Here is a 47,469-nt window from a genome sequence, read left to right on the forward strand (position 1 = left end):
GTAAGCTCTATTCGCGGCGACTGATATCGTCAATTCCATTGCGAGGCACCATGACGCTCGACTCTCGACAGGCCAGTCCGCGCGCCAGACGCGTACACGCGCTGGCAGCCATGTTGCTCGGCATCGCCGCGATGCACGCCGATGCGGCCACCCGCCCCGCGCACGTCACGCGCGTGGCCGACCGGCCGATCATCATCGACGCGCAAGGCGACTCGACGATGTGGGGTTTCCAGACGTCCGACGGTTTCAACAAGTCGTGGCAAACCCCGAACAACCCGCCTGCCCTGTTGCAAGCCGCGCTGCAGGCCCGCTTCGGCCCGCAGGTGATCGTGCAGAACAACGGTGTGCCGGGCGCGACACTCGTCGATCGCGAGAAAGGCGTCAACGGATATAGCGAACCGTACGCGCGCTGGGTGGCGAACTCGCCCGCGCACATCGTGATCGTCAACTTCGCGCTCAACGATGCCGACAATCACCTGAAAGAACCGCCTGCCGTGTTTCGCGCGCACCTGATGCGCTTTATCGAACAGTCGCGAAGCGCGGGACGCATCGTGGTGCTCGAAGAACCGAACCCGGTCGATTATGCCGTGAACCGGTCGATCGTTCCGCGCTACGTCGCCGTGGTCGATGAAATGGCGAAGCATTACCGGCTCGCGCTGATCCGGCAGTACGGTTATATCGGCGCGATGCACGACTGGCGCGCGCTGCTGATCGACGGCGTGCATCCGACCGATGCGCTCTACCGGCTCAAGGCCGAGCGGCAGCGTGAAGTGGTCGAGCCGATCGTGGCGAAGCTGATGGAGTGATGCCTGGGTCCGCGTGTGACAGACGTCTGAGTGTAACAGCCGTCTTACTCGCCGACGGAAAATGTCTGCTGCGACGCGACCAGTTTCGGCGGCGGCTCGCATTTGCAGATGCACAGGTCGTCGCTCAGCGCAGCATGACGGCCATCGGGCGCCGTCATCACCTCGCGCGGACCATCGCACTTGATCTTGCCGGTGCTGTTGCACGCGGGACAGGCTACGTCGTCGCCTTCATGCGCGACGTCGCGGCCCTCGAGTTGAATGGTCGACGCCACTGCTTGCACGGTGCCGTTTGCCGTTGTCTTGTCGCCCGTCAGGATCAGGTAGCGTTTCATGTTGCGCATTCGCTTTTGAATGGATTTGCCGATTCTACAAAAAAGCCAATCGATTAACCATCGAATGGATTTAAAGCGTTTTACACGTCGCCATTTAAGTCGATATATGCGATTGGCATTCTGAAAATCGGAAAAAGAAAAAGCCGCCGGGTTCATGACAAATCCGGCGGCTCGAAGAACGTAGCATTGGATTACCTGAAATACGCCAACACCCCCAACGCAGCCATCACCGTCAGCGCTCCGCCAATACGTGTCGCGATCTGCGCAAACGGCATCAATTCCATCCGGTTCGCCGCAGTGAGAATCGCCACATCGCCCGTTCCACCCAGACCGCTATGCGTCGCATTGACGATCGCGGCCTCGATCGGATACATGCCGACCAGCCGGCCCACGAAGAAACCCGTCACGGTCAGCGCCAATACCGTCGACACAGCCGTCACGATATTGACCCAATGAAATGCCGTGACGATTTCGCCCCAAGGCGTCATCGCGACGCTGATCGCGAACATCAACGGATACGTGACGGCTGTCGAGAAGAAGCCGTACATGAAGCGCGCGCCGCCCCGCACGCGCGGCGACACGACCTGGAACAGTTGCGCCGCGACGACCAGCACGAGCATCACGACGGGCGCCGGCCAGCCGAACAGTTGATTGCTCAGGACGCCCAGCAGATAGAACGCAATGGCCGTCGAACCCGCCGCCGCGACCGATGCGACATCGAACTCAAACGACGCCGGCCGTTGCGCGACGTCTTCATCGCTCGTGCCTGCTTTGGTCAGACGGCCGTTGCCCGTCCACTCTGGCCGGCGCGAGCCGACATAGCTCAGCAGCCCCGCGCAGCAGATCGCCGCGATATTGCCGAGCATCACGGCCGACAGAATCTGCGCGAATAGCGGCCCCTGATCGACACCGAGAATCTGCGCATAGCCCGCGGACAACGGCAACGCGCCCTCGCCCACGCCGCCCGCCATGATCGGCACGACGACGAGGAACAACGCATGGCGCACATCGAGCCCGAGTGCCGTTCCCACGGCCGTGCCGACCAGCGCCGCCGCAACCGAACCCGCTGCAACGGGAATGAAGATACGCACGAAGCCTTTAATCAGCATCTGCCGATCCATGCTCAGCACGCTGCCGACGATAATCGCCGCGATGAACAGGTACAGAAAGTTCGAAGTCTTCGTGAAGCTCGTCACCGCCTTCACGACAGGCTCGGGCATCAGCTTGTAATACACCAGCATCGACGGAATGAAGGCCGCGAAAATCGACGTGGCGCCGATGTGGCGTATCCACGGAATGCGCTTCGCCAGCTCCGCGCACGTGAAACCGCCGACAGCGACGAGCGCGATGCCCGTCGGCAGATCGGCGGCGAGCTTGCCTTTCGCGGCCATCGCGCCGAGCACGGCCAGCATCAGCACATAAACGGGCAACGGCAGCGAGCCGATGCGCATATCGAACACGCGCCACCACCAGTCGATGGCAGCGTGCGGCGCTTGCGCCCTGTCGCCCGACGACGTGTGCAGCGGCGTTTGCGTCGATGATTCCATTGAACTGTCTCCCTTCGTTGTTTCGACGGCCACGCGTTCACACGAGCAGCAGCAAGGCTGCGCCATACACGAGCACGCCGACCACGAACGTCATCACGGTGAAACCCAGCACGCGCTGCACGCCGATGCCCGCCATCGCGACGACGGGCGCGGCCCAGAACGGCTGCATCATGTTCGACACCTGCTCGCCCATCGCGACGGCCATCGTCGTAGCGGGAACGGATGCATGCAGCGCGACGGCGGCGGGCACGACGAACGGCCCCTGCACGGCCCAGTGTCCGCCGCCGCTCGGAATGAAGAACGTCACGATCAGCGAGCAGACATAGCTCCAGAACGGCAGCGTGTGTGCGTTGGAAATGGCGATGAAGAAATGCGAAATGACGTTCGGCAAACCGGTGGCATCCATCATGCCCATGATCCCGCCATACAACGGGTATTGCAGCATCATCGAGCCCGTCTGCCGCGCGGCGTTTTTCACGGCGTCGGCATACGCGAGCGGATAGCCATGCAGGATCACACCCGCGATGAACATCACGAAGATCACCGCATTCACCCCTGAAAACGCGATGTGTTCGGCTTGCGCGAGCACCACCAGCGCAACACCCGTCGCGCCGATGAACGCCGAGCCCAGCCACGAATACTCGATCCAGCGCGCGAAGCTCAGCTTGCCTGTGGGTTTTTCGCGTGGAGCCGGATCGGGATGTTTCTCCGTGTCGAGCAGCACGGCGTCTTCGTCGCGCGGCTTGAGCCAAGCGAGCACGAATGGCATCGCCAGCAGCATCGCGATGGTCGGCACCAGATTAAAGCTCGTGAACACCGTCGTGCTGAACGGCAGCACTTCACCCGTGAGCTTCTGCACGACGTTCATGGCGCTGCCCGGCGTCGACTGCGCGAGCGCGATCGAACTGGAAATGCCGCTCGCCCACACGACCCATCCCGAGAAGCCCGCCGCGACGATCCATGCGAAGTCCACCCGCATGCGCTTGGCCACCTCGCGCGCCAGCAACGCACTGACGACGAGCCCGAGACCCCAGTTGCAGAACGACGCGACAGCGACCAGCACGAAGGTCAGCGTCGCGGCCTGAACAGGCGTGCGCGCCACCGACACGAGCGACCTGAACACGCGCTGCACGATGGGCGCATGAGCGAACGCGTGACCCGTGACGAGCACCAGCGTGATTTGGAATGCGAACGTGAGAATGTCGAAGAAACCCTTGTACCAGCCGCCTACCAGCCTGCCGGGCGTCGCATGCGGCGCGAACATCGCCGACAGCAACGCGACCACCGCTGTAATCAGGATCGCGAGCACGAACGGATCGGGAATGGTGCGCTCGAATAGCGCGATCGTCGCCTCGGTGAAGCGGGTCTTGCGCACGGTCGAGGGCGCAACGGTGGATTTCATCACGTGTCTCCGGTTTGGAATGCGCCCATTCGTCGGTTGGGCTTTGTGTAATCGGTGGGCGGTCTCTTCAGCTCGCGAATCCGTATGAGCTCGCCGCGTTGTCGACGAGAATGCGGTTGCGCGTCGCCGTATCGCTCGTCCATTCGCCGAGCAGATCGAGCAGCATGGGATCGTCGGGCTTGTGCGTCTCCGTCACGTGCGGCCAGTCGCTGCCCCACACCAGTCGATGCGGCACGGCTGATACCCATGCGCGTGCTGTCGGCGCAACGTCGGCATAACGGCAATCGCGTCCGTCGCGCGAATCGAGATACGGACCGGACAGCTTGATCCATGCACGGCCTGCATCGGCGAGATGGCGCACGACGGGAAACGCCGCGTGCGCTGCGCCATCGGGTAGCGGAAGACGCGCGCAGTGATCGAACACGATCGTCGACGGCAAACGCCCGAGCAGCGCCTGATGCTCGACGATCTGCGCGGCGGTCCAATGAAGCTGCACATGCCAGCCGAGTTCCGCCACGCGGTTGGCCAGCGGTTCCACCATGTCGAAACCGACCACCGCGTTCGACGGCGTGTAAAGCGTGAAGCGGATGCCGCGAATGCCGCCTGCGTGCAGCGCTTCGAGTTCGGCGTCCGTCACGTCGGGACGCACGACAGCGACACCGCGCGCATTCGCGATACCCAGCTGACGGATTGCATCGAGCGTGACGGCGTTGTCGGTGCCATACACGCGCGGCGTGACGATCACCACCCGTTGCGTGCCGATGCGCGCCTGCACCTTGCGATACGCGTCGACATCCGCTGCATCGACGAAACCGGGTGCATCCGCATTCGCGAGAAACGCGCGGTCATAGATGTGGATGTGCGAATCGCAAGCGCCAGGCGGCGTGTGTCCTTTAGCGTCCATGTGTGTCTCCCTTTTTCGGCGAGCCCGCTATAGCACAGCCCGCTTTTCGCGAAGACGTTCGATCTCGGCATCGGAACAGCCTGCATCGCGCAGCACCGCATCCGAATGCTCGCCGAACGCAGGCGCCGCGAACGGTTCGGGCAACGGCGTCGAACCGAAGCGCACGGGATGCCTGAAGCCGCGATAGCGGCCCACGCCCGGATACTCGAACTCCGTCACCATGTCTTCCGCGAGCACCTGCGGATGATCGAACATGTCTTCGATGCCGCGCGCCGCGGCGCACGGCACCGCATCGCCGAAGTGCGCTTCCCATTCGAGCGCGGTGCGCGCCTGCAGCGCGTCGCGCAGCTTCGGCACGATCTCGTCGTGATGCATCGCGCGCTTGCGCACCGTGTCGTAACGTTCATTGTCGGCAAGGTCCATCAGGCTCGTCTTCTCGCACAGCGCCTGCCAGAAGTGCGGCGTATTGGCGGACAGATACAGATACCCTTCGCGCGTCGGATGAATGCCCGTGATGCCGCCCGAGCGCATGTCACGTCCGATGTCTTTCGGCTCGTCGTCGGCCCAGATCATGCGGGCCGATTGCATCGCCAGCGCGCTGCGCAGCAACGACACGCCGACGTATTGCCCCGCCCCGCTGCGCTCACGCTCGAACAAGGCCGACGACACGCCCGCAGCGACCAGCGCGGCTGCGTAGTAATCGACCACCGAGCCATAGACGATTTCGGGCGGCCCATCATGACGGCCTTGCAGCGCGCAGATGCCTGTCATCGTTTGCAGCACCTGGTCGTAGCCGGCCTTGTCGCGATACGGGCCCGTTTCGCCATAGCCCGTCACCGCGCAATAGATGAGCCGCGGGTTCACGTCGCGCAACTGCTCGTAGCCGATGCCGAGCCGCTCCGGCACGCCCGGACGGAAGTTGTGGACGAGGACATCGGCCGACTTCACGAGGCGCAGCATTACGTCGAGCGCTTCGGCCTGCTTCAGGTCCAGCGCAAGACCGCGCTTGCCGCGATTCACGCCGAGAAACGCGCGGCTTTCGGCTTCGAGCGTCGACGGATATTTGCGCAGGTTGTCACCCGCGGGTGGTTCGATCTTGATGACTTCCGCGCCCTGGTCGGCGAGCAGCGTGCAGCCGTACGGCCCCGCGATGTAGGCGCTCAGATCCAGCACGCGCAGGCCGGCGAGCGGACCTTTGCGCTGAGCGTCGGGTGATGCCGGTGATCGTTCCATCCGTGTTTCTCCAACTCGATTCAATAGGCGTGCAGCGACCGTGCGCTGCTGCTTCAAAGGGTGGTGCTGCCGATCACCGCGCGTTGCTCGGTCGTCAGCAGTTCGAGACGCGCCGCGTGTTGCACGAGCGACCTTGCGCGCTCGAAGAACGGCGGATCGATCATCTTCCCGTCGACGACGTACGCGCCCAGTCCTCTGCTCTGCGCATCGCGCGCCGCTTCGACGATGCGCACGGCGTGCGCAATGTCCGCATCCGATGGACGGAACACGTCGTTGGCAAGCGCGATCTGGCTCGGGTGAATGCAGCTCTTGCCGAGAAAACCCATCGCGTTCGCGAGTTGCGCTTCGGCGCGAAAACCCGCTTCGTCCTTGATGTTGGCGAACGCCGAGTCGTACGCGAAGACGTTCGCCTCGCCTGCTGCGATGCGCAGCGCGAACATTGCCTGTTGAATCGCCGACTGCTCACGGCGCGCGATACCCAACGGTTCGAACAGATCGCCCAGCCCAAGCTGCAATCCGGCGACACGCGGATGCGCGGCGGCGAGTTCCGCCGCGCGCCGCAACGCTTTCGGCGACTCGATGTTGAGCAGCAGGCGCACCGGCACGCTGACGCCGTTCGCCTGCTCGGCCTTGTCGAGCGCAGCGGCGGCGGCACGGACGTCGTCCGGGGTTTCGGGTTTCGGGAGATTCAGGTAGTCGAGGCAGGGCTGGACCACGGCGTCGAGATCGTCGGCAAAGTACGGCGTGTCGAGCGCATTGACGCGCACGATCAGCACCTTTCGATGCTCGCGCACCGCGTTGTCGCGCAACAGCTCACGCAGTGCGAGACGCGCCTGCGGCTTGCGCTCCGGCGTGACGGCATCTTCGAGATCGAACGAGAGGGCGTCGGCGGCACTGGCGAGTGCCTTCGCGAACAGCTCCGGGCGCGAGGCCGGCACGAACAGCTTGCTTCTCATGTCTCCGTTCCACTTTCGGTTGCTCTTGAATGACAACCAGTCTACGGAGAGAGTTGTTTTAGATAAACTATCTGCATCTATCTTCAAACAGTAGACAATCTATCGTTATGGATATTACGTTTCTCGGCAATCTGCTGCTGGTGGTCGATACGGGATCGATGGCCGAAGCGGCGCGGCGCGTCGGCGTGACGCCGGCGGCGATTGCGCAGCAGGTACAGGCGCTCGAGCGGGAACTGGGCGTGCCGCTGCTCGTGCGCGCGGGACGCACGGTGATTCCGACGGAAGCGGGTCATCGCGTGATCGCGCGCGCGAGGAGTCTGGTGCGCGAATTTGCCGATCTGAAGGCGTTCGCGCTTGAGGAAGAAGCGGCCGGTGAATTGCGCATCGGCACGATTACTACAGCGTTGCTGTCCTTGCTGCCGGACGTGCTGGCCGCGTTCGCTCGCGGCTTTCCGCAGGCCAACGTGCTGATACGCGCGGGGACGTCGATGGAACTGTACGAGACCTTGCAACGCGGCGATCTCGATGTCGCCGTGTGTCTGCATCCGGCGTTCGCGTTACCCAAGGCGTATGACTGGCATCTGCTGCGCGAGGAACCGATCGTCGTGCTCGCGCCTGCGCGGTTGAAGGATGAAGACCCGCATGAGTTGCTGCGGCGCGAGCCGTTTATCCGCTACGACCGCTCGCTCGGCGGCGGCAAGCAGGCGGATCAATATCTGCGCTCGGCACGCATCGCGCCGCATGAGCTGTTCGAACTGAACTCGCTGATGGCGATTGCGATGATGGTCGATCGGGGGTTGGGTGTGTCGCTGGTGCCGGATATCGTGTCGCCACTGACGACATCGTTGAACGTGGCGAGGCTCGCGCTGCCGACGCCGACGGAGCCGCGGCGCTTTGGCGTGCTGTGGCAGAAGACGTCACCGCGGGGGCGGTTGATCAGAGGGTTTCTGCAGTGCGCGGATGGTGTGCTTGCAGATGGTGGCAACGGTGTCAGGAAGACGACGCGGCGGCGTACGACGTGAAGTGTTATGCGATGTTCGAGCGATAGTTGGCCGTTGACCGTTTTTGACATCACACATGTGTGCGCGCTGTCTGCTCAGGATGGCTTTGAGAATCGCGCTCGTGCGAAGAGCGTCGAAGACCGCTGCCCGTCGAAGACCGCTGCCAAATGACCGGCCCGAAAAACAAATAACCCCGCAAATCGAGGATTTGGCGGGGTTATTTCTGGCAATCTCGTGGCGGAGAGACGGGGATTCGAACCCCGGATAGGTTATTAACCTATACACGCTTTCCAGGCGTGCGACTTAAACCACTCATCCATCTCTCCGGCGGGGACGCGAATTATAGCAGACTCTTGCGCCCTTGCCACATCATCCGGAAGGCCAGCCGTCAGGGATGGCGGATATAGTCCACCAGCGCTGTCGTATAGGCATCCGGCTTCCGGTCGACGAGGCTCACCAGCACCGTCACCAGAAAGCCCGCCGGCACGCCGAACACGCCCGAACTGATCGGTTCGATGCCGAACCACCTCGGCCCGACAAAGCCCGTCAGTTGCGTGAAGAACGGATACGTCGACACGATGTACCAGATGCACACCACCAGCCCCGCCACCATGCCCGCCACGGCGCCGAGACGCGTCGTGCGCTTCCAGAATACGCCGAGCACGAGCACGGGAAATAGACTCGACGCCGCCAGCGAAAACGCCGCGCCCACCAGAAACAGGATGTTCCCCGTATTCAGCGACGCCACGTACGACGCGAACAGCGCCACACCCAGCAGCAGGATCTTCGAGATCGTCACCCGCTTCTGGCTCGACGCCTCGGGATCGACCATGTGGTAGTAGACGTCGTGCGACAGCGCATTGGCGATCGTCAGCAGCAAACCGTCGGCTGTCGAGAGCGCCGCCGCCAGCGCGCCCGCCGCGATCAACCCCGACATCACGTAAGGCAGCCCCGCTATCTCCGGCGCGGCGAGCACGACCATATCCGGCTGCATCTGGATCTCGCTCCAGCGCACGATGCCGTCGCCGTTCACATCGGCGATGCTGAGCAGGTACGGCTCGACCCGCCGCCACTGCATCACCCATTGAGGCAGATCGGAAAAACGATGCCCGACCAGATTCGACAGAATCTCGTATTTGATCAGCACCGCGAGCACGGGCACCGTCAGATAGAACAGCGCGACAAAGAACAGCGTCCAGCCGACCGAGCGCCGCGCCGACGCCACCGACGTCGTCGTGTTGTAGCGCGTGAGAATGTGCGGCAGGCTCGCCGTCCCCAGTGAAAGACACAGCAGCAACGATAGAAAGTTACGCAGATGCAGCCGCCGATCGTCGTCGTTTGCAGCGGGAAACGGTTCGTGCATCGGCACGGGCGACGCCGCGCGCTGCAATATCTCGTCGCGTTGCTGTGCCCACACGATCTGCGCCGTCGCGGGATCGCGCGGAAAACGCTCGATGCGCCTCTCCAGACCGGCGATCTCCCGCAGCGGTCCGTTGTGCCGCCTCAGATCGTCGAGCTGCGCGGTAAGGCGGCTCTTCTCGTCGAGATACGACTGCGGCAGACTGTCGATCTGCGTCTGGATCAACGCGGCGCGCATCCGGTAGTCGTCGCGCACGGCCTGCTCCGTCGGCGCGTCGCGCACCTGCCGCTCGAGCGACTCGACCCGCTCCATCAGGCGTCCGTAGTGGAGTTGCGGCACCCAGCCGAGCCCGTCCTTGTGCGCAATCATCGACACGGGAATCAGGAACGCCGCGATCAGGATGATGTACTGCGCGACCTGCGTCCACGTGACCGCGCGCATGCCGCCGAGAAACGAACACACGAGAATGCCCGCGAGCCCGCAGAAGATCCCGATTGCAAAGTCCACGCCGATAAAGCGCGTCGCGATCAGCCCAACGCCCTGAATCTGCGCGACGAGATACACGAACGAACAGAGGATCGCCGATAGCGCCGCGAGCCCGCGCACCGCATTGCTCGAAAAGCGCGTGCCGAGAAAATCGGGAATCGTGTAGCGCGCGAGCTTGCGCACATAGGGCGCGAGCAGAAACGCGACGAGGCAGTAGCCGCCCGTCCAGCCCATCATGTACGCAAGGCCGTCGTAGCCCGTCGCGTACAGGGTGCCCGCGAGACCGATGAACGACGCCGCCGACAGCCAGTCCGCCGCCGTCGCCATGCCGTTGAACGCGGACGGCACGCGCCGCCCGGCCACGTAGTATTCGACGAGATCGGAGGTGCGCGACAGCAGACCGATCACCGCATACACGGCGATCGGCACGAACAGGAACACATAGCCGATCCACGTGCCGGGGCCGTTTGCCGCCTCGATGCGCCAGAGCAGATAGATGAACGCGAAGAAACCGAGCGTGTACAGCGAATACAGACGGATCAGCCGGTTCGCGAGCTTCATCGGTCGGCCGCGCGCTCGGCGAAGTTGTCGGTTGCAGTGGCTTCGAGTGCGCGCTGGAGCGTCGCGTCGGCGCGCTGCATCAGCACGATATACACGCCGATCAACACGAGGTACACGAGAATCGCACCTTGCGCACCCATGTAGAACGGCAGGCTGAAGCCCGCGAAACGCACCTGCAAGATGCTGCGCGCGAAGAGCGGCACGATGAACGACACGAAGAAACCGATCAGCATCAACACGACGATCAAGCCGATATTGAAGCGCCAGTAGCGCGCGTGCGCGCGCGCCATCGCCGCCGTGACGGGAGGCGGCTCGGGTAAAGGGTTGATCGGGTTCTGCGGTCTGTGGTGTCGCGCGGCCATGGGCCTATTTATCAAAAACGTGTTGCATCGGCAATCGGGGTTGTCCGCGCAACGATCTCTGTGAGCGCGAGGCAAATGAAAAACGGCGCATCCGGATGGAATGCGCCGTCTGATTCTTCACGGCGTCAAGCCGTCGTCACGCGCGGACGATCAGCGCGATTCGCCGAGTTGATCGAGAATCGCCGGGTTTTCAAGCGTGGATACGTCCTGCGTGATCTCCTCGCCCTTCGCGAGCGAACGCAGCAGCCGACGCATGATCTTGCCCGAGCGCGTCTTCGGCAGGTTGTCGCCGAAACGGATGTCCTTCGGCTTCGCGATCGGGCCGATTTCCTTGCCGACCCAGTTGCGCAGTTCCGCTGCAATCTTCGCGGCTTCTTCGCCTTCGGGACGCGAGCGCTTCAGAACCACGAACGCGCACACGGCTTCACCCGTCGTCTCATCGGGACGGCCGACCACGGCAGCTTCCGCCACCATCGGATTCGCGACCAGCGCCGACTCGATTTCCATCGTGCCGAGCCGGTGACCCGACACGTTCAGCACGTCGTCGATACGCCCCATGATCGTGAAATAGCCGGTGTCCTTGTCGCGCACCGTGCCGTCACCCGCCAGATACAGCGTGCCGCCGAGTTCTTCGGGGAAATAGCTCTTCTTGAAGCGTTCCGGGTCGCCCCAGATCGTGCGGATCATCGACGGCCACGGACGCTTGACGACCAGAATACCGCCCTGTCCGTTCGGCACGTCCTGGCCGGTTTCATCGACGACCGCCGCCATGATGCCCGGCAACGGCAGCGTGCATGAACCCGGCACGAGCGGCGTCGCGCCCGGCAGCGGCGTGATCATGTGGCCGCCCGTTTCCGTCTGCCACCATGTATCGACGATCGGGCAGCGCGAGCCACCCACGTTCTCGTAGTACCACACCCATGCTTCGGGATTGATCGGCTCGCCGACCGTGCCGATGATGCGCAAAGTAGACAGGTCGTAGCTCTTCGGATGCACCTTCGCGTCGGCTTCGGCTGCCTTGATCAGCGAACGGATCGCCGTCGGCGCCGTGTAGAACACGGTGACCTTGTGCTTGGCGATCATGTCCCAGAAGCGGCCCGCGTTCGGATACGTCGGCACGCCTTCGAACACGACCTGCGTGCCGCCGAGCGCGAGCGGGCCATACGTGATGTAGCTGTGGCCCGTGACCCAGCCGATGTCGGCCGTGCACCAGAAGACATCGGTGGGCTTCCAGTCGAAGGTCCACTTCATGGTCTGCGCGGCCCACAGCAGATAGCCGCCCGTGCTGTGCTGCACGCCCTTCGGCTTGCCCGTCGAACCCGATGTGTAGAGGATGAAGAGCGGATGCTCGGCGCTGACCCACTCCGGCGCGCATTCATCCGATTCGTTCGCCGTGATCTCATGCATCCACAGGTCGCGCGTGTCGTCCCAGCCGACCTTGCCGCCCGTGCGCTGATACACGATCACGCTCTTCACGGCTTCGCAGCCGCCCATCGCGAGCGCTTCGTCGGCGATGTTCTTCAGCGGCAGTGCCTTGCCGCCGCGCATCTGTTCATCCGAAGTGATCAGCGCGACCGCGCCGACATCGACGAGACGTTCATTCAGCGACTTCGACGAGAACCCGCCGAACACGACCGAATGCGTTGCGCCGATACGCGCGCAAGCCTGCATCGCGACGATGCCTTCGACCGACATCGGCATGTAGATGACGACGCGATCGCCCTTCTTGATGCCGCGCTTTTTCAGCGCGTTCGCGAAGCGCGACACGCGTTGCAGCATGTCCTTGTACGTGACGTTGGTGACGGTGCCGTCGTCGGCTTCGAAGATGATCGCGACGCGATCGCCGTTGCCCGCTTCGACGTGCCGGTCGATGCTGTTATACGACGCGTTCAGTTCGCCGTCTTCGTACCACTTGTAGAAAGGCGCGTTCGATTCGTCGAGCACCTTCGTGAAGGGCTTCTTCCAGCTGAGCGTCTCGCGCGCCAGCCTGCCCCAGAAGCCTTCGTAATCGCGTTCGGCTTCGGCGACGAGCGCCTTGTACGCATCCATGCCGGACACCGTGGCCTGCGCCGTGACTTCGGCGGAAGGCGGAAACACGCGGCGTTCTTGAAGAACCGATTCAATCGCAGACATCGACTACCCCTTGGTGAAGATGAAACGTCAATCCTTGCCGGTGCGCGCGCGTTGCGTGCAGGCCGTGGCCAGCGCAGCGCGTCGCTCCATATCGTCATACCGGTCATCGTGGCACCGCGCATGTCGTTGATGCGCGGCGTGTCTCCCACCCTCGTGCGTATCGAACACAGACAGCGATACGCACACAGCGATTCGGCGAATGACAACTGCGGCGTCGCAACATCTGGCGCGCCGCATGTCTTCATCAGCTTCGATCACTTCCCACGATAAGCGTTGCAACTTACCGCGTACTTACGTGGGAGCCGACCATCCGGTAGGCGAAACACCAGGCGCAGCGCGCTTTGCAAGCGACCTGCAAGGCTCGCGTTGCGGTGACTTCGCTGCCTTTGCGCCGATGTTAGCGCCCTTTTACAATGCTAACTGATCTAGCCGTGTGGATTCCAGTTGAACCGCTACTCCCTGTTCCTCATTGCCGCGATGCTGCTCGTCGGCAGCAACGTCGGTATCGGCAAGTCGATTGTCGCGTTCGTCCCCGTCCCGCTCTTCGCCCTCCTGCGCTTCGTGATCGCGATGGCCGTGCTGTGGCCGCTGCTACGCGTGAGCAAGCTGCGGCGCGTGAAACGTGGCGAATGGCTCAACCTTTTCCTGCAGGCGCTGTTCGGTACATTCGGGTTTACGCTGCTGATGCTCAACGGCGTGCATCGGACCAGCGCCGTCGCGGCAGGCGTCATCACGAGCACGATTCCCGCCGTGGTCGCGCTGTTCTCGTGGATCTTCCTGAAGGAAAAGCCGGATGGCCGCGCGCTTGCGTCGATTGCGCTTGCGATCGCCGGCGTGGTCGTCATCAATCTCGCGCATGCGGGCGCAGCGCCTGGTGCCGCGAACGAGAGTTCGTTCGCGGGCAATCTGATGGTGCTCGGCGCCGTGTGCTGCGAATCACTCTATGTGATCCTGTCGCGCCGCCTCACGCAGACGCTCGCGCCTATCGACATCTGCGCATACACGCACCTGTTCGGCCTGCTGCTGATGCTGCCGCTCGGCGTCTCGTCATTGTTCGCGTTCAGCTATGCGAGCGTGCCTGTCAGCATCTGGGCGCTGGTGCTGTGGTACGGGCTGTCGGCAAGCATTTTCTCGTTCTGGCTGTGGATGAAGGGTATCCGCCATGTGCCGGGCAGCCTTGCCGGCGTGTTCAGCGCGGTGCTGCCCGTCGCCGCTGCCGCATATGGAATCGTGTTCCTCGACGAACGGCCGACGCTCGCGCACGGCGTCGCGCTCGCCTGCGTGGTCGCGGGCATCGCGCTCGCAAGCCTGAAGGCGCGGCGCGTGCCGCCCGTCGCTTCGTAGCGCGTTGGCGCGCGCCGCCGGAACCGCGCCTGCGTGCTTCGACATGGCTGTCACGGTTCCCGCTGTACAATACGGCGCCCAGCGCGCCTTGCCGGCCGGTTTCACCACCGCGCCGCTGACCGTCGGTGTTTCGCTTTTCGCGTGATCCGCCGTCGTCGATGCGAGCGCGTCCGTGCACGCCGTATGCGACAACACGATCCGTCACCACGAAGCGCCAACATCAAGCCGAACGCCCATGACCGCTCCGCGCCCCATTTCCCCCGGCCGCCCGCGCCGCATGCGCCTGCTGCCCTCCGTGATCTTCATGAGCCGCTGGCTGCAGGTGCCGCTGTATCTGGGCCTGATCATCGCTCAAGCCGTCTACGTCGTGCTGTTCGTCAAGGAGGTGTGGCACCTCGTGACCTCGGCGATGACGCTCAACGAAACCAACACCATGCTGATCGTGCTCGGCCTGATCGACGTGGTGATGATCTCGAACCTGCTGATCATGGTGATCGTCGGCGGGTATGAAACGTTCGTCTCGCGCCTTGGCCTGGAAGGTCATCCCGACGAGCCCGAATGGCTCGACCATGTGAACGCGGGTGTGCTGAAGGTCAAGCTGTCGATGGCGCTGATCGGCATCTCGTCGATTCATCTGCTGAAGACCTTCATCGATCCGGACCAGCACACGCAGCAAGGTGTGATGTGGCAGGTCATCATCCACGTCACGTTCCTCGTGTCGGCGCTGGTGATGGCATTCGTCGACCGGCTGACCACGCATACGCATCCGGAACATTTTCACGAGCCCGTGGCGCGCGGCAGCGCTGCGCACGGCGACAACACAACGGTTTCCCCCTCCCATGAACGCGTCTGACCGGCCGCATCGTCAAGCGGCCGCGATAACGAACGCGACACTGCCCCACTGAGCCTAGCCATGACCGTCATCAAACAGGAAGACCTGATCCAGAGTATTGCGGACTCGCTGCAGTACATCAGCTACTACCATCCGCTCGACTACATCGAAGCGCTTGGCCGCGCGTACGAACTCGAAGAGAGCCCGGCTGCAAAGGACGCGATTGCGCAGATCCTGACGAACAGCCGCATGTGCGCCGAAGGCAAGCGCCCGATCTGCCAGGACACGGGTATCGTCACGGTGTTCGTGAAGGTCGGCATGGACGTGCGCTGGGACGGCGCCACCATGAGCGTCACCGACATGATCAACGAAGGTGTGCGCCGCGGTTACCTGAACCCGGACAACGTGCTGCGCGCGTCGATCGTGAGCCCGCCCGAAGGCGGCCGCAAGAACACGAAGGACAACACGCCGGCGGTGATCCACTACGAGATCGTGCCGGGCGACAAGGTCGATGTGCAGGTCGCGGCCAAGGGCGGCGGCTCGGAGAACAAGTCGAAGTTCGCGATGCTGAACCCGTCGGATTCGATCGTCGACTGGATCCTGAAGACCGTGCCGACGATGGGCGCAGGCTGGTGCCCGCCCGGCATGCTCGGGATTGGTATCGGCGGCACGGCTGAAAAGGCGATGGTCATGGCGAAGGAATCGCTGATGGACCCGATCGACATTCAGGACGTGATCGCGCGCGGCCCGCAGGACTGGATCGAAGAACTGCGTGTGGAACTGCATGAGAAGGTCAACGCGCTCGGTATCGGCGCACAAGGCCTGGGCGGTCTGGCCACGGTGCTCGACGTGAAGATCATGGCGGCACCGACGCACGCTGCCTCGAAGCCGATCGCGATCATCCCGAACTGCGCGGCGACGCGTCACGCGCACTTCACGCTGGATGGCACGGGCGTCGCGAAGCTCACGCCGCCGCCGCTCGACGCATGGCCGAAGGTGCAGTGGGAACCGGACACCGAAAAGAGCCAGCGCGTCGACCTGAACACGCTGACGCCGGAACAGGTCGCCTCGTGGACGCCGGGCCAGACGCTCCTGCTGTCGGGCAAGATGTTGACGGGCCGCGACGCCGCGCACAAGCGCATCGCCGACATGCTCGCCAAGGGCGAAAAGCTGCCCGTCGATTTCACGAACCGCGTGATCTATTACGTCGGTCCGGTCGATCCGGTGCGTGACGAAGCGGTCGGCCCGGCAGGCCCGACCACGGCTACGCGCATGGACAAGTTCACGGAAACGATGCTCGCGCAAACCGGTTTGATCTCGATGATCGGCAAGGCCGAGCGCGGCCCCGTCGCCATCGAGGCGATCAAGAAGCACAAGGCTGCGTATCTGATGGCCGTGGGCGGCGCTGCGTATCTGGTGTCGAAGGCGATTCGCAGCGCGAAGGTGCTCGCGTTCGAAGATCTCGGCATGGAAGCCATCTATGAATTCGACGTGCAGGACATGCCCGTGACGGTCGCCGTCGATTCGAACGGCACGTCGGTTCACCAGACGGGACCGAAGGAATGGCAGGCCAAGATCGGTAAGATTCCCGTCGCGACTGCTTAAAGATTTTCTTTGTTTTACCGAAGCCGGGACGTTATAGTCCCGGCTTTTTTATTGTTCACGCAAAATACAAATTTAATTGCGTGAATGATTCTCAACAACCATATTCGTCCTTGGCTTTTCGTTTTCAGACGTTTATTGTTGTTGGAAAACCCGGCTCTTGAAGAGGAAAGATCATGCAAGGCGATAAAAAAGTCATCGAATATCTGAACGCCCAGTTGAAGAACGAATTGACCGCGATCAACCAGTATTTCCTGCACGCACGGATGTACAAGCACTGGGGTCTGGAAAAGCTCGGCAAGCATGAGTACGACGAATCGATCGGCGAAATGAAACATGCCGACATGCTGATCGAGCGCATTTTCATGCTCGATGGCCTGCCTAATCTGCAGGATCTGCACAAGCTGCTGATCGGCGAAGAGACGAAAGAGATTCTCGAATGCGATCTGAAGCTCGAATACATCTCGCAGGGTACGTGTAAAGAAGCGATCGCTTATTGCGAATCGGTGCGCGATTTCATCTCGCGTGAAATCTTCACGACGATTCTCGACGACACCGAAGAACATATCGACTGGCTCGAAACGCAGATCGACCTGATCGACAAGGTCGGCATCCAGAACTACCAGCAAACCGCGATGGGTTCGCAGGAATAAGACAACACCCGGGCAGGAACGGTCCCCACTCCTGATACACTTCTGCGGTCCGATCCGCGCAACGTTTCTCCAGGCGCTGCGCGGATTTTCTTATATATGGCTTCCGCCGAAACCATGACCGCTTCGTCCCCCGCCGCTGCTCACTCCGCTTCGATTCCGCCGCTGACCACGCTCGATCCGCGCGCGCCCGTCGGTATTTTCGATTCGGGACTGGGCGGGTTGTCGGTGCTGCGTGCCGTGCGCTCCGTGCTGCCGGACGAAGCCATCGTGTACGTCGCGGATTCGCTGTACGCGCCCTATGGCGAACGCGACGACGATTTCATCGCCGACCGTACGCTTGCGATCGGCGAATGGCTTGTCGCGCAGGGTGTCAAGGCGCTGGTGGTCGCGTGCAATACGGCGACTGCGCAGTCGATCGCGCTGGTGCGCGAAAAGCTCCCTATTCAACTGATCGGCGTCGAGCCGGGCGTGAAGCCGGCGGCGCAGCAGTCGAAATCGCGCGTGGCGGGCGTGCTCGCGACCCGTGTGACGCTGCGCAGCGCCCGTTTCCAGGGCCTGCTCGAACGCTACGCCAGCGATTGCCGCTTTCTGTGCCAACCGGGACTTGGTCTCGTGGAAGCCGTGGAACGCTGCGACATCGACTCGCCCGAACTGCGCAAGCTGCTCGAAAGCTATCTCCAGCCGATGCTCGACGCCGATGCCGACACGCTCGTGCTCGGCTGCACGCACTACCCGTTTCTGGATGCGGCGATCCGCGACATCGCCGGTGACCGGCTGAGCTTGATCGACACGAGCATCGCGATCGCGCGGCAACTGGAACGCGTGCTCGACCAGCAAGACCTGCGCGCCCCCGCGCGCGACGCCGCGCCGCAGCCGCGCTTCTGCTCGACCAGCGACGGCGCGCATCTGAAGCAACTCGCCGCGACGCTGCTCGGTATCGACGCACCCGTCGAGCGCGTGCACATTCCTTCCCGCCGAACGATCACGCCCGATTCCCACGCTGCCTGACGCAGGTCAACGAACGGCCCCGGAAGGCCGTTCCACGCGCGCATCCGGCATCAAAATACGTCGCAACCCCTTACCGGCCGCCCCGCCGCGAGGCCCAGCCGACGGGACAACATCCCGCGCGCGATAGACGAAACCCTTCTAACAGGCTGGTTTTGTTACAAAAATTTGCCTTGGAGGCTTGCCAAACCGACCAAACAAAATGATAATAATTCGCATTAACGTTAGCTATCGCGAGCTGTCATGATTGTCTGCGTGTGCAAGTCTGTATCCGACCGGAAGATCCGTGCATCGATTGCCGAAGGCAACGTCACGTTCGACGAACTCCAGTTCGAACTCGGCGTCGCGATGTGCTGCGGCAAATGCGAAGAATCCGTGCGGGATGTCATGGCGCAAAGCGGCGTCTGTGCAAGCCGCTGCGGCGTCGAGCATCACACGCAAGCTGTGCCGCTGACTTTCTACGAACGCAAGGCAGCCTGAAGCCGGGTTCTCCGCCTTCAACCGCGTTTTGAGCGTAGTGCTTCAACGGGCGCGCCGGTAGCGGGCGCCATAGCTTTTCATTCCGCCGTCAGCAAGCCAGTTGGACACCAGCCAGCGACGCCATTCTTCGAGGAGTTCGAGATGGAATTGCTGATCGGTTTTCTGACCACTGTCTGTATTTCGTTGCTGATATTCCGAACATGACGCTGTTTTGCATGACGTGCTGCATCGCCGGCGCGCCGCCACGCTAACCATGCAGGCCACGCCTACTCTTCCAACCGGTCTCGCGCCGGAAGCTTCCGCCCGAATCAACCCGCGTATCGCCACGGTGACGGGTATCGTCATCGGACTTCACGTCATCGCGCTCGCTATCGCGTTCACGGTGCGTACGGTCACGCCTTTGCCGGTCGAAACCCCGCGCACGATTACGGCCGAACTGCTGCCGCCGCCGGCCCCTGCCGCGGCGCCCGTCGCGATCGAATCGGCCCCGCCGCCGCCGAAGCCCGTACCCGTGCAAAAGGTCAAGCCGAAGGTGCAGCCGCGCCCGACGCCGAAGCCCACGCCGACTCCGATGCCCGTCGCGCAAGCGCCGTCGCAGCACGAGATCAGCGCGCCCGCCGATCCAGCTCCGCCCGCACCGCCGGCCCCGGCAGCGCCTGCCGCACCCGCTGCGCCCGCCGCAAAGCCGGTGATGTCGATCACCGCGCCGAAAGACGCGTCGCACCTGAGCTGCAGCATCGTCGAGCCGACCTATCCGGCCATGTCGCGCCGCCGCGGTGAAACAGGACGCGCGGTCGTCCAGTTCATTCTGTCGGCATCGGGCCGGATCGAAAACGTCGAACTGAAGAAGAGCAGCGGCTCCGATCGTCTCGATCAGGCCGCCCTCGACGCGATTCGCTCCAGCTCGTGCAAGCCCTATCTGGTGGATGGCGAGCCGGTCCGCGTGCCCGCCGTCCAGCCATTCGATTTCAGCCTGAACAACTAAGTGATCAGCTGACCAGGATTTCAAAGAAAAAAGGAATTGCCATGCAGAACTACGGTATCGCCCACGTCTGGGCACAAGGGGATTTCGTCACACGCGGTATCGCGGTGGCATTGCTGATCATGTCGGTGCTGTCGTGGAGCGTGATCGTCGTCAAGAGCTGGAACGTGATGCGCCTGAACCGCCTGACGAAGAACGCCGAAAAGGCCTTCTGGCATTCGGACGATGTCGCCGACGGCATGAAGAAGCTCGGCAGCGGCACGTCGTCGCCGGCTGAAAACCCGTTCCTCGCGCTCGCGCTGGCGGGCCAGGAAGCCGCCGATCACCATCATCAGACGCAACCGCATCTGCACGATCGCATGGACGTGTCGGACTGGATCACGCGCTGCCTGAAGGACACGATGGACGAAAGCGTCGCGCGCATGCAGAGCGGTCTTGCCGTGCTCGCGTCGATCGGCAGCACGGCGCCGTTCGTCGGCCTGTTCGGCACGGTGTGGGGTATCTATCACGCGCTGCTGAGCATCGGCGCAGCGGGCCAGTCGTCGATCGATCAGGTCGCAGGTCCCGTCGGTGAAGCGCTGATCATGACCGCCTTTGGTCTGTTCGTCGCGATTCCCGCTGTGCTCGGCTACAACGCACTGACGCGCGCCAACAAGGGCATCGTCAGCAAGCTGAGCCGCTTTGCGCACGGTCTGCATGCGTTCTTCGTGACGGGCGCGCGCCTGTCGTCGTCGAAGCGCGGAGACGGTCTTCGGCTCGCGACCCGCGCCAACTAATTAACGAGGCATAGCGATGGCAATGAGCCCTTTCGCCGGCGACGATGACGACGGCCTCATGAATGAAATCAACATGACGCCGCTCGTCGACGTCATGCTGGTTCTCCTGATCGTGTTCATGGTGACGATCCCCGTGATCCGCCATGCAGTGAAGATCGATCTGCCGCACGCGAGCAGCCAGAAGGAAGACACCAAGCCCGCGCAGGTGACGGTATCGATCGATGCCGACGGCAATCTGTCGTGGGACGATCAGAAGATCTCCGACGACATGCTGCAGGCAAAGATCGCCGCAGCCGCGCAGCAGGAACCGCAGCCTGAACTGCACTTGAGCGCGGACCGCAAGGTCGCGTACGAGAAGGTGGCGCAGGTGATGTCGGAAGCGCAGGCAGGCGGCCTGACGAAGATCGGTTTCGTCACGGAGCCGAAGGCGAAGTAAGCACGCCGCCCTCTTCCGCTTGAATAAAAGCCCTGTTTTTCAGGGCTAAAAAGTAAAAGGCCTTCATCGTCGGATGAAGGCCTTTTTTCGTGCGCACTCGGCGCCTTCGGGCGGCGGGATCATTTTCCGTCACTTCTGCTCTGGATCTGATCACCACATGCGAAAGCCGTGGTCGACACGGACAACGCTGTCAGCCCTATCAGGCCTACTATCAAAGCGGCCGTGATTTTTCGCATAGGACACTCCTTAGCGAAGGGATTTCAATATAAGCCTGTGAGCTTTTTCATACAAGCCTGCGGCCATTGAAAGTATCCATCGCTGGCGGCGCTTAAATGTCAAAAACGATATTCGCTCCGGGCACGCGCTGTTACGTCGCCTCTATCATGCGACGGCCGCTTTCAGGCGCATCTGTTTTGCCTCGCGCTCCGGGCATTCCTGTTGAATGAACTTGCCCGTGTCGGGGTCGAGCATCTCGACGAGATAATCGACGAAGGTCCGCACTGCAGGCACCATGCCTTGCCGCGACAGAAAGACCGCGTACAACTGCGGCGACGGCAGCGTCCAGCCCGGCATCACGGGCGACAGACGCCCGCTGCGCAGCGCGGCGCCGTACATCATTTCGGGCAGCGCAGTGATGCCGACGCCCGCGAGCGCCGCTTCGAGAATCATCATCAGATCGGCCGTCACGAGGCGCGGCTCGTGTTCGTGCGCGTGACGCGTGCCGTCCGGCGCGATCAGGTTGTAGACGTGGCGGCCGTCGCCCGTGGGCACGTCGAGCGTCTCGAAGCGCTTCAGGTCAGCGGGTTCCAGCGGCGGCGCATTCTGGCTCAGCAAACTCGGCGCGCCAACCAGCATCTGCTGCGTGCGCCACAACGGCCGCACGACGATGTTCGCGTTTTCGGGCGGCTCCGAGCGCACGCGCAGCGCGACATCGATCGAATCTTCGAACAGATCGACCACGCGATTCGTCACGCGCACCACGACGCGCACTTCGGGGTACCGATGCATGAACTCCGGCATGATCTGCGACATCATGGTCTGCGAGATCGTCACGGGCACGCTCACGCGCACCGTGCCGCGCGGCGACGCCCGCAGTTGCTGCACGACGTTGACGGCCGCCTGCGCCTCCGACAGCATCGCCTGGCAATGCTGGTAGAACAGCTGCCCTGCTTCCGTCAGCGCGAGCTTGCGCGTCGAGCGCTGCAACAGGCGCACGCCCAGCGACGCCTCCAGCTCCGTCAACCGGCGCGACAGACGCGACTTCGAAATGCCGAGCACGCGTTCGGCGGCGGAAAACCCGCCATGTTCGACGACCTGCGAGAAATACATCAGGTCGTTGAGGTTATGCGAATCGATCTTCATGTCATCGTTTCACTAGCAGAACAATCCATTGCGATAGACGGCCTGTTACGGCCAAAAACGGTCCATATAATAGCCCTATGTTTCAGAAATAACGCTATTCCCCAATTTTCGAGGTGATTTTGATGAGCGCGACCCGCACGATCGAACGCACGTATCCTTCCGTACGCACGGTTGAGGGCGGCGGTTTCGTCGTCCACCGCCCGTTCCCGACCCGCATGCTGATGGATTTCGACCCGTTTCTGCTGCTCGATGAAATGGGTCCCGTCGACTATGCGCCCGGCGAGGCGAAAGGCGCGCCGGATCACCCGCATCGCGGCTTCGAAACGGTCACGTACGTGCTCGAAGGCCAGTTCGGCCACAAGGATTCGGCGGGCCACTCGGGCACGCTGCGCGCAGGCGACGTGCAATGGATGACCGCTGGCGCGGGCGTCGTGCATAGCGAAATGCCCGATCCGTCGTTTATCGCGACGGGTGGCCGCGTGCATGGCCTGCAACTGTGGGTGAATCTGCCGAAGCGTGACAAGATGATCGCGCCGCACTATCAGGAAATGCCGTCGGCGGGGATTCCCGTCGCGACATCGGCTGACGGCAAGGTGCGCGTAAAGGTGATCGCTGGCGAAGCGCTCGGCATGAAGGCCGCGATCGAAACGCGCACGCCGATTCTCTATCAGCATTTCACGCTGCAGCCGGGCGCGACCATCGTGCACCCTGTTCCGCGCGACTATCGCGTGTTCGCTTATGGGTTGGCGGGCAAGGGCTTCTATAGCGACGAGCGGCTCGAAATCGGCGCGCAGCAGATGATCGTGTTCGACAACGACGGCGACACGGTGACGATCTCCGCCGGCGACGAACCGCTCGATGTGCTGCTGTTCGGCGGCGTGCCGCTGAACGAACCCGTCGTGCGCTACGGTCCGTTCGTGATGAACACGGAAGACGAGATCCGTCAGGCCGTGATCGACTATCAGGCGGGCCGCATGGGGCAGATCACGCACTAGCCGTCCATCAGGCTTTTCGCTGTCCTGTGGCTCAGCCGCGAACCACAGCAAATTCGTTCACAATAGCAATTCGAGCCGCGCGCCGTGTCCTACGCCGCGCGGCATGATCCGTTTCAGTACACCGTCCCGCACAGGAGCGCGCATGGCAGACACGAAGGTCACCGCACACATCGGCTCGACGAATTTCCAGGTGCTATTCGACGACGGCGCGCACACATGGCTCGCCGACGAACCCGAGTCGCTAGGTGGCGGCGACCGCGCCCCGACGCCGAATTCGCTGCTCTTGTCGAGCCTCGGCGCCTGCACGTCCATTACGCTGAAGATGTACGCCCAGCGCAAAGGCTGGCCGCTCGACGAAGTGCGCGTGACGCTGTCGATGCAGAAAGAAGGCGATGGCACGGCGATCGATCGTCAGATCGTGCTGACGGGCAATCTGTCGGACGAACAGCAGGAACGACTCCTGCAAATCGCCAATGCATGCCCGGTGCACAAGATCCTGAGCAATCCGATCTCGATCCGCACGGGTCTGGCCGTTGCCTGATACTGCGTGAACCTTGAGCATCAAGAGGAAGCTGGTATTTTGAACTTCGAACATCTCATTCAGATCAACGATCCCCTCAATCCGCTCGTCGAAACGATGACGCGCGAACAGTTGTGGGAAGGGCTCGTGCTGCGCGCGGAGCAGCCGCAGCTGTTCGTGATGGGTCTCGACAGCTGCTCGATCCTGTCGCGCACCGACAGCACGATGGAGCGCGAACTGCACTACGGTCAGGCGACCGTGCGCGATCACGTCACGCTCACGCCGCAGCAGAGCGTGCGCTACGACATTCTCGCGACGGCTGATTACGTCGGCGGCTCGCTGACGATGACCATCGAGCAGCCCGACGAACTGCAGCTCTTCCTGCGCTTCGAGTACAAGACGAGCCTGCCGTCGGCCGAAGCCCACGCCGACCCCGACGCGCATCAGACGGAAGAGATCGTGAAATCGGCGTATCGCGAATCGGACATCGATACCGTTCGCCTGATCCGCCAGTACGTCAGCGGGCGCAATACGCCCGACCAGTTGCACTAATTCCAGCGCGCCGCCGAAGCCTTCTGGCGGCGCCAATCCCCTCGCCTATCGAAACTCTAAACCGATTAATATTGCAACCTTGTAAATGGGAATGGTTATCATTTAGAATCAATCTAACGAATCGACGAACACGAACCCAACGGCAAGCATGACGAACATGACGCGCTCTTCCACGCTAAGCCTGCGCCGCCCTGCGGCAGCGGCATTGACGACCAGCCGTCCGGCCAAGTCCGTGACGACGGCGCCCGCGGATCGCCATGCAGGCAATGGCAACAACGCAGCGCCAGCCGCTGAGACGACGGACCGCGTATTGCGCAGCGACGCGCTGTTACAGGGTCGCAGTCACGTGAGCATCGTGCACAACGGCGAGACGTATCAGCTTCGCGCCACGCGTCTGGGCAAGCTGATTCTGACGAAGTAACGGATTGCAGTAGTACAGGGTATTGTGGGGACCACCTCCCAGAGAGGTGTTGGGCACTAGCCAGCCACGACGGCTTGCACGCGAGATCTAGACCCCTTCGTGCAGACACCAAGCCAGCCGTCGAAGCAAGCCAGGCCGCTTTTTTGGTTCTCACTGTGACGTGCGCGTATAAGTCGCACAGCGTTGATGAATGCTGGAAATAAAAGCCGTGCAGATGACACCGTCTGCGCGGCTTTTTTACGTCCAGCGTAGGGCGATCAGTGCAATTCGAGCGCGGCGATGCCAGCACGCGCGATTGCCGTGTCCTGCTCCGACTTCACGCCTGACACGCCAATCGCGCCGACCGTCTCGCCTTCCACGACGATCGGCACGCCGCCCTCGACCATCGCAGCCAGCGGCGTGCTCAGAAACGCTATGCGGCCTTGCTTGATGATGTCTTCGTAGACTTTGGTTTCACGGCGCCCGAGCGCGGCCGTGCGCCCTTTCGCGGTCGCCATATCGACCGTGCCGGGAGCGGCGCCATCCATTCGATGCAGGTGAAGGAGATGACCGCCGTCGTCGAGAATCGCGATCGTTACGGTCCAGTGGTTGGCCACCGCATGCGCTTGCGCTGCGGCGGCCATTTTGACGACGTCTTCGTCGGTCAGTACGGGTTTGGTTCTCACGGGCGCCTCGCTCGGTACGCGGCGCGCCGTCGATCAATCAATGTGCCGGCCAGTACCAGAACATCAGCCACCACGCGCTATCGACGACGGCCAGTGCTGCCATAAACCATAGCACCGACAACGCACGCAGGAAAATCTGCGCCGTATAGCGGCGCGTCACGAGCCACGCGAGCCACGCACTCCACGCATTCGCGATCACGAGAATCCCGATGCGCACGTCCGACGCCCAGTCGAGCGGCACATGTTCAGCCTTCAGCAGCGACAGCGTCGTAGCCGACAGACCGAGGAACACGCCCGTGCCCGCGATCGGAATCAGCGCCTGCGCGAGATGATGCAGACGCGTGCGATCGAAACGTCCGAGCATGCGGGTCGCGCCCGCCAGCAGCGCGAGCAGCGCGGTACCGTAGACAGCGCCCGTCGCGAGGATGTACGCGATGATCATCGTGCCGTCGAGCCACGAGAACACGTCGTTCTGTTCGGGGTAATGCGTGAACAGGAACCACGGCGCGTTGGTGTCGAGCGGCCACATGATGTCGTGATCGACGAGCCACGTCGCGAGCGTCTGCTTGACGTCGATGAACCACGGCGAACCCGTCCAGTGGAACGCGCCGATCGCGATGCCGAGCAGGCCATAGAGAATCAGCGCTGTGTCCCACGCGCTCGCCTGCTTGTCGCCGAGATGCACGACTTCCGTCGACGGCTTGCGCCACGTCAGCGCGATCGCATCGCGGTGGCCGCTGCAACGGCCGCACATATGGCACGCTGCAGCGCCTTCCATCTTGCGCAACGGCACGAGCGGCGCGCAGTTGATCGGGATCACGCGATGCCCGTGTTCGCCTTCCTTGTACGACCGGCGCCACGCGTCTTCGTCGACTTTGTAGTGGAACGGCGCGAGGCGCGCCAAAAGCGAAAAAACCCCGTTGACGGGGCACAGGTATTTACACCAGACGCGCTTCTCTCGACCGTATAACAATCCGATGATCATCGCGGCGAAGGTCGATCCGCCTAACACCAGTAAGACCGCTTTCGGATACTGGTAGACGCTGACCATCTGACCGTAGATCGTCGTCAGACCGAATGCGACGAATGGCCAGCCGCCCCATCGCATCCAGCGTGGAATCGCCCAGCCTCTGCCATATTTGCTCGCGAATTCCGCAAGCGCGCCTTCAGGACATAAGACACCGCACCACACGCGCCCGAGCATCACCATCGACAGCAACACGAACGGCCACCAGATGCCCCAGAACACGAACTGCGCCGCGAGCGTCAGGTTATTCCACAGATGCGCAGTGTCGCCCGGCAGTTCGGTGAACGCGGGCACGAGAATCAGAAACGCGTAGACAGCGACGACGACCCACTGGATGCCGCGGATGGCAGCGCCGTGGCGCTGCATCCAGTTTCCGGCAACAGCCAGCCGGCTGCGGCGATTTGCAACGGCACTCATCATGCCGCGCGCCCTGCTGCCTGTTGCGCCGGAACGCGCTTCGAGCGGCGGATCAGATACCACACGACGGCCCAGTACAGCGCGTACGTGATCAGGTTCATCAGCGCCGGATGCGCGCGATAACCCGTCAGCGTCGCGACCAGCGAGCCGATCGTGCTCGAGTCGTCGATGATCATCGACGTATTCCACACGCGGTCGACGATGGTCGGCAGGATTTCCTTGTCGATCAGCTTGTCGACGCCGGTCTGGAACAGGCCCGCGCCGAGGAACAGCAGCATGATTTCGGTGACGCGGAAGAACAGGCGCCACGAGAAGATCTTGCCGCCCAGTTGCAGCAGATAGAACGTGACGAACGCGAGACCGAGGCCCAGCACGACAGCCAGAATCTGATCCATGCCGACGTGACCCGACTGACCGAAACCCAGGCCGTACAGGAAGATCACCGTCTCGCTGCCTTCACGTGCGATCGCCAGCGCGACCAGCACGGCGACGCCCCACCAGTTCGCGCTCTGCGTGCTCTTTTGCAGCGATTTTTCCATGTCGCGTTTGAGCGTGCGCCCGTGCGACTTCATCCAGATCACCATCTGCACGATCAGCACGCAAGCCACCAGCACCATCGCGGTCTGGAAATAATCCTGCGCATCGCCCGACAGCACTTCGGTGAAACCGACCAGCGCCGCGCCGAGACCGATCGCGGCCAGAATGCCCGCCGCAACGCCCGCCCACAGATACGGCAGACCATGACGCGCCTGTTCGTCGCCGTTTTTCAGCCACGCGTACAGAATGCCGACGACGAGCAGCGCCTCGACGCTTTCCCGCCATACGATGAACACTACCTGACCCATCGAAACCTCCAGCTACTTCAGTGGACGCCGCGCGTCCGTATTACGGCTCGTGCTGCCGCGACGTCACTTGGCGACGATCACGCCCTGCGCCTGCTGATGAAAATCATCAAAAAACTTGTAGGTGCCGGGATCGAGCGGCGCGATCACGACCACCGATTCGGCGCCAGGCGCCAGAACCTTTTCCTTGCGCAGCTCGACGCTCTCGAATTCCGCCGCGCCCTTACCCGTGTTCTTCACTTCGATACGGATACGCTTGCCGGCAGGCACTTCGATACGCGCCGGCGTCAGCTTGCCGTCCGTCATTTCCAGCTTGAACGTGACGGCTTCCTCGGCGGCGTGTGCCACCCCGAAAAACGATGCCGCCATCGCGAGAACGGCAATCTTCTTATTCACTCTCATGCACCTTCCTAAGAATGCGGCGCGCTTGTCACACTCTTCTCACGCGCCGCTCACTGCGTTAGGGATCGCGATGCGACCAATGGCGATCAGTAACCGCCCTTCTTGCCGATGCCCGCGAACGTGAAATCGTACTCGAGCGTGAACGGCGTGAACCACTGGCCCACGCCCGTTTCCTTGTCGACGTGACGGCCGAATGCCATGTGGCCGTCCTGCATCGGCGGTTGCACGATCAGCTTCAGGTGATACTTGCCCGGGCCAGCGAGCTTGACGTTATCGCCATAGTGCGGACCGTCGTCAGCGACCATCGGCATCAGGTCGCCCTTCTGGTCGTAGCTCGAACCCGGCTTCGTCAGTTCGTAGCGCACTTGCAGATACGGCATCCAGTCGCCTTCTGCGAAGCCCGTCGGATTCTTCTTGACGGCATGGATGTCGGCTTCGAGGTGGACGTCGGAATCCGATGCCTTGCGCATCATGCCTTCCGGATCCATCGTGATCGGTTGCAGATACACGGCGCCGATTTCCATCCCGCCACGGATCTGCTGCTTGCCGATCGGATATTCGGCAGCCGACGCCGACATCATGGCCACGGCAGCGAGGGCAGCTACCCCGCCGCTCAAGATTGACGAAACGCGCATTGAAACTCCTTTGGTTTTTTTAGACTGAAGCAACGAAAAGCCAGGTTCGGAAAGGCGCGGTGAAGAGGTCTCGCACACGCATGGTCTTCACGTCTTTCTCGAATCGCCCGCTGCACCAACGCAACGCGCCAACGCAAATGCGAAGGAAGCAACGAACGGTAATGCGAACCATTCTCAATACTTGAACCAGTTTATCACTGTTCAGGGGGAGAAACAAATGTGGAAACCTCGAAAGCCTTGCTGCAACAGGGTCTTACGGGGAGCTTAAGCGGAGTTTTCAGAACGATGCAGCGTGAGGGTTGCCGCAAATTGCCAGATCGGGTGTGCGGCATGCGGCGCTTTGCCGCCGCATGCGCGTTGATCCGCCTAGTCCGTGCCTGTCAGATGATCGCCGACATTCGCGCCGAACACTCGCTGCCGTAGCAACGCAAGCTGGTCGCGCATCTGAGCCGCCTTTTCGAATTCGAGATTTTTCGCGTGCTCCATCATCTGCTTCTCGAGACGCTTGATCTCCTTGGCGATCTGCTTCTCAGACATGTCTTCGAACTTCGCACGAACCTGCTGCTCCTTCAGCTCAGCGCGCGCTTCGTCAACGTTGTAGACGCCGTCGATGATGTCCTTGATCCGCTTCACCACGCCGCGCGGCACGATGCCCATCTTCTCGTTGAACGCCATCTGCTTCGCGCGCCGCCGCTCGGTTTCGTCGATCGCGCGCTTCATCGAATCCGTGATCTTGTCGGCGTAGAGAATCGCCTTGCCGTTCACGTTACGCGCCGCGCGGCCGATCGTCTGGATCAGCGAGCGCTCGGCGCGCAGGAAGCCTTCCTTGTCGGCATCGAGAATCGCGACCAGTGAAACTTCAGGAATATCCAGCCCTTCGCGCAGCAGGTTGATCCCGACCAGCACGTCGAATGTGCCCAGCCGCAGGTCGCGGATGATTTCGACGCGCTCGACGGTGTCGATATCGCTGTGCAGATAGCGCACCTTCACGCCGTGATCGGCGAGAAATTCGGTCAACTGTTCGGCCATGCGCTTGGTCAGCACAGTAACCAGCACGCGGTCGCCCGCCTTCACGCGCTCGTTTATCTCGCCCAGCACATCGTCGACCTGCGAGCGCGCGGGACGCACTTCGATTTCCGGATCGACGAGACCCGTCGGACGCACGACCTGTTCGGCCACCTGCCCCGCCGTCTTCTTCTCGTAATCGGCGGGCGTCGCGGATACGAACACGACCTGGCGCATCTTGCGCTCGAACTCGTTGAACTTGAGCGGCCGGTTGTCGAGCGCGGACGGCAGACGGAAACCGTAATCGACCAGATTTTCCTTACGCGCGCGATCTCCGTTGTACATGCCATTCAACTGGCCGATCAGCACGTGCGATTCGTCGAGGAACATCATCGCGTCGGACGGCAGATAGTCGACGAGCGTCGGCGGCGGCTCGCCCGGCAGCGCGCCCGAGAAGTGCCGCGAGTAGTTCTCGATGCCCTTGCAGAAGCCCAGTTCCTGCAGCATTTCGAGATCGAAGCGCGTGCGCTGCTCGAGCCGCTGCGCTTCGACCAGCTTGCCGTCGCCGTAGAAGAATTCGAGCCGGTCTCGCAATTCAGTCTTGATCGTCTCAACAGCGCGCATCACGGTCTCACGCGGCGTCACATAGTGCGACGACGGATATACGGTGAAACGCGGAATCTTCTGACGGACTTTGCCGGTGAGCGGATCGAACAGCTGGAGCGTGTCGATCTCGTCGTCGAACAGTTCGACGCGCACGGCCATTTCCGCGTGCTCGGCCGGAAAAATATCGATCGTATCGCCGCGCACCCGGAACGAGCCGCGCGCGAAGTCGGCTTCATTGCGGTTGTACTGCATCGCAATCAGACGCGCGATGATGTCGCGCTGCCCGATCTGATCGCCCGTACGCAGCGTCAGAATCATCTGGTGATATTCCGACGGATTACCGATACCGTAGATCGCCGACACGGTCGCCACGATCACGACATCGCGCCGCTCCATCAGGCTCTTGGTGGCCGACAGACGCATCTGCTCGATATGCTCGTTGATCGACGAGTCCTTTTCGATAAACAGGTCGCGCTGCGGAACGTAGGCTTCCGGCTGGTAGTAGTCGTAGTACGAGACGAAGTACTCGACGGCATTGCGCGGGAAAAACTCGCGAAACTCGGCGTACAACTGCGCGGCGAGCGTCTTGTTCGGCGCGAAAACGATGGCCGGCCGGCCCAGACGCGCGATCGTGTTCGCCATCGTGTAGGTCTTGCCGGAGCCCGTCACGCCGAGCAGCGTCTGGAACGACAGACCGTCCTCGACACCTTCGACGAGCGTGTCGATCGCCGTCGGCTGGTCGCCGGCGGGCGGATACGGCTGATAAAGCCGGAACGGGGAGCCCTCGAACGTCACGAATTTGGATTCGTCGAGAGCGTCGTTGACTTCACTCAGATGATGTTCGGACATGGAAGCGGCACCTCGGCCGGGAGCAAACGACTATTCTAGCGTTTTGCGAACAGGCGGGCTGACGCCCCGCCGGACGGCCGGAACGCCCGCACCGCGCGTCCGCTGACGCGCCCGGATTGATGCGAACGCGGCATAAAAACATCGCCAGATCGCTGTTTTCATTGCAAATTAATCCGTTCGCAGCGCCAGCCGATGTCAAAAACCCCGGCGAGATTCGTTACAATGGCACGTTGCGCGCCAGCGCGGCCGTCGGTTGAAAGCGTTGCCGGAACCCCAGTCAGGCTATTCCGCCGCACATTCCGAACCCGGCCACAGCGCGGTGCATGCGGTTCCTAGCAGCATCCGAAGTGTTCCCTCTTTTCACTACTGCCGAATCATCATGTCTCTGTTCTCCGCTGTCGAACTCGCTCCCCGCGACCCGATTCTGGGCCTGAACGAAGCTTTCAACGCAGATACGCGCACCACCAAGGTCAATCTGGGCGTTGGCGTGTATACCAACGAAGAAGGCAAGATTCCTCTGCTGCGCGCTGTCCGCGACGCAGAAAAGGCACGCATCGAAGCGGCGCTGCCGCGCGGCTATCTGCCTATCGAAGGTATCGCCGTCTATGACGCAGCCGTGCAAAAGCTGCTGCTCGGCAACGATTCGCCGCTGATCGCCGCGGGCCGCGTCGTCACGGCGCAGGCGCTGGGCGGCACGGGCGCGCTGAAGATCGGCGCGGACTTCCTGAAGCGCGTGAACCCGGCATCGAAGGTCGCGATCAGCGATCCGAGCTGGGAAAACCACCGCGCGCTGTTCGAAAGCGCAGGCTTCGAAGTCGTGTCGTACCCGTACTACGACGCGGCCACGCACGGCGTGAACTTCGAAGGCATGCTGTCGGCGCTCAACAGCTACGCAGCGGGCACGGTTGTCGTGCTGCACGCGTGCTGCCACAACCCGACGGGCGTCGATCTGACGGTCGACCAATGGAAGCAGGTGGTCGAAGTCGTGAAGGCGCGTGAACTCGTGCCGTTCCTCGACATCGCGTATCAGGGCTTTGGTGACGGCATCGACGCCGACGCAGCCGCTGTGCGCCTGTTCGCGCAATCGGAACTCAACGTGTTCGTGTCGTCGTCGTTCTCGAAGTCGTTCTCGCTGTATGGCGAGCGCGTCGGCGCCCTGTCGATCATCACGGGCAGCAAGGAAGAAGCCGCACGCGTGCTGTCGCAACTCAAGCGCGTGATCCGCACGAACTACTCGAACCCGCCGACGCACGGTGGCGCCGTCGTCGCAGCCGTGCTCGGCTCGCCGGAACTGCGCGCAACGTGGGAAGCGGAACTCGGCGAAATGCGTGACCGCATCCGCGCGATGCGCAATGGCCTTGTCGAAGGCCTGAAGGCAGCGGGCATCGACCGCGACTTCAGCTTCGTGAACGCACAGCGCGGCATGTTCTCGTACTCGGGTCTGACGGCTGCACAAGTCGACCGTCTGCGCGAAGAGTTCGGCATTTACGCTGTCAGCACGGGCCGCATCTGCGTGGCCGCGCTGAATACGCGCAACCTGGACGTGGTGGCCAACGCGGTCGCCGCTGTCCTGAAGTAAGCATGGCAAGTGAGACGGCGCGGCGCGTCGTCTCAACTGCGATCAAAAAGGCGCTCCATGTGAGCGCCTTTTTTATGCCGCGAACATCGCGTTCAACGCAAATCGCGGTGGATATCGTGCGTGACGAAGCCCGAATCGTTGTCCGGCATCTCGAGCCAGCCCGGCTGCGCAAGCGAGTTACGGATGTCTTCGAGGCCGCTGTCCCAATGCTGGAGCATCGTCGACAAACCGAACTGATAGTCCTTGTAATGCCCTTCGTATTCCTTGTTGCGGTAGATCAGGTGAATCACGTTATAGCGCTTCGAGCACGACAGTTCCTGCGCGAGCTTGCACCACGGGTCATCGCTATGCTCGGGCGACACACGCTCAAGCACTTCGCGCAGTACATGCCGGAAGCGCTGCGTGCGTTGCATCATGTCCGTGACGAGACGCGTGCGGCTCGAATACTGGATGTCCTTCATCCGCCCTTGCACGTCGGTGATGTTGTCTGGCACCGGACCTAAGGCGCTCCACAAATCGACCTGAAACGCGAGCGTGTCGCGGCGCGGACTGGCCTGCGCGACTTCGTACAGCGGCGTGTTCGACATCAGGCCACCGTCCCAGTAATACTCGCCGTCGATCTCCACCGCACCAAACCCCGGCGGCAACGCACCCGAAGCCATGAAATGCTCGGGCTTGAGCGTCGTATGCATATTGTCGAAGTAGGCGAAATTGCCCGAATGCACATTCACGGCGCCAACCGACACATGCATTTCCTTCGAGTTGATCCGGTCGAAATCGCAGAGCCGCTCGAGCGTCGCCTTGAGCGGCGTCGTGTCGTAGTAGCTCGCTAGTTGCGGCGGAACGGAAACAGCAGGCAACGGCGGCGGGAACCGCGGCGTGAAGAACCCCTTCTGCCCATCCACGAGCGCGCCGACTGCCTGCATCGCGGTGAACGCCTTGCGCACTGTGTCGCTGGAATTGAAGAGCGCCTGCTCGATGGACGGCGGCACGGGCGGACCATAGGCCGGCTGGCAAATGGTCTCCCAGAACTCGCGCAGTTTCTCGACGCGCTGCTCGGGCGCATTACCCGCAATGATCGCCGTGTTCAGCGCGCCAATTGAAATACCCGCGAGCCAGTTGGGCCGGATGCCCGCCTCGTCGAGTCCCTGATACACGCCCGCCTGATACGCACCGAGCGCGCCGCCGCCTTGCAGCATCAGCGCGACCGTCTCGTACTGAGGCAGCGCCGCGTGATGACTGGCGCGAACGCCAGGCGCCGCGCCCGCCTGCTCGCTTTCATCTGCACCGGCTGCGCCGGTGCGTGCCCGCTTCACACTACGTTGTGAGTCGCGTTGCGCCATCATCACCCTCCTCGCTTATTGCACGTTACTGCATATACCAGCCGTGGCTCACGATGAACGATTGACCCGTGAGCGCCGCCGTCGGGAACGACGACAGGAACAGCACCGTTTGCGCGACATCTTCGACCGTGGTGAAAATGCCGTCCACTGTGCCGCCCAGCATCACGCGCTTGACCACTTCTTCCTCGCTGATGCCCAGTTCCTTCGCCTGCTCGGGAATCTGCTTGTCGACGAGCGGTGTACGCACGAAACCCGGACATACGACATGCGAGCGCACGTTATGTTTCGCGCCTTCCTTCGCGAGCACGCGCGACAGACCGAGCAGCGCGTGCTTGGCCGTGACATAGGCAGACTTCAGCGGCGACGCTTCGTGCGAGTGCACCGAGCCCATGTAGATCACGATGCCACCGCGATCGTCCTTGTACATGTGCTTGAGTGCCGCCTTCGTGGTGAGGAATGCGCCATCGACGTGAATGGCCTGCATCTTCTTCCAGTCCGAAAACGAATAGTTTTCGATCGGATTAACGATCTGAATGCCCGCGTTGGAAATCAGGATATCCACTGAGCCGAGCTCGGCCGCGACCTTGTCGATGCCCTGGTTGACGGCGTCTTCGTTCGTCACGTCCATTGCGACGCCAAGCGCCTTGCCGCCTGCCTTGTTGATTTCTTCAGCGACGGCGTTCGCGCCATCCTGGTTCAGGTCCGCGATCGCGACGGCCGCGCCCGCCACCGACAGCGTCAACGCGATCTGCTTGCCGATGCCGCTCGCCGCGCCCGTGACGACAGCGACCTTGCCTTTCAGACTCTCATTCGATGACGACATCCAGAACCTCCATGCAGTTGATTGAGCAATGACAACATGGCGCGCAGGCAGCATCAAGCTGGCTGAATGGCATATGCCGTTCGGTCGATTGCTGCACTGCGGCCGGTTCCGCTATTGTGCATGAAGCAACGCGAACTACACACCCAAAGGCACGTATTGCCGATTCGGATTAATGTGTGGGGTTCCGGCTACGACACTCAAACAAGGAGATCTGGATGAACTACCGACGTCTCGGCCGTTCCGGCCTGCAGGTCAGCGAACTGTCCATTGGCTCGTGGGTCACGTATGGCAATCAGGTGGACCGGCGCCTCGCGCGGGAATCGCTTGCCGCTGCGCGCGACGCGGGCGTGAATTTCTTCGACAACGCCGAGGTCTATGCAGGCGGCAAGTCCGAGCAGATCATGGGCGAAGCGCTGAAGGAACTGAACTGGCCGCGCATCAGCTATATCGTTTCGACCAAGTTCTTCTGGGGGCTCAACGAAGCGCCCAATCAGTATCACACGCTCAACCGCAAATATCTGCTGAACGCGATCGACCATTCGCTCAAACGCCTGCAGCTCGATTATGTCGATCTCGTGTTCTGTCATCGTCCTGACCCACACACGCCCATCGAAGAAACCGTGTGGGCGATGAGCGACATGATCACGCGCGGCAAGGCCCTCTACTGGGGCACGTCCGAATGGAGCGCTGATGAAATCCGCGCAGCGTACGAGATTGCCGAGCGCCATCATCTGCACAAGCCGGTGATGGAACAACCGCAGTACAACCTGTTCCACCGCAAGCGCGTCGAGCAGGAATACGCCCGGCTGTATGAAGACATCGGCCTCGGTCTCACGACGTGGAGCCCGCTCGCTTCCGGCCTGCTGACGGGCAAGTATCGCGCCGGCGTACCCGCCGGCAGCCGCGCCGAACTGCAGGGCTACGACTGGCTGAAAAAGGAACTGACGGACTCCGGCAAGAATAATGTGGTGGGTCAGCTCGGAGAAATCGCGGACGAACTCGGCTGCACCGTCGGGCAACTGGCGCTCGCGTGGATTCTGAAGAACCCGAACGTCAGCACGATCATTACGGGCGCGTCGCGCGTCGAACAGATCGCGGAAAACATGAAAGCAAAGGACGTGGCCGAGCAGATCACGCCCGAGCTCAAGGAGAAGATCGAAGCGATCGTCGGCGATAGCTATCAGTAAGCGTCGCGCATGCCGCGCGAGCGGCCGGCGCAGCAAACGGGCGGCGGCGAGCGGGCTGGTCCGCTCGCGTACAATACGCAGCCCGCAACGTTTGACCGTGCGGCCGCGCGGTTTCGCAGCGCAGCCGCATAAACTGCTTCTTCATTAGCGCCTTCATCGCCATGCTCAGTTACCGCCACGCTTTCCACGCAGGCAATCACGCCGACGTCCTGAAACACGCCGTCGTCGTGCAATTGCTGCGCTATCTCGGACAAAAGGACAAGGCGTACTGGTACATCGACACGCACGCGGGCGCCGGCGTCTATTCGCTGAAAGAAGGTTACGCGACCAAAACGGCGGAGTTCGAAACGGGCATCGCGAGACTGTGGGATCGCAAGGATCTGCCGCCGGTGCTCGCCGAATATGTCGATGAAGTGTCCGCGCTGAATCCCGATGGCGAACTTCGCTACTACCCGGGCTCGCCCTACCTCGCTTGGCGTCTGATGCGCGAGCAGGACCGCATGCGTCTGTTCGAATTGCATAGCACCGAAATCGACGTGCTGCGGCATAACTTCCGTGACGCGGGCCGCCGCGCGATGCTGTTCGCGGGCGATGGCTTCGATGGCATCAAGGCGCTGCTTCCGCCAGCGCCGCGTCGCGCGCTCGTGCTCGTCGATCCGTCCTATGAAGACAAGAAAGACTATGCGCGCACGCTGAATTGCGTCGAAGAGAGTCTGAAACGGTTTGCGACGGGAACATATGCCGTCTGGTATCCGCAGGTTGCGCGGCCGGAATCGCAGCGCTTTCCTGAACAGCTGAAGAAGTTGCAGGACAAGAACTGGCTGCACGTCTCGCTGACCGTCAGCAACCCGCCTAGCGATGGCTTCGGGCTGTTCGGCAGCGGCATGTTCATTCTCAATCCGCCTTATACGCTGGCGAAGATGATGAAGGACACGCTGCCGTGGCTCGTCGACGTGCTCGGAGAAGACAAGGCCGCGCAGTTCAAGGTCGAGCATCGCGGCGACTGACACATCGCCGCGATATGTCCGCAGGTTATTTGACCTGCTCGCCCGCCTTGCGCGCAAAGTCGTTCGTGTAGGTCGCTTTCAGATCGACTTTCGACGCATCAAGCCGCGTATCGAACGAAGATAGCGCGCGTAGCGCTGTCGGCGGGCCATCGGCCGGCATCAGACCATCCGGGGAATAGGCTTCGCGCACGTTGTGAAAAGCGTCGATGTAGAGCGCCTTGTCGTTCAGCAAGTAGGCCGCGGGCACCATCTTCACGATATCTGCATCGCTTGCCGTCTGAAGCCAGCGGTCCGCGCGCACGATCGCATTGGCCAATGCCTGAGTCGTCTTCGGATTCTTCTGGATGAAGCTGTCCGATGCATAGAGCGTCGCGGCGGGCATCGTCCCGCCGAACACATCCTGCGTGCCCTTTACGGTGCGCGTATCGACCAGCACCTTGATATCGCCCGAGCGTTGCAGCTTCGTCATCATCGGATCGACGTTTGACAGCGCGTCGACCTGACCGTTGCTCACCGCGGAAATCACGGTTGCGCCGCTGCCGACCCCGATCACCGAAATATCGCTGCGTTGTACGCCCGCCTTGCGCAACGCGACAGTCAGCACGAGATCGGTCGACGAACCCGGCGCGCTCACGCCCACTTTCGCGCCCTTGAAATCGGCCAGCGACTTCAGCGTGTCGGCCTTGCCCTTGGTCACCGCGACGGCGATCTGCGGCGCGCGGCCCATCAGCACGAACGCGCGGTAGTGCTGGCCTTTCGCCTGCATGAAGATTGTATGTTCGTAGGCACCGGCGCCGACATCTGCGCTGCCGCCGACCACCGCTTCGAGTGCCTTCGATCCGCCCGCGAAATCCTCAAGCGTCACGTCGAGGCCTTCGTCCTTGAAGAAACCGAGTTGCGACGCCGTCAGTACAGGCAGGTAGTAGAGACCCGGCAATCCGCCGACGGCCATCGTAAGCGCCGGCTTTTCGGGCGTGTCCTTCGCGATTGCAGGTTGCGCAGCAAGGGTCAGCAGCGCCGCGCATGCAATAGTCGCGCGGCGGAACCAGAGTTCGCGCATTCGTTATCTCCTGTTCTGTTCGAATTGTTCGTCTCGCCGCGCGGGATGTGTGGAATACACGGCCGCGGGCGATGATCGCGCAACGATTGTCGTCGGATGAACGGGTGCACGCCATGCGCCGAAACCCGTATAGGCGGGCGCGCCGCGTCAGGCCGGCGGCGTCGGACTATTGAGAATGCGGCACGATAATCCGTGGTCGCGATTGCGGCTGCGGTGTCGGATAGGGAGATGGCGCCGCCGAACCGCCCGGCAGCTGGATATACGGCGCGACGATATAAGGCGGGGCACCGCTGGGCGTGAGCTCTTCAGGCGCGGCGATCGGCTGCGCCTCGACGATACGGCTATGCGACAGCGGTGCGGTCTGCAGCACAGTGCCGCCCTGGCCGTCGCTGACGCCGCCTTGCGTGTCGAGCACCAGCGGCGGCCGGCTCGTCGACGAAGCGGCAAATGCCATCGATGCTGCCCCCAGCAGCACGACAGCCGCTGCGGATCGCAGCAGATGAATCGATTGGTCTGAAAACATGGGCGCCCCGGATGATTGTAGGAATGCCGGTTATCGCGAAAACATCCTACCTTACCGCGACACTGGAATTTGAGCTAGCTGCTGACGGGCAGCGTAGCCCGATTCACAGGCTCCAGATGTGACAAAGCCCCGCATGACGGGGCTTGATCTTGCAACCGGGGCTCGCGGCGATTGATTGCCGCGTGAGCCGGAGCGAACGACTTACAGCGAGTAGCCGCTGGTTTCGAGGCTGCGGATACGCTGCTCGAGTTGGACGATGTCCGACGATGCTGCAAGGTAGGCCTCACGGCGGCTACGTTCAGCAGTTTCAAACCAGTTGCTCAGCTTTTCAATAACAAACGCAAACATGATGAACTCCAAGGATCAGTTAAGAATCCCCGGTGAATTGGGCATCAGGGATTTCCCGTAGAAGGGTTAACCCGAATTATAGCGCGATGGTGCAACCTTGCCAGTGAATTGCACGAATGACGTGCATTCCGTTTTGGAATGGTGCAGATTAATTTCCCGAGCAAACCACTGATTTATTGCGGTTTTTTAGACATCGGTCGAAAAATCTGCCAGTCTGGACAACAATTTTGCACCACCAAAGTGCAAGAACGACGATTGCTCACAACGTTGCGTCACTGTTTTTCAATGACTGTGACAATGCGGCGCAGCCGACGCCGAATCCACGGCGGCAAGGCTCTCGATAATCGGGCAATCCGGGCGATCGTCGCCGTGACAATGGTCGGCCAGATGGGCAAGCGTGTCGCGCATCTCGGTCAGTTCGGCGATCCGGCGGTTCAGCTCGGCCACATGCTCCAGCGCGATCGATTTCACTTCCGCGCTTGCGCGCGACCGGTCGTTCCACAGCGCAAGCAGCTTGCGGATGTCCTCGACGAGGAACCCGAGGCGCCGCGCCTGGCGGATAAAGCGCAGCGAATGGACTTCCTGCGCCCCGTAAACGCGGTATCCCGCTGACGTGCGTTCTTTCGCCGCGAGCAAGCCGACACTCTCGTAGTAGCGGATCATTTTCGCCGTGACGCCCGACGCGCGGGCCGCTTCACCAATATTCATCACTCGTTCCCCACTGTGCTTTCACGCGATATGTTGCATGATTCTTGACCTTCCCACAGTGGGAAGGTCAATCATGTAGTTGCCGGTCGACAGGCATAATTCAACCCGTTATACGACTTACAGCTAGAGGACAAGCATGAGCATCGAATTCAAGGTAGAAGGCATGAGCTGCCAGCATTGCGTCGCGGCCGTCACACGCGCCATCCAGGAACAGGACGCCGGCGCGCAGGTCAAGGTCGATCTGTCCGCGGGCAAAGTTGCCGTGCAGTCGGGCGCGTCCGTCGACGCACTGAAGGCTGCGATCGACGAAGCCGGCTACACCGTCGTCGGCGTCGACGGCAACTGAAAACGGAACGCACGCATGTTCAAGGTGGCCGTAATCGGCGCGTCAGGTTTGCTGGGACGCGCAATCGTCGATGAACTGGTGCAGCAGCGCGACTGGCAGCTCGTGCAGACGACCTTCAGCCGCTCTGCCGCACAAAGCGTCAGGCTCGACATCCGCGATCCCGATGCCGTCGCGCAGTTTGTCGATCGCGAACGCCCGGACGCGATCGTTATCGCCGCGGCCGAGCGTCGGCCCGATGTATGCGAGCACGATCCGGCGCTCGCGCGCGCGTTGAACGTGGATGCCGTGCGGGCGATCGCGTCGGCGGCGCGTCGGCATGGCGCGTGGGTGCTGTCGATTTCCACCGATTACGTGTTCGACGGCACGCAGCCGCCCTATCTCTACAACGCCGCGCCGTCGCCGATCAACGCGTACGGCCGCAGCAAGCTGGAAGGCGAACGGGCGCTCGCGGAGTCGACGGATCTTGGCTGCGTGCTGCGCTTGCCGCTGCTGTTCGGGCCTATCGTCGACTGGCAGGAATCGGCCGTCACGAGTCTCGTGCCCGCGATCGCCGCATCGGCCCGTACGAAGCCCGAAGCGAAAGCTGCCGTGATGGACGCGTGGGCGATCCGTTATCCGACGTTTACGCCCGACGTGGCCGTCGTCGTGCGTCAAATGCTCGAACGGCACGCGTGTGGCGACGCGGTCTGCGGCACGGTGCAGTGGTCTGGCGACGAGCCGATGAAAAAGTTCGACATCGCGCAACGCCTCGCTGACGCGTTGCGGATCGACGCGCAACTGACACCGCAGCACACGCCGACGGATGCAACGCCGCGCCCGCACAACTGTCATCTCGACTCGGCGCGGCTCGAAGCGCTCGGCATCGGCCGGCGCACGCCGTTCGATAAGGCGATCCGCGAAGTGCTCGCGCAGTTCCCATGGCGCGGCTAGCACAAGAACCACGGTAAACCGTCAGTGGAAGTCACGGCTCGTCGATTGCAGCCCGCCCAGCAGATGCGACATATCGACGAGCCGTTGCGCCACCAGATGCCGCACTTCCCCTTCGCATTGCCATGTGCCGTACACGGCAAGCAGTGACGCGCCGAGCGCTTCCCGCCTCTGCTTCTCCAGCAAGCTCGGCCAGATGATCACGTTGACGTTGCCCGTCTCGTCCTCGATCGTCACGAACAGCACGCCTTTCGCGGTGCCCGGCCGCTGGCGCACGGTGACGATGCCGCAGCCGCGCGCGAGCCGCCCGTTGCGATAATCGCGCAACGTCGACGCGGGCATCAAACGCTGTTCGAGCAATGCCGGGCGCAACAACTCCAGCGGATGACGGCCGAGCGTCAGTCCCACCGAACGGTAATCGGCGACGATATCCTGCGCCTCCGACGGCGCGCCGAGTTCTGGCGTGTCGTCCTGAACGGAAGCAATCGACAACATGTCCTTGTCGGGCACGGCGGCCACCGAATGCCATAGCGCTTCGCGCCGGTTGCCCGCCAATGAGGACAACGCGTTCGCATCGGCGAGCACGTGCAGATCGCGGCGGTTGAGCTGCGCACGGCGAGCGAGATCGTGAACGCTCGTAAACTGCCGCACCGCGCGTGCATTTTCGATACGTTCAGCCGCACCGTCCTTCATCCCGCGTAACAACGACAGACCGAGGCGCACGGCGGGACGCGTGTTGCCTTCCACCGTCTCGAGCGACGAATCCCAGCCGCTGATCGTTACATCGACAGCCAGCACGATCACGCCATGGCGCCGCGCGTCCTGCACGAGTTGCGACGGCGAATAGAAGCCCATCGGCTGGCTGTTGAGCATCGCGGCGAGAAAGGCCTCGGGCTCGTGGCGTTTCAGCCAGCTGCTCGCATAAACCAGCAGCGCGAAACTCGCCGCATGGCTCTCGGGAAAACCGTATTCGCCAAAGCCCTTGATCTGTTCGAAGATGCCTTCGGCAAAACTCTTCGGATAACCACGCTCCTGCATGCCGTTGACGATGCGGTCGTAGTATTTTTCGAGTCCGCCTTTGCGCTTCCACGCGGCCATCGCGCGACGCAACTGGTCCGCTTCGCCCGGCGTGAAGCCCGCCGCGAGAATCGCGACCTGCATCACCTGCTCCTGGAAGATCGGCACGCCGAGTGTGCGTTCGAGGGCAATCTTCAGTTGCTCGCCCGGATAGTCGACGGGCTCGAAGCCCTGCCGGCGACGCAAATACGGATGCACCGCCCCGCCCTGAATCGGCCCCGGCCGCACGATTGCCACTTCAATCACAAGGTCGTAGAACTTTTCAGGCCGCAGACGCGGCAGCATGCTCATCTGCGCGCGCGACTCGATCTGGAACACGCCGATCGTATCGGCGTTCGAGATCATGTCGTAAGTCGCTTTGTCTTCGGGCGGAATGTCCTGCATCACGAAGCGTTCGCCCGTACGGTCCGACACGAGATCCAGCGTGCGCCGGATCGCCGACAGCATGCCGAGCGCGAGCACATCGACCTTCAATAGACCAAGCGATTCGAGATCGTCCTTGTCCCACTCGATCACCGAGCGATCGGCCATCGCCGCGTTCTCGACCGGTACGAGCCGCGTGAGCTTGCCGCGGCTGATTACGAAGCCGCCCGAATGCTGCGACAGATGACGCGGAAAATTGAGCAGTTGTGCTGCAAGCCGCGCCCACGCCTGGATCATCGGCTTTTCGGGATCGAGGCCGGATTCTTCGAAGCGTTTGAGCAGGTCGTGACTCGTATCGAACCAGTGATGCGACTTCGCGACGGTATCGACGATCTGCGGATCGATACCGAGCGCCTTGCCCGTTTCGCGCAATGCGCCGCGCGGTCGATACGTCGACACAGCCGCGGCGATCGCCGCGCGGTCGCGCCCGTACTTGCGATAGATGTACTGGATGACTTCTTCGCGTCGCTGATGCTCGAAGTCAACATCGATGTCCGGCGGCTCGCCGCGCTCTTTCGAAATGAACCGCTCGAACAGCATGTTGCCGCGCGCGGGATCCACCTCGGTCACACCCAGGCAGTAACACACAGCGGAATTGGCCGCCGACCCGCGCCCCTGACACAGAATGTGCTGACTGCGCGCATAACGCACGATGTCGTAGACAGTCAGAAAGTACGGCTCATAGCCGAGGTCGGCGATCAGCGCGAGCTCGTGCTCGATCTGTTCCTGCACGTTGAACGGAATCCCGGACGGAAAGCGATACTGCGCGCCGATATACGTTTCCTGCCGCAGATACGCAGTCGGCGTGTAGCCGTCCGGCACGAGTTCGTCGGGATATTCATAGCGCAGTTCATCGAGTGAAAACGCGCAGCGCGACAGTACGCTGATCGTTTCGCGCACCGTGTGTTCGGGATACAGATTCGAGATCCGCAGACGTGAGCGCAAATGCTGTTCGGCGTTCGGCGCAAGTTCGTAGCCGCATTCGTGCACCGGTTTGCCGACGCGGATCGCCGTCATCGTGTCCTGCAATGGTTTGCGCGAACGCACATGCATCACGACGTGACCTAACGCGACCACAGGCACATTCTGCTTCTCCGCGACATACTCGAGCGCGCCGCGATGAATGTCGTCCATTGCGCGCTGATGCAATACGAGCCCGGCCCACGCGCGGTCTGGAAACGTCTCGTCGAGCCATTCAATCTGCGCTTCGAGCACCTCTTCATTCGCTGGAAAATCCGGCACGAGGATCGCGAGACAATCGGGCATGCCGCGCAGATGCGCGTACTCGCGATCAGGCCGCGACAGATCGTGCGGCGTGAGTCGATATTCGCCCTTCGGCGCACGCGTGCGCGCAAGCGTAATCAGTTCGGACAGGTTGCCGTAGCCCTCGCGATTCTGCGCAAGCAGGATCAGACCGAACGCGGGCGTGCCATCGGCATTGCGTAACCGGAAGTACGAACCGATCACAAGCGGCAAACCCACTTCCTTTGCCGCAACATGCGCACGCACGACGCCCGCAAGCGAGCATTCATCGGTGATCGCGAGCCCTGAATAACCAAGCTGGAATGCACGCTCGGCGAGTTCCTCCGCATGCGACGCGCCATGCAGAAACGTGAAGTTCGAGAAGCAGAACAGTTCGGCGTAGGCCGGCAACGCGTTGAAGGTCGTATCCATCGCGCGTCATCCGAACAGGCCGTGCAGGAACCAGCGCGGCTCCTCTTCGGCATCGCGGCTGCTGATGCGCTCGCGATACACCCAGTAGCAGGTGCGATCTTCGCCTTGCATGACGAAGTAATCACGCGTGACGAGTGCGCCGTCGAACCAGCCCGCTTCGATCCGTTCACCCGGCGACGCATGCTTGAGTGGTGAACCGTAAAACGGCCGATGCTGGCGCATCAGCAGACGCACAGGCGTCGCCAGCATCCATGTCGGACGCGGCAAGCCTTTGGGCAACTGGATTTTCTTTTCCACGTGGTTGATCGGCACCCAGCGATTCGCAATTTCGGGCCGGTAATCCGCCGTCGGCGCGGGTCGCAGCACGTTCTCTTCGCCGTTGCGCGCGATCAGCAGTTCGATCAGCCGCGCGTGATCCGCCGGCGATCCGCCTGGCTGAGGGAAAAGCTGATCGGTGGCAGGCTCGGCGCCATCGACTTTCGACGCGTCAAGCCGCAATGCGATTGCAGGCGCCTCTAGTGTGAGCCGATGCAAGCGCTCCTTCACGAGACGCAGCAAATGATCTTCGCGCCACGCTGCTTCGCCCAATGCGATATCGATCGATGTCGGTGCAATCGCTTCGCGACCACGCTCATGCTCGAACGACAACGTGATCGCCGTCACGGCCAACTGCTTCGCGCATAACCAGCCACACAACTGCACGATCAACCGATGCGCAGCAAACACCGCGCCGTCCGCATGCTCCAGACGATCGGGCAATTCGAGACGCGCGCTGAACGTGGGCGGCAGTTCGAGCCAGTCGAACAGTTCCGGCGCGGTGCCGAACGCGCGGTCGATCGAATCCAGCAGATGCTCGCCACAACGCCGCTGCAAACCGGCGCGCGGCAAACGGCGCACGTCGGCAATCGATTCACAGCCGAGACCGCTGAACCAGTCCGCAAACGGACGGATTTCCGGCACGGCGAGCATCGGCAACGGTTCGAGCACGCGTTCCAGCGACGCGAGTTGCAGCACGCGCCGGTTGCCATATTTCGCCAGCAGCCATGCGCCCTGTCCGGTTGGCGCGGCGCTGATGCGCGCCGTCAGACCGAGCGCGTCGAGAATCGCCTTTGCCTCGCGACACACCGACAACAGCCCGCCGAATAGTCGCAAACTCCCGCCGACTTCGACGAGCACCGTCGCTTCGTCGAGCAGCGCGACATCGGGCGAAAACTTCATCAGCGCGACGCCGACTTCCCGTTGCGCGGCGTTCTCTCGCCCAATGTCGCGCTCGTAGAGCGCCGTCTCCGGCGACAGCGTCAGCACACCACCGCGCTTCATCCCCAGACGCACGCCCGCCGTGCGGGCTGCGCCGTCGGCGATCGTGACCTTGTCTTTCTCCAGTACCGCGCTGCCGTGTTCAGGCTCAGGCGACCACCTCGGTCGAAAGACTTCGAGCGGCAACTTCGGCAAGTGGACGGCGAGAAAGACGCGCATGACGGGAAAACAGAACGGGGGTGGGTTGAAGAGAAATCGACAGAGGCTCCGCGCGTGTTGGACCTCGTCGTTTCACGATGTCGACCATCAGGCCGTCGGCCGAAGGTCGTAATGCCAGTCGCAATACAGCCGGCGATGAGTCCTGCGCCGATGCGAGCGGCCGGACCATGATGAAGAGCGTTTCCGACGACTGTGCGGCCAGATGCAGGCGACGTAACGACGACGCCTGCGCATGCTGCGCCCACAGGATCAGCGCGCCACAGGTGCCGGCACGCAGGATTTGCTCGGCGGACCAGAAGGCATCGGCGGTTTTGGGAGTTTTGACCTGCAGCAGTCTGTCGAGCGAGAGTCCGATGTAATCGAGGCCCAGACCGTCTGGAATATGCGGCGGCTGTACCAGTGCGATGTGACGATCGCTGAGTGAACTCAATGCAGGCCGTAACAGCCGCATTTCACCGACACCGGGTACCTGCACCAGCAAGTCGACCAGCGCGCCGACGGGCCAGCCGCCGCCCGGTAATTCGGTCGATAGCGCGGGGTATCCGGTGTCGAGCGAGCGCCGTCCGCCGCGTGCGAGCTGCGAAGCGCGCCATAGCGATGGGTGAATCTCTTCGACACGGGTAGCTGCGGATGACATCGGCGTAGGAAAATACCTGTATATTTGTACAGTATCCTACACGCAAATGATGGTGGGAATGGCGCCCTTTTTGGGGAGGGCTGAGGGCGTTTTCTTACGGCGTGAGCGTGGTGCTTGAGACGTGTTAAGACATTTAGTCAGATGTCTGGGGGGTTACGGGAGCGTAAATCGAGAAGAAAATGATCGCTGACAGACGTGAGGCCGTCGATCATTCGACGATGCAGTCGTTGCTGCGATATAGATCTAGCAACTGGGCGGATATCGTTTGCACCAGACGCGGAAAAGGCGGGACATTGAGAATTTGGGGGATGCCGGCCATTGCAGCCAGCCCGACGTTCGAGGCACGGCCGTTAATTTCCGGCCGTAGAAACGCCAAGACCCCGCTTTTGAGGGCGGGGTCTTGTCTGGGTAAGGAGCCTGACGATTACCTACTTTCACACGGGCAATCCGCACTATCATCGGCGTAGAGTCGTTTCACGGTCCTGTTCGGGATGGGAAGGGGTGGGACCGACTCGCTATGGTCATCAGGCATGACGGGTTGCTGCGTCGCGGGTTAGCGCGCCACAGCCAATCTGGAAGAAGTGTGTGTAAAGAGGGTTGTGTTGTTTCTGGCACAACACCGATCTCTCAACCTGTGTGTTCCGTCTGGAGACCCCTGCGCTTTGCGCAGGGGTGGGGCATCCATAAGTGCTAAAGCACTAACGGCTGCCGACACACACCTGTTATAGGATCAAGCCTTACGGGCAATTAGTATCAGTTAGCTTAACGCATTACTGCGCTTCCACACCTGACCTATCAACGTCCTGGTCTTGAACGACCCTTCAAGGGGCTCGAAGCCCC

General features: G+C 62.1%; 45 protein-coding genes, 1 tRNA gene and 2 rRNA genes. 20 read left to right on the plus strand and 28 right to left on the minus strand.

The window, feature by feature from the left end:
• Positions 1-50 precede the first annotated feature (50 nt).
• Complete coding sequence (locus tag G3O01_RS19965) at positions 51-806, plus strand: SGNH/GDSL hydrolase family protein (RefSeq protein ID WP_205806848.1); 756 nt, start codon at positions 51-53, stop codon at positions 804-806.
• A 44-nt stretch (positions 807-850) separates the two neighbouring features.
• Here G3O01_RS19965 and G3O01_RS19970 read toward each other — a convergent pair whose 3' ends face one another.
• The 6 genes from G3O01_RS19970 to G3O01_RS19995 form a co-directional block, all read right to left on the minus strand.
• Complete coding sequence (locus tag G3O01_RS19970) at positions 851-1,138, minus strand: PAAR domain-containing protein (RefSeq protein ID WP_205806849.1); 288 nt, start codon at positions 1,136-1,138, stop codon at positions 851-853.
• A gap of 191 nt (positions 1,139-1,329) precedes the next feature.
• Positions 1,330-2,685 carry a 2-hydroxycarboxylate transporter family protein gene (locus G3O01_RS19975; protein ID WP_205806850.1) on the minus strand — a complete coding sequence of 452 codons (1,356 nt, stop codon included), beginning with the start codon at positions 2,683-2,685 and terminating at the stop codon, positions 1,330-1,332.
• Positions 2,686-2,722: 37 nt separating this feature from the next.
• Positions 2,723-4,087 (minus strand): TIGR00366 family protein, encoded by a 1,365-nt coding sequence (locus G3O01_RS19980; RefSeq protein ID WP_205806851.1) that lies wholly within the window; start codon positions 4,085-4,087, stop codon positions 2,723-2,725.
• Positions 4,088-4,154: 67 nt separating this feature from the next.
• The gene (locus G3O01_RS19985) at positions 4,155-4,991 is read right to left on the minus strand and encodes an amidohydrolase family protein (RefSeq protein WP_205806852.1); all 837 of its coding nucleotides are present in this window, start codon (positions 4,989-4,991) and stop codon (positions 4,155-4,157) included.
• Positions 4,992-5,018: 27 nt separating this feature from the next.
• Positions 5,019-6,224 carry a CoA transferase gene (locus tag G3O01_RS19990; RefSeq protein ID WP_205806853.1) on the minus strand — a complete coding sequence of 402 codons (1,206 nt, stop codon included), beginning with the start codon at positions 6,222-6,224 and terminating at the stop codon, positions 5,019-5,021.
• Positions 6,225-6,277: 53 nt separating this feature from the next.
• The gene (locus G3O01_RS19995) at positions 6,278-7,180 is read right to left on the minus strand and encodes a CoA ester lyase (protein WP_205806854.1); all 903 of its coding nucleotides are present in this window, start codon (positions 7,178-7,180) and stop codon (positions 6,278-6,280) included.
• Positions 7,181-7,287: 107 nt separating this feature from the next.
• On the opposite strand from G3O01_RS19995, the gene G3O01_RS20000 reads away from it, so the two are divergent.
• Positions 7,288-8,202 (plus strand): LysR family transcriptional regulator, encoded by a 915-nt coding sequence (locus G3O01_RS20000; protein WP_205806855.1) that lies wholly within the window; start codon positions 7,288-7,290, stop codon positions 8,200-8,202.
• 214 nt (positions 8,203-8,416) lie between these two features.
• Here the strand turns inward: G3O01_RS20000 and G3O01_RS20005 are convergent.
• The 4 genes from G3O01_RS20005 to acs form a co-directional block, all read right to left on the minus strand.
• Positions 8,417-8,507: transfer RNA gene (locus G3O01_RS20005), tRNA-Ser, on the minus strand.
• A 62-nt stretch (positions 8,508-8,569) separates the two neighbouring features.
• Positions 8,570-10,588 (minus strand): sodium:solute symporter family protein, encoded by a 2,019-nt coding sequence (locus G3O01_RS20010; RefSeq protein ID WP_205806856.1) that lies wholly within the window; start codon positions 10,586-10,588, stop codon positions 8,570-8,572.
• Complete coding sequence (locus tag G3O01_RS20015) at positions 10,585-10,950, minus strand: DUF4212 domain-containing protein (protein WP_205806857.1); 366 nt, start codon at positions 10,948-10,950, stop codon at positions 10,585-10,587. Before G3O01_RS20015 ends, G3O01_RS20010 begins: the two co-directional genes overlap by 4 nt.
• 150 nt (positions 10,951-11,100) lie before the next feature.
• Positions 11,101-13,083, minus strand: coding sequence for an acetate--CoA ligase (acs, locus tag G3O01_RS20020; RefSeq protein ID WP_205806858.1), 1,983 nt, complete (start codon positions 13,081-13,083; stop codon positions 11,101-11,103).
• Between the two features lie 444 nt (positions 13,084-13,527).
• On the opposite strand from acs, the gene G3O01_RS20025 reads away from it, so the two are divergent.
• The 9 genes from G3O01_RS20025 to G3O01_RS20065 all read left to right on the plus strand — a co-directional run bounded on the left by G3O01_RS20025 (position 13,528) and on the right by G3O01_RS20065 (position 21,193).
• Complete coding sequence (locus G3O01_RS20025) at positions 13,528-14,427, plus strand: DMT family transporter (protein WP_205806859.1); 900 nt, start codon at positions 13,528-13,530, stop codon at positions 14,425-14,427.
• 235 nt (positions 14,428-14,662) lie between these two features.
• Positions 14,663-15,280: a TIGR00645 family protein gene (locus G3O01_RS20030; RefSeq protein ID WP_205806860.1), complete on the plus strand. Its 618-nt coding sequence runs from the start codon at positions 14,663-14,665 to the stop codon at positions 15,278-15,280.
• Between the two features lie 60 nt (positions 15,281-15,340).
• Positions 15,341-16,864 carry a fumarate hydratase gene (locus G3O01_RS20035; protein WP_205806861.1) on the plus strand — a complete coding sequence of 508 codons (1,524 nt, stop codon included), beginning with the start codon at positions 15,341-15,343 and terminating at the stop codon, positions 16,862-16,864.
• 173 nt (positions 16,865-17,037) lie between these two features.
• A complete protein-coding gene (gene bfr, locus G3O01_RS20040) occupies positions 17,038-17,514 on the plus strand; it encodes a bacterioferritin (protein WP_205806862.1) in 477 nt (158 codons plus the stop codon).
• 96 nt (positions 17,515-17,610) lie between these two features.
• Positions 17,611-18,522 (plus strand): glutamate racemase, encoded by a 912-nt coding sequence (murI, locus tag G3O01_RS20045; protein WP_241024104.1) that lies wholly within the window; start codon positions 17,611-17,613, stop codon positions 18,520-18,522.
• A gap of 240 nt (positions 18,523-18,762) precedes the next feature.
• Entirely contained in the window at positions 18,763-18,999 is a 237-nt protein-coding gene (locus tag G3O01_RS20050; RefSeq protein ID WP_109481358.1) for a (2Fe-2S)-binding protein, read from the plus strand.
• Positions 19,000-19,252: 253 nt separating this feature from the next.
• Positions 19,253-19,984 (plus strand): energy transducer TonB, encoded by a 732-nt coding sequence (locus G3O01_RS20055; RefSeq protein ID WP_205806906.1) that lies wholly within the window; start codon positions 19,253-19,255, stop codon positions 19,982-19,984.
• Positions 19,985-20,025: 41 nt separating this feature from the next.
• Positions 20,026-20,757: a MotA/TolQ/ExbB proton channel family protein gene (locus G3O01_RS20060; RefSeq protein ID WP_205806863.1), complete on the plus strand. Its 732-nt coding sequence runs from the start codon at positions 20,026-20,028 to the stop codon at positions 20,755-20,757.
• 16 nt (positions 20,758-20,773) lie between these two features.
• Positions 20,774-21,193, plus strand: coding sequence for a biopolymer transporter ExbD (locus tag G3O01_RS20065; RefSeq protein WP_205806864.1), 420 nt, complete (start codon positions 20,774-20,776; stop codon positions 21,191-21,193).
• Positions 21,194-21,574: 381 nt separating this feature from the next.
• On the opposite strand, the gene G3O01_RS20070 is transcribed toward G3O01_RS20065, so the two are convergent.
• Positions 21,575-22,555, minus strand: a complete 981-nt coding sequence (locus tag G3O01_RS20070; RefSeq protein ID WP_205806865.1) for a LysR family transcriptional regulator — start codon at positions 22,553-22,555, stop codon at positions 21,575-21,577.
• A gap of 122 nt (positions 22,556-22,677) precedes the next feature.
• Here G3O01_RS20070 and G3O01_RS20075 point away from each other — a divergent pair, with 122 nt between their 5' ends.
• The 4 genes from G3O01_RS20075 to G3O01_RS20090 all read left to right on the plus strand — a co-directional run bounded on the left by G3O01_RS20075 (position 22,678) and on the right by G3O01_RS20090 (position 25,043).
• Entirely contained in the window at positions 22,678-23,550 is an 873-nt protein-coding gene (locus G3O01_RS20075) for a pirin family protein (RefSeq protein ID WP_205806866.1), read from the plus strand.
• 142 nt (positions 23,551-23,692) lie between these two features.
• Positions 23,693-24,091 carry an OsmC family protein gene (locus G3O01_RS20080; protein WP_205806867.1) on the plus strand — a complete coding sequence of 133 codons (399 nt, stop codon included), beginning with the start codon at positions 23,693-23,695 and terminating at the stop codon, positions 24,089-24,091.
• 39 nt (positions 24,092-24,130) lie between these two features.
• Positions 24,131-24,622, plus strand: coding sequence for an SRPBCC family protein (locus G3O01_RS20085; protein ID WP_205806868.1), 492 nt, complete (start codon positions 24,131-24,133; stop codon positions 24,620-24,622).
• Between the two features lie 148 nt (positions 24,623-24,770).
• Positions 24,771-25,043 (plus strand): hemin uptake protein HemP, encoded by a 273-nt coding sequence (locus tag G3O01_RS20090; protein ID WP_205806869.1) that lies wholly within the window; start codon positions 24,771-24,773, stop codon positions 25,041-25,043.
• A gap of 257 nt (positions 25,044-25,300) precedes the next feature.
• On the opposite strand, the gene G3O01_RS20095 is transcribed toward G3O01_RS20090, so the two are convergent.
• The 6 genes from G3O01_RS20095 to uvrB all read right to left on the minus strand — a co-directional run bounded on the left by G3O01_RS20095 (position 25,301) and on the right by uvrB (position 31,491).
• On the minus strand, positions 25,301-25,708 hold the full coding sequence (locus G3O01_RS20095) for a heme-binding protein (protein WP_205806870.1): 408 nt from the start codon (positions 25,706-25,708) through the stop codon (positions 25,301-25,303).
• 37 nt (positions 25,709-25,745) lie between these two features.
• Positions 25,746-27,152 (minus strand): 4Fe-4S binding protein, encoded by a 1,407-nt coding sequence (locus G3O01_RS20100; protein WP_205806907.1) that lies wholly within the window; start codon positions 27,150-27,152, stop codon positions 25,746-25,748.
• Entirely contained in the window at positions 27,152-27,997 is an 846-nt protein-coding gene (locus G3O01_RS20105) for an FTR1 family protein (protein WP_205806871.1), read from the minus strand. Before G3O01_RS20105 ends, G3O01_RS20100 begins: the two co-directional genes overlap by 1 nt.
• A 63-nt stretch (positions 27,998-28,060) precedes the next feature.
• Positions 28,061-28,396 (minus strand): cupredoxin domain-containing protein, encoded by a 336-nt coding sequence (locus tag G3O01_RS20110; RefSeq protein WP_205806872.1) that lies wholly within the window; start codon positions 28,394-28,396, stop codon positions 28,061-28,063.
• An 86-nt stretch (positions 28,397-28,482) separates the two neighbouring features.
• Positions 28,483-29,031, minus strand: a complete 549-nt coding sequence (locus G3O01_RS20115; RefSeq protein WP_205806873.1) for an iron transporter — start codon at positions 29,029-29,031, stop codon at positions 28,483-28,485.
• Positions 29,032-29,397: 366 nt separating this feature from the next.
• Positions 29,398-31,491 (minus strand): excinuclease ABC subunit UvrB, encoded by a 2,094-nt coding sequence (uvrB, locus tag G3O01_RS20120; RefSeq protein WP_205806874.1) that lies wholly within the window; start codon positions 31,489-31,491, stop codon positions 29,398-29,400.
• Positions 31,492-31,870: 379 nt separating this feature from the next.
• On the opposite strand from uvrB, the gene G3O01_RS20125 reads away from it, so the two are divergent.
• Positions 31,871-33,070 (plus strand): amino acid aminotransferase, encoded by a 1,200-nt coding sequence (locus tag G3O01_RS20125; RefSeq protein ID WP_205806875.1) that lies wholly within the window; start codon positions 31,871-31,873, stop codon positions 33,068-33,070.
• Between the two features lie 92 nt (positions 33,071-33,162).
• On the opposite strand, the gene G3O01_RS20130 is transcribed toward G3O01_RS20125, so the two are convergent.
• Together G3O01_RS20130 and G3O01_RS20135 are read right to left on the minus strand one after the other, a co-directional pair.
• A complete protein-coding gene (locus G3O01_RS20130; protein ID WP_205806908.1) occupies positions 33,163-34,413 on the minus strand; it encodes a patatin-like phospholipase family protein in 1,251 nt (416 codons plus the stop codon).
• 25 nt (positions 34,414-34,438) lie between these two features.
• Positions 34,439-35,236, minus strand: coding sequence for a 3-hydroxybutyrate dehydrogenase (locus tag G3O01_RS20135; protein WP_205806876.1), 798 nt, complete (start codon positions 35,234-35,236; stop codon positions 34,439-34,441).
• A gap of 215 nt (positions 35,237-35,451) precedes the next feature.
• Here G3O01_RS20135 and G3O01_RS20140 point away from each other — a divergent pair, with 215 nt between their 5' ends.
• Both G3O01_RS20140 and rlmJ read left to right on the plus strand, forming a co-directional pair.
• A complete protein-coding gene (locus tag G3O01_RS20140) occupies positions 35,452-36,423 on the plus strand; it encodes an aldo/keto reductase (protein WP_205806877.1) in 972 nt (323 codons plus the stop codon).
• A 161-nt stretch (positions 36,424-36,584) separates the two neighbouring features.
• A complete protein-coding gene (gene rlmJ / locus G3O01_RS20145; RefSeq protein ID WP_205806878.1) occupies positions 36,585-37,430 on the plus strand; it encodes a 23S rRNA (adenine(2030)-N(6))-methyltransferase RlmJ in 846 nt (281 codons plus the stop codon).
• A 25-nt stretch (positions 37,431-37,455) separates the two neighbouring features.
• Here rlmJ and G3O01_RS20150 read toward each other — a convergent pair whose 3' ends face one another.
• The 4 genes from G3O01_RS20150 to cueR all read right to left on the minus strand — a co-directional run bounded on the left by G3O01_RS20150 (position 37,456) and on the right by cueR (position 40,069).
• Positions 37,456-38,490 (minus strand): ABC transporter substrate-binding protein, encoded by a 1,035-nt coding sequence (locus tag G3O01_RS20150; protein WP_205806879.1) that lies wholly within the window; start codon positions 38,488-38,490, stop codon positions 37,456-37,458.
• Positions 38,491-38,656: 166 nt separating this feature from the next.
• Entirely contained in the window at positions 38,657-39,013 is a 357-nt protein-coding gene (locus G3O01_RS20155; RefSeq protein ID WP_205806880.1) for a hypothetical protein, read from the minus strand.
• 201 nt (positions 39,014-39,214) lie between these two features.
• Entirely contained in the window at positions 39,215-39,361 is a 147-nt protein-coding gene (locus tag G3O01_RS20160; protein WP_205806881.1) for a DUF3563 family protein, read from the minus strand.
• Positions 39,362-39,643: 282 nt separating this feature from the next.
• The gene (gene cueR / locus G3O01_RS20165) at positions 39,644-40,069 is read right to left on the minus strand and encodes a Cu(I)-responsive transcriptional regulator (RefSeq protein WP_205806882.1); all 426 of its coding nucleotides are present in this window, start codon (positions 40,067-40,069) and stop codon (positions 39,644-39,646) included.
• A gap of 136 nt (positions 40,070-40,205) precedes the next feature.
• Here cueR and G3O01_RS20170 point away from each other — a divergent pair, with 136 nt between their 5' ends.
• Both G3O01_RS20170 and G3O01_RS20175 read left to right on the plus strand, forming a co-directional pair.
• A complete protein-coding gene (locus tag G3O01_RS20170; protein ID WP_205806883.1) occupies positions 40,206-40,415 on the plus strand; it encodes a cation transporter in 210 nt (69 codons plus the stop codon).
• 15 nt (positions 40,416-40,430) lie between these two features.
• Entirely contained in the window at positions 40,431-41,345 is a 915-nt protein-coding gene (locus G3O01_RS20175) for an SDR family oxidoreductase (protein ID WP_205806884.1), read from the plus strand.
• Between the two features lie 21 nt (positions 41,346-41,366).
• On the opposite strand, the gene G3O01_RS20180 is transcribed toward G3O01_RS20175, so the two are convergent.
• The 5 genes from G3O01_RS20180 to G3O01_RS20200 form a co-directional block, all read right to left on the minus strand.
• On the minus strand, positions 41,367-44,516 hold the full coding sequence (locus tag G3O01_RS20180; RefSeq protein WP_205806885.1) for an error-prone DNA polymerase: 3,150 nt from the start codon (positions 44,514-44,516) through the stop codon (positions 41,367-41,369).
• Between the two features lie 6 nt (positions 44,517-44,522).
• Positions 44,523-45,992, minus strand: a complete 1,470-nt coding sequence (locus G3O01_RS20185; protein ID WP_205806886.1) for a DNA polymerase Y family protein — start codon at positions 45,990-45,992, stop codon at positions 44,523-44,525.
• A complete protein-coding gene (gene imuA, locus G3O01_RS20190) occupies positions 45,922-46,629 on the minus strand; it encodes a translesion DNA synthesis-associated protein ImuA (protein ID WP_205806887.1) in 708 nt (235 codons plus the stop codon). The genes G3O01_RS20185 and imuA overlap by 71 nt, the downstream gene beginning before the upstream one ends.
• 415 nt (positions 46,630-47,044) lie before the next feature.
• Positions 47,045-47,158: ribosomal RNA gene (rrf, locus tag G3O01_RS20195) — 5S ribosomal RNA — on the minus strand.
• Between the two features lie 197 nt (positions 47,159-47,355).
• Positions 47,356-47,469, minus strand: a 23S ribosomal RNA gene (locus G3O01_RS20200); the annotation flags it as partial.

The sequence above is a fragment of the Burkholderia sp. Ac-20365 genome, from assembly GCF_017104715.1.
Lineage (GTDB): Bacteria > Pseudomonadota > Gammaproteobacteria > Burkholderiales > Burkholderiaceae > Paraburkholderia.

Bases quoted from the DNA above. Each gene is read 5' to 3' on its own strand.
- G3O01_RS19965 (WP_205806848.1), top strand. From the start codon at position 51: ATGACGCTCGACTCTCGACAGGCCAGTCCGCGCGCCAGACGCGTACAC.
- G3O01_RS19970 (WP_205806849.1), bottom strand. From the start codon at position 1,138: ATGAAACGCTACCTGATCCTGACGGGCGACAAGACAACGGCAAACGGC.
- G3O01_RS19975 (WP_205806850.1), bottom strand. From the start codon at position 2,685: ATGGAATCATCGACGCAAACGCCGCTGCACACGTCGTCGGGCGACAGG.
- G3O01_RS19980 (WP_205806851.1), bottom strand. From the start codon at position 4,087: ATGAAATCCACCGTTGCGCCCTCGACCGTGCGCAAGACCCGCTTCACC.
- G3O01_RS19985 (WP_205806852.1), bottom strand. From the start codon at position 4,991: ATGGACGCTAAAGGACACACGCCGCCTGGCGCTTGCGATTCGCACATC.
- G3O01_RS19990 (WP_205806853.1), bottom strand. From the start codon at position 6,224: ATGGAACGATCACCGGCATCACCCGACGCTCAGCGCAAAGGTCCGCTC.
- G3O01_RS19995 (WP_205806854.1), bottom strand. From the start codon at position 7,180: ATGAGAAGCAAGCTGTTCGTGCCGGCCTCGCGCCCGGAGCTGTTCGCG.
- G3O01_RS20000 (WP_205806855.1), top strand. From the start codon at position 7,288: ATGGATATTACGTTTCTCGGCAATCTGCTGCTGGTGGTCGATACGGGA.
- G3O01_RS20010 (WP_205806856.1), bottom strand. From the start codon at position 10,588: ATGAAGCTCGCGAACCGGCTGATCCGTCTGTATTCGCTGTACACGCTC.
- G3O01_RS20015 (WP_205806857.1), bottom strand. From the start codon at position 10,950: ATGGCCGCGCGACACCACAGACCGCAGAACCCGATCAACCCTTTACCC.
- acs (WP_205806858.1), bottom strand. From the start codon at position 13,083: ATGTCTGCGATTGAATCGGTTCTTCAAGAACGCCGCGTGTTTCCGCCT.
- G3O01_RS20030 (WP_205806860.1), top strand. From the start codon at position 14,663: ATGACCGCTCCGCGCCCCATTTCCCCCGGCCGCCCGCGCCGCATGCGC.
- G3O01_RS20035 (WP_205806861.1), top strand. From the start codon at position 15,341: ATGACCGTCATCAAACAGGAAGACCTGATCCAGAGTATTGCGGACTCG.
- bfr (WP_205806862.1), top strand. From the start codon at position 17,038: ATGCAAGGCGATAAAAAAGTCATCGAATATCTGAACGCCCAGTTGAAG.
- murI (WP_241024104.1), top strand. From the start codon at position 17,611: ATGGCTTCCGCCGAAACCATGACCGCTTCGTCCCCCGCCGCTGCTCAC.
- G3O01_RS20050 (WP_109481358.1), top strand. From the start codon at position 18,763: ATGATTGTCTGCGTGTGCAAGTCTGTATCCGACCGGAAGATCCGTGCA.
- G3O01_RS20055 (WP_205806906.1), top strand. From the start codon at position 19,253: ATGCAGGCCACGCCTACTCTTCCAACCGGTCTCGCGCCGGAAGCTTCC.
- G3O01_RS20060 (WP_205806863.1), top strand. From the start codon at position 20,026: ATGCAGAACTACGGTATCGCCCACGTCTGGGCACAAGGGGATTTCGTC.
- G3O01_RS20065 (WP_205806864.1), top strand. From the start codon at position 20,774: ATGGCAATGAGCCCTTTCGCCGGCGACGATGACGACGGCCTCATGAAT.
- G3O01_RS20070 (WP_205806865.1), bottom strand. From the start codon at position 22,555: ATGAAGATCGATTCGCATAACCTCAACGACCTGATGTATTTCTCGCAG.
- G3O01_RS20075 (WP_205806866.1), top strand. From the start codon at position 22,678: ATGAGCGCGACCCGCACGATCGAACGCACGTATCCTTCCGTACGCACG.
- G3O01_RS20080 (WP_205806867.1), top strand. From the start codon at position 23,693: ATGGCAGACACGAAGGTCACCGCACACATCGGCTCGACGAATTTCCAG.
- G3O01_RS20090 (WP_205806869.1), top strand. From the start codon at position 24,771: ATGACGAACATGACGCGCTCTTCCACGCTAAGCCTGCGCCGCCCTGCG.
- G3O01_RS20100 (WP_205806907.1), bottom strand. From the start codon at position 27,152: ATGAGTGCCGTTGCAAATCGCCGCAGCCGGCTGGCTGTTGCCGGAAAC.
- G3O01_RS20105 (WP_205806871.1), bottom strand. From the start codon at position 27,997: ATGGGTCAGGTAGTGTTCATCGTATGGCGGGAAAGCGTCGAGGCGCTG.
- G3O01_RS20110 (WP_205806872.1), bottom strand. From the start codon at position 28,396: ATGAGAGTGAATAAGAAGATTGCCGTTCTCGCGATGGCGGCATCGTTT.
- G3O01_RS20115 (WP_205806873.1), bottom strand. From the start codon at position 29,031: ATGCGCGTTTCGTCAATCTTGAGCGGCGGGGTAGCTGCCCTCGCTGCC.
- uvrB (WP_205806874.1), bottom strand. From the start codon at position 31,491: ATGTCCGAACATCATCTGAGTGAAGTCAACGACGCTCTCGACGAATCC.
- G3O01_RS20125 (WP_205806875.1), top strand. From the start codon at position 31,871: ATGTCTCTGTTCTCCGCTGTCGAACTCGCTCCCCGCGACCCGATTCTG.
- G3O01_RS20130 (WP_205806908.1), bottom strand. From the start codon at position 34,413: ATGGCGCAACGCGACTCACAACGTAGTGTGAAGCGGGCACGCACCGGC.
- G3O01_RS20135 (WP_205806876.1), bottom strand. From the start codon at position 35,236: ATGTCGTCATCGAATGAGAGTCTGAAAGGCAAGGTCGCTGTCGTCACG.
- G3O01_RS20140 (WP_205806877.1), top strand. From the start codon at position 35,452: ATGAACTACCGACGTCTCGGCCGTTCCGGCCTGCAGGTCAGCGAACTG.
- rlmJ (WP_205806878.1), top strand. From the start codon at position 36,585: ATGCTCAGTTACCGCCACGCTTTCCACGCAGGCAATCACGCCGACGTC.
- G3O01_RS20150 (WP_205806879.1), bottom strand. From the start codon at position 38,490: ATGCGCGAACTCTGGTTCCGCCGCGCGACTATTGCATGCGCGGCGCTG.
- G3O01_RS20155 (WP_205806880.1), bottom strand. From the start codon at position 39,013: ATGTTTTCAGACCAATCGATTCATCTGCTGCGATCCGCAGCGGCTGTC.
- G3O01_RS20160 (WP_205806881.1), bottom strand. From the start codon at position 39,361: ATGTTTGCGTTTGTTATTGAAAAGCTGAGCAACTGGTTTGAAACTGCT.
- cueR (WP_205806882.1), bottom strand. From the start codon at position 40,069: ATGAATATTGGTGAAGCGGCCCGCGCGTCGGGCGTCACGGCGAAAATG.
- G3O01_RS20170 (WP_205806883.1), top strand. From the start codon at position 40,206: ATGAGCATCGAATTCAAGGTAGAAGGCATGAGCTGCCAGCATTGCGTC.
- G3O01_RS20175 (WP_205806884.1), top strand. From the start codon at position 40,431: ATGTTCAAGGTGGCCGTAATCGGCGCGTCAGGTTTGCTGGGACGCGCA.
- G3O01_RS20180 (WP_205806885.1), bottom strand. From the start codon at position 44,516: ATGGATACGACCTTCAACGCGTTGCCGGCCTACGCCGAACTGTTCTGC.
- G3O01_RS20185 (WP_205806886.1), bottom strand. From the start codon at position 45,992: ATGCGCGTCTTTCTCGCCGTCCACTTGCCGAAGTTGCCGCTCGAAGTC.
- imuA (WP_205806887.1), bottom strand. From the start codon at position 46,629: ATGTCATCCGCAGCTACCCGTGTCGAAGAGATTCACCCATCGCTATGG.